This window comes from Streptomyces sp. NPDC087310 (genome assembly GCF_044744405.1).
Taxonomy (GTDB): Bacteria; Actinomycetota; Actinomycetes; order Streptomycetales; family Streptomycetaceae; genus Streptomyces.
Genome location: NZ_JBIUYF010000003.1, coordinates 972311 through 1029047, shown reverse-complemented (window position 1 = coordinate 1029047; position 56737 = coordinate 972311). Strand labels below are relative to the sequence as shown.

The following is a 56737-nucleotide window of genomic DNA, read 5'->3' as shown; positions in this document are numbered from 1 at the left end:
CGGGCCGCAGGTGGCGGCGGCTCCGACCGAGAGGGTGATGAGAGATGACGCGGATCTTCAGCGGGGTCAAGCCGACCGGACATCTGACGCTGGGCAACTACCTCGGGGCCGTACGCCGGTGGGTCGAGGTCGATCAGCACCGGGCCGACGGGCTCTTCAGCGTCGTGGATCTGCACGCGCTGACCGTCGAGCACGATCCGGCCCGGGTCCGCCGGCTCAGTCGGCAGGCCGCGACGCTGCTGCTCGCGGCCGGACTCGACCCCGCGCTCTGCACCGTATTCGTCCAGAGCCATGTGGACGAGCACACGCGGCTCTCGTATCTGCTGGAGTGCACGGCCACCGACGGGGAGCTGCGGCGCATGATCCAGTACAAGGGGAAGAGCGTGCGGGCCCTGGCGTCCGGGGAGAGTGTGCGGTTCTCCCTGCTGTCGTATCCGGTGCTGATGGCGGCGGACATCCTGGCCTATCGCACGGACGAGGTTCCGGTCGGTGAGGACCAGACCCAGCATGTGGAGCTGACCCGGGATCTCGCCGTGCGGTTCAACCAGCGGTACGGGCACACCTTCTCCGTACCGAAGGCCACCCAGCCGCCCGTGGCCACGCGGGTCATGGATCTTCAGGACCCGGCGTCGAAGATGGGGAAGTCCCATGACGCGACCGCCGGGATCGTCTATCTGCTGGACGACGCCGATGTGGTGCGGAAGAAGATCATGCGCGCGGTGACGGACAGCGGGCAGGAGGTCGCGTACGACCCGGAGACGAAACCGGGCGTGGCCAATCTGCTGGAGATCCTGGCCGGGTGTACGGCGCAGGAGCCGGCCGCGCTGGCCGAGGCGTACACCTCGTACGGGGAGTTGAAGCGGGCCACCGCCGAGGCCGTGATCGAGGCGCTGCGGCCGGTGCGGGAGCGGCACGCGGTGCTGGCCGCGGACCCCGGTCAGGTGGACGCCGTACTGAAGGACGGGGCCGAGCGGGCCAGAGGGATGGCCCGGCCCGTGGTCGACGCCGCGTACCGGGCGGCCGGGTTGCTGCCCGCCGGTTGAGCCCCGTGCGCCGCCCGTGACCTCAGCCGTTGCCCGAGGCCAGGGCGCGGCTGCGGTCGCGGGCCGCTTCCAGTGCCGCGATGAGGGCCGCCCGTACCCCGTGGTTCTCCAGCTCCCGGATGGCGCTGATGGTGGTCCCGGCCGGGGAGGTCACGGCCTCGCGGAGCTTCACGGGGTGCTCGCCGCTGTCCCGCAGCATGACGGCGGCGCCGATGGCGGCCTGGACGATCAGGTCGTGGGCCTGGGAGCGGGGCAGGCCGAGGAGGATGCCCGCGTCGGTCATGGCCTCGACCAGGTAGTAGAAGTACGCCGGGCCCGAGCCCGAGAGCGCGGTGCAGGCGTCCTGCTGGGACTCGGGGACGCGCAGGGTCTTGCCGACGCCGCCGAAGATCTCCTCGGCGTGGGTGAGGTGCGCGGGGAGGGCGTGGCTGCCGCCCGAGATGACGGACATGCCCTCGTCCACCAGGACGGGCGTGTTGGGCATGACGCGTACGACGGGGGTGCCCGGGGCGAGGCGTTCCTCGATGAAGGCCGTGGGGATACCGGCGGCGGCGCTGATGATCAGGCGGTCGGCGGTGAGGTGGGGGGTGAGTTCGTCGAGGAGGGTGCCCATGTCCTGGGGCTTGACCGCCAGGATGAGGATGTCGGCGCGCTTGGCGGCGTCGGCGTTGGTGACGGGCTCGACGCCGTACCGGTCGCGCAGCTTCTCGGCGCGTTCCGGGCGGCGTGTGGTGACCAGCAGATCCGTTGCCCGCCAGCCGGCCCGGATCATGCCGCTGAGCAGGGCCTCGCCGATCTTTCCTGTGCCGAGGACTGCGACGGTCTGGGGCATTGCTGGTCACCTCGCCGTAGGGGACGGACGTTGCTTCCATCGTCGCATCGGAGGCGGGCCGGGTGCGTGAGGTGTCCGAGGAGCGGTCGCCCCCGCGTCGTCCCGCCGTCGTCCCGCCGTCGTCCCCTCGGCGTCAGGTCGTACGGCGGCGGAGGGTGGCGGCGCCCAGGGCGAGGACGAGAAAGGCGCAGCCCGCGACGATCGCCGCGTCGCGGACGAAGTCGCCCGTGATGTCGGGGTGGCGCAGGACCTGGTTCATGCCGTCGACGGCGTACGACATGGGCAGGACGTCGGAGACGGCCTCCAGGACGGGGTGCATGGCGGTCCGGGGCGCGAACAGTCCGCAGAGGAGGAGCTGCGGGAAGATCACCGCGGGCATGAACTGCACGGCCTGGAACTCGGAGGACGCGAACGCCGAGACGAAGAGGCCGAGTGCCGTGCCGAGCAGGGCGTCGAGGAGCGCGACGAGGAGGAGCAGCCAGGCCGAGCCGACGACGTCCAGGCCGAGGGCCCCCACCGCGAGGCCGGTGGCCAGCGTGGACTGGACGACGGCGACGAGTCCGAAGGCGAGGGCGTAGCCGGCGATCAGGTCGCCTTTGCCCAGGGGCATCGCGAGGAGGCGTTCCAGGGTTCCCGAGGTGCGTTCGCGGAGGGTGGCGATGGAGGTCACCAGGAACATCGTGATCAGCGGGAAGATGCCGAGCAGCGAGGCGCCGATGGAGTCGAAGGTGCGGGGGCTGCCGTCGAAGACGTAGCGGAGCAGGACGAGCATCGCGCACGGGACGAGGATCATCAGCGCGATCGAGCGCGGGTCGTGGCGGAGCTGGCGCAGTACGCGGGCGGCGGTGGCCAGGGTGCGGGCGGCGGCGGCCGTGGTGGCGGGCGGGGTGACAGGCGGGGTGACGGCGGTCGCGTCGGTGGGGGTCATCGGGGGCTTCCCTGGAGTGTGTCGGCCTCGTCGACCAGGTGGAGGAAGGCCGCTTCGACGGTCTCGGTGTGCGTACGGGTGCGCAGGGCTTCGGGGGTGTCCTCGGCGAGGACCTCGCCGTCGCGCATGAGGAGGAGCCGGTGGCAGCGTTCGGCCTCGTCCATGACGTGGGAGGAGACGAGGATCGTCGCGGCGCGGTCGGCGGCGATGCGGTGGAAGAGGGTCCACAGGTCGCGGCGGAGTACGGGGTCGAGGCCGACGGTCGGCTCGTCGAGGACGAGGAGTTCCGGTGTGCCGAACAGGGCGACGGCGAGGGAGACCCGGCTGCGCTGGCCGCCGGAGAGGCGTCCGGCCAGGGAGTCGGCGTGGGAGGCGAGGTCGACGTCGGTGATCGCGCGGTCGACGGCTTCCTCGCGTGCGGTACGGCGGGTGCGGCCCGGGTCGAGGACGGCGGCGAAGTAGTCGAGGTTCTGGCGGACCGTGAGGTCGTCGTAGACGGAGGGCGCCTGGGTGACGTATCCGATGCGGGCGCGCAGCGCGGCGTCGCCCGCGGGGTGGCCGAGGACGTCGAGGACGCCGGTGACCTGGGCCTGGGTGCCGACGACTGCGCGCATCAGGGTGGACTTGCCGCAGCCGGAGGGGCCGAGGAGTCCGGTGATCCTGCCGGGCGGTACGGAGAAGTCGAGCCCGCGCAGGACGGCGCGGTCGCCTCGGTGGACGGTGAGGCCGCGGGCGTGCACGGCGGCAGCACCTTCGGGCAAATTCATCATGTGATGAATAATGGGCCCGGCCGACGGGCTCGTCAAGCGTTCGGGCGGGCGGGCGGCTCAGGTCGTTCGGGCGGGCGGCGGGCGGCTCAGGTTCCGGGCGACCGGCGCCGGGCGGTCAGGCGCGGCGCGTGAGCGTCAGCTCCACGACGTACGCCTCCTCGACGGTCCCGTCGGGGAAGAGCCCGAGCAGTTCCGCGCGCTCGGCCGCGAGGAAGGCGGCCGTGGCCTCTTCCCCGCGCATCCGGAAGACGGAGTGGCTGCCGAGGTGGGCGAGGTGGGTGTCGAGCGGGACACGGCGGGTCCACCGCACCCGCCGCTCGGCCGGGCGCAGCTCCGCGGGCAGTTCCCCGCCCCGGCCGGAGACGCTGTGCGCGCCGTGGGCGCTGTCGTCGGCCCAGCGGCGGATCCGCAGGTCCTGGGCGGCGATCCAGGGGACGTCGGCGTCGGCGATGTTCCACCACAGGGCGAGCGCGCCACCGGGCCTGAGCACTCGCAGGGCCTCGGGCAGGGAGCGGGCCGGATCGGTCCAGTGCCAAGCCTGGGCGTACGTGATCAGGTCGGCGCAGCCGTCGGCGAGGGGCAGGGCGTCGCCGAGGCCGCGGAGGAGGGGGACAGCGGGCTGGGTACGGTGCAGCCGCTCCGCCATGCCGGGGCCCGGCTCGACGGCGGTGACCCGGGCGCCGCGTGCGCGCAGCAGGCGGGTGGCGATCCCCGTCCCCGCGCCCACGTCGATGACGCGGGCGCCCCGGAGCGGGCGGCCGGCCAGTTCCTCGATCGCGTCGAAGAGGGCCGGCGGGTAGCCGGGGCGCGCCTCGTCGTACTGGTCGGCGACGGCGTCGAAGGAGAGGGCGCGCGTGGTGGGGCCAGGGGTGGGGCGAGGGGTGGCGCGCGCAGTGGGATGAGGGGTCGGGCGGGGAGCCGGGGCGGGAGTCATGTGGCCATCGTGGCGCCCGCCGTGGAGGAAGGGCTAGGGCCGCTTGGGCTTCTTGGTCCTGGACTTGGCGGCTCGGGCGGCGGGGTTGCCCGCGCGGGCGGTGCGGCGGCGTTCGTACTGGGCCAGGGCCGTTTCGTACTCCTTGCGGCGCAGCCCCTCGCCCGGGGCTTCGGCCAGGGAGCGCAGGAAGTAGGCGATCAGGGCGCCCATGAAGCCGATCGCCTTGACGCTGCGCAGCGACTCCTCGCGGGCGGGGTCGGCCGGGCGGCGGGTGAAGCCGTCCCAGGTCCTGCGGAAGGCGATGGCGCTGCACACCGAGAACATCACGACGAGGAGCAGACCGACGAAGGAGCCCACCTTCGCGATCTCCAGGCCCTCGTAGGCGAAGCGGAGTACGAAGCAGGCGGCGACGGCGGTGGTGAGGGAGCCGGCGGCGACCGCGGCGCGGCGGGCCGCGTAGCCGCCGTCGCGGGCGAGCCAGGTCGTACCGAAGAACGGGATCGCCTCGGGCTCCGGGCCACCGCCGCCTCCGCGGCCACGTTCGCCGCCCGCCTTCCTGTCGGAGGCGGTGGCCGCGGCGGTGGACGTGGCCGCAGTGGTGGACGTGGCCGCAGGGGCGCCCTCGGGGCGCTCGGCGTGCGGGGAGTGCGGGGAGTGCTCGGGGTGCTCGCTCACGGGGCGATTATCCCCGGCGCGCGGGCGGGACCGGCCCTGAGGTGCCGCACCCGGGCGCGGCACCTGGGCGCGGCACTCAGGACCGGTGCTCAGGGCGCAGCGCCCAGGGCCGGTGCTCAGGACCGGCGTTCGGGCTTGTCGCTCAGGCGCGGCGCCCAGTGCGGCGTTCAGGCTCGTCGCTCAGGCGCAGTGCGGGGCGACGTAGCCGCTGCTTCCCGTGTAGACGTACGCGTCCGAGATGAACTGCCCGTTGGCGATGTTGTCCCAGAGCTTCGTCGTGCCGTACGGGCCCGTGATCCGCTCCCCCTCCTGCTGGCAGTTGATCGGCACGCTCGCGCCGTACGGGAGCACCTTGACGAGCGAGTAGTGGGTGCCGGGTCCGCTGCGGACGTTCACCCGGTAGTCCGGGTGGACCGCGTAGCGCTTCGCGGCCAGCGTCCCCACTTCCGCTTCGGTGGCTTCTCTCGCGGTGTTCTCAACCTCTTCGACGCTCATGCGGTCCTCCCCCGTTGACGGTGTGTGCTCTGCGCCGCGCAGGCTAGCAAGCCATGGCTTGATAGCACGCACCATCGACTAGGCTCCGTGCGTCGCGCTTGCGCACGAATACACGGGGGTGGGCAAATGCCACCACTGCGCAACACCGGGTCGGCCCCGGAAGCGGAGCATCCGGATTACGCCGGCCGCTACCTGCTCGAATCAGCCCTGGGCTCGGGTGGAATGGGCGAGGTCCATCTCGCCACCTCCGCCTCGGGGTTGCGGCTCGCCGTCAAGGTCATCCATGCGGGTCACGCCTCCGATCCCGAGTTCAGGGCCCGCTTCCAGCAGGAGGTCGCGGCGGCGCGCCGGGTGAGCGGGGCGTTCACCGCGCCCGTCGTGGACGCCGATCCGGAGGCCCCGCGGCCCTGGATGGCGACCCTGTTCATCGACGGGCCCACCCTCTCCGAGCGGGTGAAGCGGAACGGGCCGCTGGACGCCGAGGCGTTGACCAGGCTCGGGGCGGGGCTCGCCGAGGGGCTGCGGGACATCCACCGCGCCGGGGTGGTGCACCGTGATCTCAAGCCCAGCAACGTCCTGTTGGCGTCCGACGGGCCCAAGGTCATCGACTTCGGCATCTCGCGTCCCGCGGACAGCGATCTGCGGACGGAGACGGGCAAGCTGATCGGCACACCGCCGTTCATGGCGCCCGAGCAGTTCCAGCGGCCGCGCGAAGTCGGGCCCGCCGCCGATGTGTTCGCGATGGGCGCGGTCCTGGTGCACGCGGCGACCGGGCGCGGCCCTTTCGACTCGGACAGTCCGTACATCGTCGCGTACCAGGTCGTGCACGACGAGCCGGATCTGACGGGCGTACCGGAGCGGCTCGTTCCGTTGATATCGCGGTGTCTGGCGAAGGACCCGGCGCAGCGGCCGACGCCGGACGAGGTGATGAGCGCGCTGCGGACGACGGATCCCGCGCCGGGCGCCGCGCCGGACGGGGGACGCCCGTCCACCGCGTACGACCTGCGCGGGCCGTACGGGGCGCGGGCGCTCGTACCGGTGCAGCGCGGGCCCGATCCCCTGGAGACCGCGGGCTCGGGTTCGGGCTCCGTGCCCACGAACCACGCGGTACCCGCGCACCACGCGTGGGGCTCCGGGACCGTTCCGTCCCAGGGGATGCCTGCGTCGTCCGAGGCGCCGTCGTCCGTCGAGCCGTCGCCCGTCAGGCCGTCGTCCGCGTCCGCGCGGTCGCCGCGCCGGGTGCGTACGGTGGCGGTCGCGCTGACGCTGGTGGCCGTGGCCGGTGCGGGTTTCCTCGGCGTACGGGCCATGAGCGACGCCACCCGGGCCACGGCGGAGGAGCCGCCGTCCCGGACGTTCCGACCGTGGGACACCACGCTCGGCACCGGATCGGGCGGGGCGGGAGGGGCGGGCAGGGCCGGGGGCAATCAGGTGCCGGTGTGCGCCTCCGACGCCACGGCCGTCTACTGCGCCGGCCCCGGCGTCACGGCCGCGCGGCTCGACCCCGTCGACGGTCGTACGGAGTGGTCCGTGAAGGCCACGAAGGGCGGGAGCGCCGCCGCGACCGACGAGGGCGCGGCGCCGGTGCTCTCCGGCGGACTCCTGCATGTCGTCGCGGGCGGCGCGGGCGGTACGGGCGGCGGCGGGAAGCGACTGGCCGCGCTCGACCCGGCCTCGGGCGCCGAGCGCTGGGCCGTCGACATCTCCTCGTACGCCACCGTCCGGCACAGCGGCGACGCGGTGCTCCTCGTCTCGTACGACGGGCGGGTGCGCGCCCTCGACAGCGCGACCGGCGACGAACGCTGGACGGAGCGGCTCGGCGCGACCGGCACCGTCTGGACGGCGGCGAGCGGCACCGGCGGCGCGCTGTTCGCCACGACGCAGTCGGCCGACGGCTCGGCGACCGACGTCCGTTCGATCGATCCGGCCACCGGAGCGGTGCGCTGGGAGAAGCGGCTGACGGGCACCCTGGCCCCGGCCGGGGCCTCGGACGACGCGCTGTTCCTGCTCGGCGGGGACGCGGACGGCTTCACCAGGGCGGTCGTACGGCTGGACGCGTCGAGCCGTACGGTACGGCGGGTCCCGCTGACCGCGCCGGTCGACCAGGCGCAGGCCACCGTCGTGGGCGACACCGTCTACGTCATCGGCTACACGGGCTCGCTGCTCGCCGTCGACACCGGTGCGCGGAGCGCGGGCGTCCGCTGGCGGCTGGAGACCTCGGTGACGCGCGCCTCGCGCCCCGCCGCCACCGGGGACCGGGTCTATCTGAGCGCGGGCGACGGCCGGCTGCTCGCCGTGGACGCCGGGCGCGGGAGGCTGCTGGGGCAGACGAAGCCGCGGATGGCCGACGGGCCCGACACGCTCGTCGCCACGCTGCCCGCGCCCGTCACGGCCCCCGGCCCCGGCAACGGGTCCGGCAGCGGCCCCGACAACGAGTCCGGCAACGGGTCCGGCAGCGGGTCCGGGGCGACGACGGTCGTCGGGAGCGCGCCCGACGGATCCGTCTTCGCCGTCGCCGGGCGGGACCCCGCTTCCTGGTGACGGTCCTGGGCCCCGGGGCCCAGGACCCCCGGGAGGGCTCAGCCGAGGCGGGAGATGTCCCGGACCGCGCCCTTGTCCGCGCTCGTCGCCATCGCGGCGTACGCGCGCAGCGCCTGCGAGACCTTGCGCTCGCGGCCGACCGGGGCGTACACGCCGTTCAGCGCCGCGCGGCGCTCCGCGAGTTCCGCGTCGCCGACCAGCAGCTCGATCGTGCGGTTCGGGATGTCGATACGGATCCGGTCACCGTCGTTCACCAGCGCGATCGTGCCGCCCGAGGCCGCCTCCGGCGAGGCGTGGCCGATCGAGAGCCCCGACGTACCGCCGGAGAAGCGGCCGTCCGTGATCAGCGCGCATGCCTTCCCGAGGCCGCGGCCCTTCAGGTACGACGTGGGGTACAGCATCTCCTGCATACCGGGGCCGCCCCGCGGTCCCTCGTACCGGATGACGATCACATCGCCCTCGGCGATCTCCTTGCGGAGGATCTTCTCGACGGCGGCCTCCTGCGACTCGCAGACGACGGCCGGGCCCTCGAAGGTCCAGATCGACTCGTCGACACCCGCCGTCTTCACGACGCAGCCGTCCACGGCCAGGTTGCCCTTCAGGACCGCCAGACCGCCGTCCTCGGAGTAGGCGTGGGCGACATCGCGGATGCAGCCGCCCGAGGCGTCCGTGTCGAGCGTGGCCCACCGCTCGGACTGCGAGAACGCCTCGGCGGAGCGGACGCAGCCGGGGGCCGCGTGCCACAGCTCGACGGCCTCCTCGGACGGCGAGCCGCCGCGCACGTCCCAGGTCTCCAGCCACTCCTTGATGCCGGGGGCGTGGACGGTGTGGACGTCCTCGTTGAGCAGACCGCCGCGGTACAGCTCGCCCAGGATGGCGGGGATGCCGCCGGCCCGGTGGATGTCCTCCATGTAGTACGTGCCGCCCGGGGCGACGTTCGGCGCGACCTTGGCGAGGCAGGGGACGCGGCGCGAGACGGCGTCGATGTCGCTGAGGTCGTAGTCCAGCTCGGCCTCCTGCGCGGCGGCGAGCAGGTGCAGGATCGTGTTGGTGGAGCCGCCCATGGCGATGTCGAGCGCCATGGCGTTGTCGAAGGCCGCGCGGGTGGCGATGGCGCGCGGCAGGACCGACGCGTCGTCCTGCTCGTAGTGGCGCTTGGTGATCTCGACGACCGTGCGGCCCGCGTTCTCGTACAGCGCCCTGCGGGCGGTGTGCGTGGCGAGGACGGAGCCGTTGCCGGGGAGGGAGAGGCCCATGGCCTCGGTCAGGCAGTTCATCGAGTTGGCGGTGAACATGCCGGAACAGGAGCCGCAGGTCGGGCAGGCGTTCTCCTCGATACGGAGGATGTCCTCGTCCGAGATGGACTCGTTCACCGCGTCGGAGATCGCGTTGACCAGGTCGAGTTTTCGGACCGTACCGTCCACGAGGGTCGCCTTGCCGGCCTCCATGGGGCCGCCGGAGACGAAGACCGTCGGGATGTTGAGGCGCAGGGCGGCCATCAGCATGCCCGGGGTGATCTTGTCGCAGTTGGAGATGCAGATCAGCGCGTCCGCGCAGTGCGCCTCGACCATGTACTCGACGGAGTCGGCGATCAGGTCGCGGGACGGCAGGGAGTAGAGCATGCCGCCGTGGCCCATCGCGATGCCGTCGTCCACGGCGATCGTGTTGAACTCGCGCGGGACGGCGCCCGCGGCCTTGATGGCCTCCGAGACGATCCGGCCGACCGGTGCGAGGTGGGTGTGCCCGGGCACGAACTCGGTGAAGGAGTTGGCCACCGCGACGATCGGCTTGCCGATGTCGCCGCTCGCTACGCCCGATGCCCGCATCAGGGCGCGCGCGCCCGCCATGTTGCGGCCGTGGGTGACAGTGCGGGACCTCAGCTCGGGCATCGTCTCTCGCTCCTTCAGCAGATCTCAGCGGATCTCAGCAGATCTTCCGGCCGATTCCTTCGGCAGAAATGACTTCTTCGAGCGTACGCCCCGGATCCAAGATCTGGACAAGGCGTCCGAAATACGGGACGACTGTTCAGCTTTCGGTCAGGTGCGGCTTCCGGTCGGCTTCAGCTTTCGGTCAGATAGCGCTGGAGCGTGGGCGCGACCATCGTGATGATCTCCTCGATGTCCGCCGACGCCAGCGGCTCCGCCTTGATCACGTACCGCAGGAGCGCGATGCCGATCATGTGCGAGGCGGACAGCTCGGCGCGGAACTCCGGATCCGGTACGTCCAGCCCCTCAGCGACCTGGCCGAGCAGCCGGCGCAGCACGAACGTACGCAGCACCGCCGCGGCGGCCTCGTGTGTGAGCGCCGAGCGGATGACCGCGAGCAGCGGGGCCCTGGTCGCCGGGTTCTCCCAGACGGCGAAGAAGTTGCGGGCGAGCTGTTCCCCGATCGCGTCGGGGCTCCCGGCGAGCACCTTGGCGGGGACCGTCAGGGCCGGTTCGAAGGAGATCTCGACGGCGGACGCGAAGACCTCGTCCTTCGTCCCGAAGTAGTGGTGGACGAGTGCGGGGTCGACGCCCGCCGCCCTGGCGATACCGCGGACGGACGTCTTGTCGTACCCGCGCTCCGCGAACTCCGCGCGGGCCGCCCCCAGGATCTTCTGCCGGGCGCTGGGGCCGGACTCCGCGTCCTTGCGGGCGGGGCGGCCCCGGCGGCGGGGGGTGGCGCCGGCGGTCATGACGGGCGCGCTCCGGAGGAGCCCGAGGCGCCGGACGAGCCGGAGCTGCGGGGCCGCCGGGGGGTGCGAGGGGTACGGGGCGTACGGGGCGCACGTACCGTCGGCGAGGGCTGCGACCTGGTGGGGGCGGGGGACTCCGAGGCGGAGGCGGAGGACGAGGTGTCGGACTTGGCGGAAGCGGAAGCCGAGGTGGGCGGCGACGCGAGGTGCAGGCGCGCGAAGGCCAGTGCCTCCGCGAGGTCCGCCTCGCGCTCCGCCGCCGACATCGCGCGCCGGGTGTTGACCTCGATCACGACATGGCCGTCGAAGCCGCCGTCCGCGAGCCCCTCCAGCAGCTCGGCGCACGGCTGCGTACCGCGCCCCGGCACCAGGTGCTCGTCCTTCGCCGAGCCGTTGCCGTCAGCGAGGTGGACGTGGCCCAGCCGGTCGCCCATGCGGCCGGCCATGGCCATGGCGTCGCTGCGGGAGGTCGCGGTGTGCGAGAGGTCGACGGTGAAGTGCCGGTAGTCGTCCTGGGTGACGTCCCAGCCGGGCGCGTACGCGGGCATCTCGCGGTCCCGGTAGCGCCACGGGTACATGTTCTCGACGGCGAACCGTACGTCCGTCTCGTCCGCCATCCGCCAGATGCCGGTGACGAAGTCGCGCGCGTACTGGCGCTGCCAGCGGAACGGCGGATGCACGACCACCGTGGACGCGCCGAGCTTCTCGGCCGCCGCCCGCGCCCGCTGGAGCTTCACCCACGGGTCCGTCGACCAGACCCGCTGGGTGATCAGCAGACAGGGCGCGTGCACGGCGAGGATCGGGACGCCGTGGTAGTCGGAGAGCCGGCGCAGCGCCTCGATGTCCTGGCTGACGGGGTCCGTCCAGACCATGACCTCGACGCCGTCGTAGCCGAGGCGCGCGGCGATCTCGAAGGCCGTCGCCGTGGACTCCGGATAGACCGAGGCCGTCGACAGCGCGACCTTCGTATCCGGGATGCGCACCACTGGATCTGCCACGGGGACAGCGTACGGGCCGCGGCGGGGCGGCCGTCGGCCTGTCCCGCTCCGCGGCCCCCACCCGGTCACGGCGCGAGCCGCCCGGTCACGGCGCGAGCTGGTCGAGGCGGCGCAGGATCACGCCCTCGCGCAGCGCCCACGGGCAGACCTCCAGCGTCTCGACGCCGAACAGGTCCATCGCGCCCTCCGCGACCAGCGCGCCCGCCAGCAACTGCGCCGACCTGCCCTCGGAGACCCCGGGGAGCCCGGCGCGCTGGACGGCGTTCATCGTGGCCAGCTTCGGCACCCACTCCTCCAGCGCTGTACGGCTCAGCTCGCGCTGCACGTACAGCCCCTCGCCGGACCTGGCAGCGCCCGCCAGCCGCGCGAGCTGCTTGAAGGTCTTGGACGTGGCCACCACATGGTCCGGGCTGCCGAACCGGGCGAACTCCCCGACCGTACGGGCGATCCTGGCCCGTACATGGCGGCGCAGCGCCTTCACGTCGATCGGGTCGGGCGGGTCCCCGGGCAGCCAGCCCGCCGTGAGCCGGCCGGCGCCCAGGGGCAGGGAGACGGCCGCGTCCGGCTCCTCGTCGATCCCGTACGCGATCTCCAGGGAGCCGCCGCCGATGTCCAGGACGAGCAGCTTCCCCGCCGACCAGCCGAACCAGCGGCGGGCGGCGAGGAAGGTCAGCCGGGCCTCCTGGTCACCGGTGAGGACCTCCAGATCCACCCCGGTCTCGCTCTTGACGCGCGACAGGACCTGTTCGGCGTTGACGGCCTCGCGTACGGCGGAGGTGGCGAACGGCAGGACGTCCTCGCAGCCCTTGTCCTCGGCCGCCTGGAGGGCGTCCGCGATCGTCGCCACCAGACGGTCGACCCCGTCGGGGCCGATGGCGCCGTCGGCGTCGAGCAGTTCGGCGAGGCGCAGCTCCGCCTTGTACGAATGCGCCGGCAGCGGGCGGGCACCGCGGTGGGCGTCGACCGCCAGCAGGTGCACGGTGTTCGAACCGACGTCCAGGACTCCGAGTCTCATGAGCGGAACGCTACTGCGAACGCCGCATACGCTGGACATGTGCCAAAGACGAAAAAGGCGAAGCCGGGCAAAGCCAAGGGCCCGAAGAAGCAGGACCAGCAGCAGGGGACCCGGGGCAACGCCCGGGCTGTCCCTGACGAGAAGGGGCTGGACTTCGCCCGTGCCTGGGTCGAGTTCCCGGACCCGGCCGACGACGAACAGGTGTTCCGCTGCGATCTGACGTGGCTCACGTCACGGTGGAGCTGCATCTTCGGCAGCGGCTGCCAGGGCATCCAGGCGGGCCGCGCCGACGACGGCTGCTGCACGCTGGGCGCCCACTTCTCCGACGAGGACGACGAGGCGCGGGTCGCGAAGCATGTGGCGCGCCTCACGCCGGAGCTGTGGCAGTTCCACGAGGAGGGGACGGCCACGGGCTGGACGCAGACCGACGAGGACGGCGAGCGCCAGACGCGGCGCTGGGAGGGGTCCTGCATCTTCCAGAACCGTCCCGGCTTCGCGGCGGGCGCGGGGTGCTCGCTGCACATCCTGGCGCTGCGGGAGGGCCGTGAGCCGCTGGAGACGAAGCCGGACGTCTGCTGGCAGTTGCCGGTGCGGCGTACGTACGACTGGATCGACCGGCCCGACGACACGCGCGTGCTCCAGGTGTCGATCGGCGAGTACGACCGGCGCGGCTGGGGGTCGGGCGGCCACGATCTGCACTGGTGGTGCACGTCGGCGACCTCGGCGCACGGCGCGGGCGAGCCGGTGTACAAGACGTACGGGCCCGAGCTGACGGAGCTGATGGGCAAGGAGGGGTACGACCAGTTGGTCGAGCTGTGCGAGCGGCGCGTGGCGAGCGAGCTTCCGCTGCTGGCCCCGCACCCGGCGGACCCGCCGGCTCCGGCTCCGGCTCCGGCTCCGGCTTCGGCTCCGGCTTCGAAGGGCTGACGCGGGCGCCGCTCAGCGGGGTACGGCGGACGGGCTGGCCCCGGCGGCACCGGAACCGGCGCTGGAGCCGTCGCCGGAACCGGCGCCGGCGCTGGGGTCCGGATCGGGCGGGTCCGGGTCGGGGGGCGACTGCGACGGGCCGCCGGTCGGGGCCGGGGAGCCCGGGGCCGAGGGGCCCGACGGGCTCGGGCCCGGCTCCGTGGGGCCCGCCCACGTCGGCCTGCCGGGCCCGGGGTGGCCCGGGTCGCCGGGGCGCGCGGTGTGGCCGGGCGGTCCGCCGTGGGCCGGGCGGCCGGGGAGCGGGGGCCTGGTGCCGTACCCGTGGATCCGTACGGCGGCGCCCGCCGGGTAGAGCGTGATCCGCGCGCTCCACGGGCCCGCCGGTTCGCGCGCGTGGTCCACGAGGACGCGGACGGTGACGGACTCGCCGGGCGCGAGCGTGCCGTAGTGGCGGCTCAGGGAGACCCAGGGGGCCCGGGTCCCGGCCGTCCAGGAGACCCGCTCGCCGCCGGAGGCCCGCAGCGTGATCAGCGTCGTGGCACCGGCGGGGCGTGCCTCGACCGTGAGCCCGCCGGGGTCGGCGTGGCCCGCGCCGGGCGGCGGCGCGCCCGTACCGTCGCTGATGATCTCGACGGAGACGTCGGGCGCGCGGCTGCCCTCGGTGAAGCGGGCGCCGGGCCGGTTCTGGGCGCTGCCCGCGTTCTCGTAGTGGTCGTCGTGCTCGTACCCCTCGTACGGATCGTCGTACGGGTGCCCGCCCGGGGCGGGCGGGCCCGCGGTCTCGCCCGCGGTGACCGAGGCGCCGTCGCGGCCCTCGCCGGTCTGCGGCGCGCCGCGGTACGCCGCCCAGAGGGCGAGGACGGGCGCGGCGACGACGGTCGCGACCACGGTGGTCGTCACGGCGCGCGCCCGCAGCCGGTCGCGGCGGGCCGCGCGGTCCTTGGGGTCCATCGGGAAGCCGTTGCGGCCGAAGCGCGGGGCGGTGGCGCGGGCGCGGGGCGCCTGGATCATGGCGGTGTACGCGGCGCCGCGCGGCGCCTCGACGAGCGGCAGCGGCGCCGAGCCGACGCCGGCCGACAGGTCCTCGGTGACGGACGCGGCGGACGGGGCGGACGAGCCGGACGGGGCAGGCGAGCCGGACGGGGCGGGCGGCGTCGCGCCCGAGCCCGGCCAGGGCCCCGCGGCCTCGGCGCGCTCCGCGGCGCGGCGGCAGCGCGGGCAGTCGTCCACGTGGCGGACCAGTTCGCGGCGGAGCGCGGCGGAGAGCAGGACGTGGTGGTCGCCGGTGAGCCGGGCGACGGAGGGACAGTCGCCGGTGTCCACGACGGCGAGCGCGGCGCGGGTGCGCTCGACCTCGCAGGCGGCGGAGGAGAGCAGTTCCCGGGTCGCGGAGAGTTCCTTGGAGAGTACGGCGGCCACGTCACGCGGGCCGAGCCGGTGCCGTACCACCAACTCCAGGACCTCGCGCTGCTCGGGCGTCGTCCCGGCGGCCTCGGGCCAGGCCAGCAGGGCCAGTTCGCGGCGGCGGCGTTCGGCGGTCTCCGGTGCGACGCCGGCGGACGGCGACGCGGGGTCAGGGTCCGGGGCGGGCTCGCGGTGGCCTGAATGCGCCCCCTGGCGGGTGCGGCGCTGTTCGGTGAGCTTGCGCAGACAGGCCCAGCGGGCGAGGGCGTAGAGCCAGGCCCTGCGCTCCCCGGCGCCGGAGGGGCAACGGCCGTACTGCCGCTCGGAGATGGCCAGGACGTCGCCGAGCACCTCGGTGGCCGCGTCGTGGTCGCAGAGCACGGAGAGGCAGTAGGTGAACAGGCCGTCCAGATACGGCTCGTACCGTGCCGGAGGGCGCTGCGCCACCGAACGGGGCGCACGACGGAGCGCGCGGTGTGCGCCGGTGGTGTGCGTGGAGGTTTCGGGGCTGCTGCTCATCACCCGGCGACCGTAGACAGGGCGGCCCGTACCCTTCACACCCCTTGAGCACATTTAATCCTTACGGGTGAAGCTATCCCTCAAAGGGGGACACGAATGTCGTGTTTCGATGAGTTCGAAGTGGTACAGGGCCCTCCCCCACCTGGCTTATGCCCTCCCGGAGCGCCGGCGGTCCGGCAGGGTGGTCCCGGCTGTCGGTGGGCCCCTATACGGTGACGCCATGGCTGCCCGTGCGAAATCCAAGGACCGGCCGTCCTACCGCTGCACCGAGTGCGGCTGGACGACCGCCAAGTGGCTCGGCCGCTGCCCCGAGTGCCAGGCGTGGGGGACGGTCGAGGAGTACGGCGCGCCCGCGGTGCGGACGACGGCGGCCGGCCGGGTCTCCACGGCCGCGCTCCCCATCGGCCAGGTCGACATCCGTACGGCGAAGGCGCGCTCGACCGGTGTGCCCGAGCTGGACCGGGTGCTGGGCGGCGGGCTGGTGCCCGGGGCCGTGGTGCTGGTCGCGGGCGAGCCGGGCGTGGGCAAGTCCACGCTGCTGCTGGACGTCGCGGCGAAGGCGGCCAGCGACGAGCACCGCACGCTCTACGTGACGGGCGAGGAGTCCACCAGCCAGGTCCGGCTGCGCGCCGACCGGATCAAGGCCATCAGCGACCACCTCTACCTCGCCGCCGAGACGGATCTCTCCGCCGTCCTGGGCCATCTCGACGCGGTCAAGCCGTCGCTGCTGATCATGGACTCCGTACAGACCGTCGCCTCGCCCGAGATCGACGGGGCGCCGGGTGGCATGGCGCAGGTCAGGGAGGTCGCGGGGGCGCTCATCCGGGCGTCGAAGGAGCGCGACATGGCCACCCTGCTGGTCGGCCATGTGACGAAGGACGGCGCGATCGCGGGCCCCCGGCTGCTCGAACACCTCGTGGACGTCGTGCTGTCCTTCGAGGGCGACCGGCACGCCCGGCTGCGGCTGGTCCGCGGCGTGAAGAACCGGTACGGCGCGACGGACGAGGTCGGCTGCTTCGAGCTGCACGACGAGGGGATCACGGGCCTCGCCGACCCGTCGGGGCTCTTCCTGACCCGGCGCGACGAGCCCGTCCCCGGCACCTGTCTCACCGTCACCCTCGAAGGGCGCCGGCCGCTCGTCGCCGAGGTGCAGGCGCTCACGGTCGACTCCCAGATCCCCTCGCCCCGGCGCACCACCTCGGGTCTGGAGACCTCCCGGGTCTCGATGATGCTCGCCGTACTGGAGCAGCGCGGCCGGATCAGCGCGCTCGGCAAGCGCGACATCTACAGCGCGACCGTGGGCGGCGTGAAGCTCACGGAGCCCGCGGCGGACCTGGCGGTGGCCCTCGCGCTGGCCTCGGCGGCGAGCGACACCCCGCTGCCGAAGAACCTGGTCGCGATCGGCGAGGTCGGGCTCGCGGGCGAGGTCAGACGGGTCACAGGGGTCCAGCGCAGGCTGGCGGAGGCACACCGTCTGGGCTTCACCCAGGCGCTCGTTCCGACCGACCCGGGCAAGGTCCCGCCCGGTATGAAGGTGACGGAGGTGGCCGACATGGGCGACGCTCTGAGGGTGCTGCCGCGCCGAGGTCGGGCGGACGCCCCACGGGACGACAACGCTCGCCGGTAGACTTTGCCCTGGTCTCGCCCATCCGTACGAGCCGGAGGAGTGCAGTGGCAGCCAACGACCGGGCATCAGCACCCGGAAAGTCCGGCGCGGGCTCCGGCAACGAAGCGCTGATCCGCGCGTCCCTGAGCGCTGTCGCGCCGGGGATGGCGCTGCGCGACGGGCTGGAGCGCATCCTGCGCGGTAATACCGGCGGTCTCATCGTCCTGGGCATGGACAAGACCGTCGAGTCGATGTGTACGGGCGGGTTCGTGCTCGACGTGGAGTTCACCGCGACCCGGCTGCGCGAGCTGTGCAAGCTCGACGGCGCGCTCATCCTCGACAAGGACATCACCAAGATCCTCCGGGCGGGCGTGCAGCTCGTCCCGGAGTCCTCGATCCCCACCGAGGAGACGGGCACCCGGCACCGCACGGCGGACCGGGTCTCCAAGCAGTGCGGCTTCCCCGTGGTCTCCGTGTCGCAGTCGATGCGGCTGATCGCGCTGTACGTCAACGGGGAGCGCCGGGTCCTGGAGGAGTCGGCGGCGATCCTGTCGCGGGCGAACCAGGCGCTGGCGACCCTGGAGCGGTACAAGCTCCGTCTGGACGAGGTCGCGGGCACGCTCTCCGCCCTGGAGATCGAGGACCTGGTGACGGTCCGGGACGTGACGGCGGTGGCGCAGCGGCTGGAGATGGTGCGCCGGATCGCCACGGAGATCGCCGAGTACGTGGTCGAGCTGGGCACCGACGGCCGGCTTCTCTCGCTCCAGTTGGACGAGTTGATCGCGGGTGTGGAGCCGGAGCGGGACCTCGTGGCCCGCGACTACGTCCCGGAACCGACCGCGAAACGGGCCCGTACGGTCGACGAGGCACTGGTCGAACTGGACGCGCTCACCCACCCGGAGCTGCTGGAACTGCCCATCGTGGCGCGGGCCCTGGGGTACAGCGGCTCACCGGAGACTCTCGACTCGGCGGTCTCGCCGCGCGGTTACCGCCTGCTGGCGAAGGTGCCGCGGCTCCCGGGAGCCATCATCGAGCGGCTGGTCGAGCACTTCGGCGGGCTCCAGAAGCTGCTGGCGGCGAGCGTGGACGACCTCCAGACGGTGGACGGCGTCGGCGAGGCCCGCGCGCGGAGCGTCCGCGAGGGCCTGTCCCGCCTGGCGGAGTCGTCGATCCTGGAGCGGTACGTCTAGCCGTACAGGTACACCGGATACATGAACGCCCCGGCCGGGGAAGAGATCCCGGCCGGGGCGTTCGCGTATCCGGTGCTGTCGCGGGTCAGTCCTTCTCCAGGCGGATCGACTGCTGCCCCTGCTTGACCGTCGCGCCCGGCGCCACCGCCTCCACCAGGTACGTCCCGGGGCCGACCGCACCGGCGGGCGGGGTGGCGCACTGGGCGGCGCTGCGCCCCCGGTCCCACTCGACGGTACGGGTGACGGTGGAGCCCGCCGGTACCCGGAACAGCGCGCTGCCGGCCCGGGGGCAGTCCTTGGAGGACCAGACCTTGTCGTCGTCGGAGTCGGTGACGGTGAGCGCCACGGCCTTCGGCCCGAAGTCCGCCTTGCAGGTGGTCGCCGAGGTGTTCTTGGCGGTCAGCCGGAACACGGGCTTCTCGCCGGGCCCGTAGGCGACCTTCGTCGTGGAGAGGGTCAGCGTCAGGGAGCCCGGGGCGCAGTCCGGCAGCGAGGAGTCCCCGGGCACCTGCTGGCCCGAGGTGGTGGTGCCGGCGCCGGAGCCAGTACCGCCGCCGGAGGAGCCGGACGAGCCGGCGGAACCGGCGGAGCCGCCGCCCGACGCGCCGTCGCCGCCGCCCGAGCCCGCGCCGCCGCTGTCCCCGCCCGAGCCGGATCCGCCGGTGTCGCCGTTCTTGCCGCCGTCGGCGCCCGCGTCCGTACCGCTCTGGCCGCCGTCGTCCCCGCCGGCGCCGTCCGACTCGTCGCGACCGCCCGGCTGTTCGCTGATGGCGGGGCCCGAGCCGGAGGGGCCCGGGGTGATGGACGTCACGGGATTGGCGCCGTCGCCCTTGCCGTCGGCCTTCTTACCGCCACCTCCGCCCGAGGTGACGACCCATACGACCAGCAGAGCGAGCAGCGCGATCAGCGTCGCCGCTACTGCCCTCCGTCGCCAGTAGATGGTGGAGGGAAGCGGCCCGACCGGATTGCGCAAAGATCCCACGGCGCAAACTGTACGAGAGATCCGGGCCAACTCCCGCCCCACATGCCGCCCGTGCGCGCAAGTTTTACGGATCATCATCCCGGAGGGGCGAGTCGGGCGGCGTTCTTCGGCTGATGCGTATTCAGATGGCGGTTGGGGGAACTCGGGATGGCCTCGGTACGTTCTCCCCATGAACAGCAGCGCCACCAGCGGCCTCTATCGCGATGTCGTCGACTTCGCCCACACCACCCCTTCCTGGTTCCAGTTCCTGGCGGAAATATGGACAGAAGCCGGACTGCTCTTGTTCGGGGTCCTCTTCGTCGTGATCTGGTGGCAGGCCAGACCGACCGGCTCGCGCGCCGTGGCTGTCGCGGTGCTCGCCCCGCTCGCGACCGCCTTCGCCTACGTGTGCAGCGAAGCGTCCAAGTCGGTGATCCAGGAGGACCGGCCCTGCCGGACCGTCACGGGAGCCGTCTCCCTCATCCCCTGTCCGCCCGTGGGTGACTGGTCCTTCCCCAGCAACCACTCGACGATCGCCGGTGCCGCGGCGATCACCCTCGTGCTCGCGCGCCCCGTACTCGCGTATCTGACGGTGCCGATGGCGCTGCTGATGGCGTTCTCGCGGGTCTTCGTCGGCGTCCACTACCCGCACGACGTGGCGGTGGGCCTGGTGGTGGGCGGTGTGGTGGCCACGATCGTCGTGCTGCTCGCGGCCCGTCCCGTACAGGCGCTGGTCGAGACGATGCGCGCCAGCAGCTCGGGCGCGGCGCTCTGGCTGGCGGGTCCCGGCGACGGCGCACCGGTCGTGGCGCGCGGACGCCACAGCGCCGGCCGGAGCTGAGCCCGACCGCGGAAGAGAACGGGGAAGAGGGAAAGGCGTACTTCCGGAGAGCGTGGTGCCGTCCCGGCGCGGGGACGTTGACCCGGGCGCGTGGTGCCCTCCGGCGTACTCCGGCGTACGCCTGCCTGCTGCACCGTCCTCGCGCCCGCACATGTCAGGATCGGTGGTGCCATGACTGCTACCTCCGCGCACTCGACGCCCCCGCGCCACCCGTCGCCCCCGTCGCACCCCGCCCCGGCGGCCGGGACCGGTCCGGCCGCCCCTCCCTCCACCCTCCACACCCCCGTCATCGCGTGGTTCGAGACGCACGCCCGCGATCTGCCCTGGCGGCGCCCCGAGGCGGGCGCCTGGGGGGTGATGGTCAGCGAGTTCATGCTCCAGCAGACCCCGGTGAGCCGGGTCCTCCCGGTGTACGAGCAGTGGCTCGCCCGCTGGCCCCGCCCCGCCGACCTGGCCGCCGAGGCGCCCGGCGAGGCCGTACGCGCCTGGGGCCGGCTCGGCTACCCGCGCCGCGCGCTGCGGCTGCACGGCGCCGCGCAGGCGATAACGGAGCGGCACGGCGGTGACGTACCCCGCGAACACGCGCAACTGCTCTCGCTGCCCGGCATCGGCGAGTACACGGCCGCCGCGGTCGCGTCGTTCGCGTACGGGCAGCGGCACGCCGTGCTCGACACGAACGTCCGGCGCGTCCTGGCCCGCGCCGTGAACGGTGTCCAGTACCCGCCGAACGCGACCACCGCCGCCGAGCGGAAGCTCGCCCGTGCGCTGCTGCCCGAGGACGCGGCGACGGCGGCGCGCTGGGCCGCCTCCTCCATGGAGCTGGGCGCGCTGATCTGCACGGCGAAGAACGAGGGGTGCGCGCGCTGCCCGATCGCCGCGCGGTGCGCCTGGCAGCTCGCCGGGAAGCCGGCCCACGAGGGCCCGGCCCGGCGCGGCCAGACCTACGCGGGCACGGACCGCCAGGTGCGCGGCAAGCTCCTCGCCGTCCTGCGGGAGGCGGTCACCCCCGTACCGCAGGCGGCGTTGGACGCGGTGTGGGACGAGCCGGTGCAGCGGGCGCGTGCCCTGGACGGGCTGGTCGCGGACGGACTGGTCGAGCCCCTGGAGAACGCCCTGTACCGGCTGCCGCAGAGCTGACGCCGCTCGTCCCGGCCCCGTTACCCCGATCGGACCGCCGTTACACAACCGATGGACAGCCGTGCGTCCGCCGACGGCTGTCCCGTACAGCCTCGTGACAAGTGCTCCGTAATTTCAGTGGCGTCAGGAAAGTGCCGTCAGGGAACGGCGCGGATGATCACGGGGTCGGAGGCGGTTGGCATGGCGCAGGGTGAGGTGCTCGGATTCGAGGAGTACGTGCGGACCCGGCAGGAGGCACTTCTGCGGAGCGCCCGGCGCCTCGTACCCGATCCCGTCGACGCGCAGGATCTCCTCCAGACCGCGCTGGCCCGTACGTACGGCCGCTGGGACGGCATCGCCGACAAGTCCCTCGCCGACGCCTATCTCCGCCGCGTCATGATCAACACCCGTACGGAGTGGTGGCGCGCCCGCAAGCTCGAAGAGGTCCCCACCGAGCAGCTTCCCGACGCGAGCGTCGAGGACGGCAGCGAACAGCGCGCCGACCGCGCGCTGCTGATGGACATTCTCGGCGTTCTGGCTCCCAAGCAACGCAGCGTCGTCGTGCTGCGACACTGGGAGCAGATGAGCACGGAGGAGACGGCCGCGGCGCTCGGCATGTCGGCGGGTACGGTGAAGAGCACGCTGCACCGCGCGCTGGCACGGCTCCGGGAGGAGCTGGAGAGCCGCGCGGCCGGGAGCCGGGACGCCAACGCGCCTCAGAAGCCGGCGGTGGTCCGTCGTGACGCACGTGGCGGCCGGGGTGGCCGCCAGGAACGGGGGCGGGAGAGGTGCGCGGCCTGAGAGGCCCCGATCGGTCGGGGAGCAGATCGGCGGAGACCGGACCGGCGGGCCAGGGACCGGCGGCGGACGGACCGCCGGGGCAAGGAGCATCGGGGCGGGTGTCGATGGGGCACGCGTCCCTGGCGGCGGGCAGCACGGTTCTGGCCGGGCTCGCCGCCTTCGGGCTGCTCGCGGCCGGCTGTTCCACCGGCGGTACGGGGACCCGGGACGAGGGCGCGGCCGTGACCACACCGGTCGAGCGGGGCGTACCCCCGCACAACGCCTCGGCGGTGGCCCCCTCCGAGACCGTCGACGCGGTGTCCCTGCTCCGGGGCGACCCGAAGGTCAGCCCGCGGATCAAGGCCGATCTCAAACAGTGCGGCGAGGGCACCTATCCGGTGGACACGTCGTACGGGGACCTCACCGGCGGCGCCGCGCCCGATGTGGTGATCAACGTGATGACGTGCGGCGACGCCGTCGGCGTCGGGACGTTCGTGTACCGCGAGAAGGACAGGGCGTACGAGAACGTCTTCGCGGCCGAGGAGCCGGCGGTCTACTCCACGATCGACCGCGGCGAACTGGTCGTCACCCAGCAGGTGTACGCCAAGGGCGACCCGATGTCGTATCCCTCCGGCGAGGACGTGGTCACCTATAGCTGGGGCGACGGCAAGTTCAGCGAGCGGTACCGCGTACGCAACGACTACAGCCGGGCGGCGCCCAAGCCCGCGCCGGAGCCCTCCGTGGCCGACGACGGCTGACGCCGTACCGCCGGCCGACGGTAGCAACCACCTGACCGACACCAGCACCCGAGAACCGAGAACTGAGAGCCGCAGGATGGCAGAGACCCATGTCCTGTTCGTCGAGGACGACGACGTCATCCGCGAAGCCACCCAACTCGCGCTGGAGCGCGACGGCTTCGCGGTCACCGCGATGCCGGACGGACTCTCCGGCCTGGAGGCGTTCCGCGCGAACCGGCCCGACATCGCGCTGCTCGATGTGATGGTGCCCGGCCTGGACGGCGTCAGCCTGTGCCGGCGGATCCGTGACGAGTCGACCGTGCCCGTGATCATGCTGTCGGCGCGCGCCGACTCGATCGACGTGGTGCTCGGCCTGGAGGCGGGCGCGGACGACTACGTGACCAAGCCCTTCGACGGCGCGGTGCTCGTCGCCAGGATCCGCGCCGTACTGCGCCGCTTCGGCCACGCCGGCCGCCCGGCCGGGGAGCCGGGCGGACCGGGCGGGCAGGGCGAGCCCGACGAGCACGGCGTGCTGTCCTTCGGCGATCTGGAGATCGACACGGAGGGCATGGAGGTACGCAGGAGCGGCGCGCGGGTGGCGCTGACCCCGACGGAGATGCGGCTCCTCCTGGAGTTCTCGGCCGCGCCCGGCACGGTGCTCTCCCGGGACAAGCTGCTGGAGCGGGTCTGGGACTACGGCTGGGGCGGTGACACCCGGGTCGTGGACGTCCATGTGCAGCGGCTGCGCACCAAGATCGGGCAGGACCGGATCGACACCGTCCGCGGTTTCGGATACAAGCTCAAGGCATGAAACACCTCGTCCTGCGCACCGGCGTCAGGTGGAAGATCAGCATCGCGATCGCTGCGGTCAGCGCGCTCGTGGCGGTCGCCCTGAGCCTGGTCGTCCACAACTCGGCCCGGGTCTCCATGCTCGACAACGCGCGCGAAGTCCAGTTGGAACGGCTGCTCTTCGCCCAGCGGATGTACGACAGCACGAAGGATCCGAAGTTCGGCACCAAGGTCGACGACCCGGCGCTGCCGCGCTCCCTGGAGCAGAAGATGCGCGAGGGCAGACGTGCGACGTATGTGCAGGAGGGGGAGAACGGGGTGCCCGACGTGTGGGCGGCCGTCCCGCTCGGCAACGGCTCCGTGCTCTCGCTGCACAGCAAGTTCGCCGACCGCTCCACCACGATCATGAAGGACCTGGACCGGTCCCTGATCATCGGCTCGGTCTCGGTGGTCTTCGGCGGCTGCGCCCTCGGGGTGCTGGTCGGCGGCCAGCTCTCGCGGCGGCTGCGCAGGGCCGCCGCGGCGGCGGGCCGGGTGGCGCAGGGCAATACGGACGTACGGGTCGGGGAGGCCGTCGGCGGTGTCGTACGCGACGAGACGGACGAGCTGGCCCGCGCCGTGGACGCGCTGACGGACGCGCTGAACGAGCGGATCGAGGCGGAGCGCCGCGTCACCGCGGACATCGCCCACGAACTGCGCACCCCGGTGACGGGGCTGCTCACGGCGGCCGAACTGCTGCCGCCGGGGCGCCCCACCGAGCTGGTGCGCGACCGGGCGCAGGCCATGCGGACCCTGGTCGAGGACGTCCTTGAGGTGGCGCGGCTCGACAGCGCCTCGGAGCGGGCGGAGCTCCAGGAGATCGAGCTCGGCGAGTTCGTCGCGCGGCGGGTGGCCCTGCTCAACCCGGACATCGAGGTCCAGGTGGTCCATGACTCGTGGGTCAACACCGACCCGCGCCGGCTGGAGCGCATCCTGGGCAATCTGCTGGCCAACGCCGCCAAGCACGGCGGGACGCCGGTCGAGGTCACCGTGGAGGGGCGTGTCGTACGGATACGGGACCACGGGCCCGGCTTCCCCGAGGAGCTGCTCCGCGAGGGCCCCAGCCGCTTCCGTACGGGCGCCACGGACCGCGCGGGATACGGCCACGGCCTGGGCCTGACCATCGCCGCGGGCCAGTCCCGCGTCCTGGGCGCCCGGCTCACCTTCCGCAACGCGGCCCCCGCGGGGGCGCCGGGCAGCGGCGCGGGCGGCGCGATCGCGGTCCTCTGGCTCCCGGAGCACGCCCCGACGAACACGGGCAGCTTCCCGATGCCGCAGCACCTCCAGGACTGAGCGGCTCCGGGACTGAGCGGCACCCGTCCGGACCCCCCGACGGCCGCCGGCCCCGCCCCGCGGAGGCGGGACAGGGCCGGGAGGGGGAGGGGGAGGCAGGGAAAAGCGGTGCGGGTCAGACCGCCGGCTGGGCCTCGTCGGACTCCTTCGGCCCGGCGCCCCGCAGCGGGACCTCACGGACGAAGAACGCCACCGCGAAGCCGATCACCGCGATGCACGCGCCGAGCAGGAACGCCGAGTGCGTACCGGCGGAGACCGCCTGCTGGTACGCCTCGCGCACCACGTCCGGCAGCTTCGCCAGGCTCGCGGCGTCGAGCTGCGCGGACTGCTCCGTCACCCCGGCACCGCCGGAGCCCGCGCGGGACGCCATCTCGTCCTGCACCCGGCCGGTGAAGAGCGCGCCCATGATCGCGGCGCCGAAGGAGCCGCCGAGCGTGCGGAAGAGGGTGGTGGTGGACGAGCCGACGCCCATGTCCTTCATCTCGACGCTGTTCTGCGCGACGAGCATGGTGATCTGCATCAGGAAGCCCAGACCGGCTCCGAGCACCGCCATGTAGACGCCCGAGGTCAGCCGCGAGGTGTCCGGGCCCATCTGCGCGAGGAGGAAGAGCCCCGCGACCATCAGGCCGCTGCCCAGGATCGGGAAGATCCGGTACTTGCCGGTGTTGGTGGTGATCCGCCCCACGATCAGCGAGACCAGCATCATCGACAGGAGCATCGGCAGGAGCAGCAGACCGGAGTTGGTGGCGGAGGCGCCCTGCACGGCCTGCTGGTAGAGCGGGAGGAAGAGCACGGCGCCGAACATCACGAAGCCGGTCAGGAAGCCGACGACCGACATGATCGTGAAGTTGCGGTTGCGGAAGATGTGCAGCGGCATGATCGGTTCGGGCGCCTTGGTCTGTACGGCGACGAACCCGACGAGCGCGGCGACCCCGACGAAGATCAGCAGCAGGATCATCCCGGAGGTCCAGGCGTACTCCGTACCGCCCCAGGTCGTGACCAGCACGATCGAGGTGATGCCGATGGTCAGCAGCCCGGCACCGAGGTAGTCGACCTTGGCCTTCGAGCGCTCCTTGGCGGGCAGGTGCAGCACGGCGGTGATCATCGCGAGCGCGACGGCGCCCAGCGGCAGGTTGATGTAGAAGCTCCAGCGCCAGCCGAGGTGGTCGGTGATCGTGCCGCCGACCAGCGGTCCGCCGATCATGGCGAGGGCCATGACACCGGCCATCATGCCCTGGTACTTGCCGCGCTCCCGGGGCGGGATCAGGTCGCCGATGATGGCCATGACGCCGACCATCAGACCGCCGGCGCCGAGTCCCTGGACGGCCCGGAAGCCGATGAGCTGGCCCATGTCCTGGGCCATGCCGCTGAGCACGGACCCGATCAGGAAGACGACGATCGAGGCGAGGAAGACGCCCTTGCGTCCGTACAGGTCGCCGAGCTTGCCCCAGATCGGTGTGGAGGCCGCCGTGGCGAGGGTGTACGCGGTGACCACCCACGACAGGTGCGCGAGGCCGCCCAGCTCACCGACGATGGTCGGCATCGCCGTACCGACGATCATGTTGTCCAGCATGGCGAGCAGCATCGCGATCATCAGCGCCAGCAGGACGACGCGCACGCTGCGCGGCTGCCGCGCACCGCTCGGCGCCGCCTCCGCGGTCGCGGTCGCCGTGGCCCCCGCGTCCCCGTGCCCCCCTGTGGCTATGGCCCCCGCGGCCCCGTCCCCCGCCGGCGCCGCCTCCGCGACCGTCCCTGGCTGTTTCCCGTTCGAACTCATCGTCCCCACCGCTCCCCTGGTACACCCTGATGCCTGGTACATGTGCCTGCCGGGGCCCTTACTTGCCGACCGGCTAGCTGACTACACTGCGGTAAGGTAGACCTCTACTTGCCGGGCGTCAAGTAAGTATTTTGGGAGAGCACCCATGGGCAGCACGCAGCACCCCCGGCGGGGGAACACCCGCCAGCGCATCCAGGACGTCGCGCTGGAGCTGTTCGCGGAACAGGGGTACGAGAAGACCTCGCTGCGGGAGATCGCCGAACGGCTGGACGTCACGAAGGCGGCGCTCTACTACCACTTCAAGACCAAGGAAGACATCCTGGTCAGCCTCTTCCAGGACCTCACGCGCCCGATCGACGAACTGATCGCCTGGGGCCAGGACCAGCCGCACACCCTGGAGAGCAAGAAGGAGATCCTGCACCGCTACAGTGCGGCGCTCGCGAGCGCGGCACCGCTCTTCCGCTTCATGCAGGAGAACCAGGCGACCGTACGCGAACTGAGCGTCGGCGAGAGCTTCAAGAGCCGCATGGTCGGCCTGTTCGACCTGTTCAAGGACCCCGGCGCCTCCATGACCGACCAGGTCCGGTGCGTGAGCGCGCTCTTCACGATGCACGCGGGCACGTTCGCGCTCAAGGACGTCGAAGGAGACCCCCAGGAGAAGCGCGAAGCCATCCTGGAGGTCTCCATGGAACTGATCACCAAGGCGCACCACGGGACCACGTCCTGAGACATGGCCCCTTACGCGGTCCCTCCGTGTCAGGTGTCAGACCTTGACGCCGACGGAGCGCAGGAAGGGCACCGGGTCGACCGCGGAGCCGTAGTTCGGCGTCGTACGGATCTCGAAGTGCAGGTGCGGGCCGCTGGAGTTACCGGTGTTGCCGGACAGGGCGATCTTCTGCCCCGTCGTGACGGCCTGACCGATCCGGACGTCGATCTTCGACAGGTGCGCGTACTGCGAGTACGTGCCGTTCTTGTGCTTGACGACGATCGCGTTGCCGTACGCGGGACCGTCACCGGCGCCGTTGGGGCCGGCCTTGACGACGACGCCCTTGTGGGCGGCGTGGACGGCGGTACCGATCGGCACGGCGAAGTCCTGGCCGGAGTGCTTGTGCGACCACATCGAGCCGCCGCGGCCGAACTTCGCGCTCAGCGTGTACTTCTTGACGGGGTCGGTCCAGGCGGCGGCCTTCTTGGCGTCCGCCGCGCTCTTGCTCTGCGCGGCGTCGGCGGCCTTGGCCTGCACGGTGGCCTGCTTCTGGACGGCGGCGGCCGAGGTCACGGCCGAAACCGAGGAGCCGGCGGGGCTCGCGGCGGCGTCACCGCTGGTCGCGGCGAACGCGGTCCCGGCCCCGGCCACCATCGTCACTCCGAGTCCGGCAGCCAGAACGCCGGCACGGGCACGAAGGGCGGACGGGCGGGACAGACGGGACAGGTTGCGCTGCGACATACGGGATGAACCTCCGGGCAAGAATGGTCCCGGCACTCATGCGCCGGGCTGGCCACACCTTGGTAACCCGGACCCACCCGCATCCCAAAACACCCCATCTACGACATCTCGTCGTAGCACCGGCCGTGGCCGTCGGCCTCTTGACGCACCGCCTGTCCCGCGCACCGCACAGGCGCCGCACAGCGGGGCCTTCCTGTCGAACCCGCGCCTTCCGCACTATTCCGTCTAGTAGCGCCGAAAACGCCTGTGCGCCTTGTCACGGCCACCGGGTAGGAGGACTGTCCGTTTCGGGACCAAAGGCCCAGCCCGCGCCCTAGGCTCGGAAGCTTCCGAATCCAGGAACTTCGCCAGGGGGACACCACCATGACCGCACCGGCCCACGCCCGCCCCGACGACCACGAGCACGGTTTCGACGGCATCGAACTGGCCGACGCGATCCAGTCCGTACGCGACCAGCTCCTGGACGCCGCCACGCGCGCCACGGGCGCTCCCGTGGCCTTCGAGGTCGGTGACATCCAGATGGAGTTCACCCTGGAGCTGCGCAAGGAGGTCAAGGGCGGCGCGAAGGTCAAGGCATGGGTGGTCGAGGCCGGCGCGGACGCCTCCCGGACCTCGGGCCACACCCACAAGGTCGCCTTCACCCTGAAACCCCAGGACGCCCGCTCCGGCGCGCCCTGGAAGGTCGGCAACACGGACCACGGCAGTACGGCGGGCTTCGGCGGCGGCGCGCGGTGAGTGTCACCCGGGTCGTCGCGATCCTCGGGGAGCGGCAGGGGTCGGGCGTCCTGCTCACCCCACGCTCCGTGCTGACCTGCGCACACGTGGTCGGCGCCACGGACAGACCGACGATCGCCCACCCCGGCCGGGCGGACACCGTCACCGCCGAGGTCCAGTGGCGCGACGACACCCTGGACGCCGCCCTGCTCGTCACCGACCACGACATCCTCGCCCCGGAGGTCGCCGCGCCGCTCGGCCGCCTCCGTATCGGCGCACTCGCCACGGAGGCGCCGCTGCCGCACTGCGAGATCGTCGGCTTCCCGGACATCCAGCGGTACGGGGCGGACGGCGCCCTGGAGCTGGACCAGTACCGCGCGACGGTCCTCCCGGCGGCCGGCGCGCTCCGTTCGGCCCTGGTCTGCGAACTGAACCACCCGGCGGCGGCGGAACGCGCCGACGGCACCAGCCCCCTCCAGGGCCTCTCCGGCTCCCCGGTCTTCGCGGGCGCGGTCCTGCTCGGCATCGTCACCCAGGTGCCCCGGGGACGCGGCCACCTGCGGGTGGAGGGCGTGCCGGCGACCCGGATCCTGGAGGCGGGCGGGCCGCTCAACAGTGTCTCGGGGGTCGAGAGGGTGACCGAGGTGCATCCCCAGGACGAGCGCTTCTGCGAGCAGTACGCGAAGGCCGTCAAGGCCCGCTACCGCAAGACCCGGATCTTCGGCATCGACGAACTGGGGACGCACGAGGCGACCTGGGACCTGGACACCGCGTATCTGAGCCTGGAGGCCGGCGGGCTGGAGCGGCCGTCCGGCCTGGACAGAACGGAACCGCACCGGCCGTCCCCGGTCCAGCCGAGCCGTATCGACAACCTGCTGGCGGACCGCCCCCGCACCCTGCTGCGCGGCGAGGCGGGCGCGGGCAAGACCACCCTGGTGTGGTGGCTCGCCGCCCACGCGGCCTGCGGCACACTCGGCCCCGAACTGGCCGACCTGAACGGCCTGGTGCCGTTCGTCGTCCCGCTGCGTACGGTGCACGCCCGGGGCAACGGACTGCCGACACCGTCCCAGCTCTCCTCCGTGGCCCAGGTCCTGACCGACGACCCGCCCACCGGCTGGGCACGCCGGGTACTGGAGTCGGGCCGGGGCTTCCTCCTGGTCGACGGCGTGGACGAGTTGCCTCCCGACGAGCGCGAGCACACCCAGGTCTGGCTGAACGAACTGCTCGACCTGTACCCCGCCACCCGCTGCCTGGCCACGGTGCGCCCGCTCGCCGTCGAGGAGGAGTGGCTGCGCTCCGGACGCTTCGACGAGCTGCAACTCCTCCCGATGCGCCACGAGGACATCCAGGCGTTCGTCACGGCCTGGCACCGGGCCGCCCACCTCGAATGCGACACGTACACGGACGAACGGCGCGCCGAGTCGGAGCGCGCCGAACTCGCCACGCTGGAGACCGACCTCCAGGCACAGTTCGCCCAGAACCGAGCCCTGCGCACCCTCGCCCAGACCCCGTTGCTCTGCGCCGTCATCTGCGCCCTGCACCGCCGCCGGGGCGGCCTGCTGCCGGACACCCGCTGGGAGCTGTACCGCTCCACGCTCGCGATGCTGCTCGGCACCCGGGACAAACAACGCGGGATCGCCAACCCCGACGGCATCACGATGGGCTTCGAGGAACACCTGGAGCTGTTGCAGTCCCTGGCGGTCTGGCTGGTACGGGGCGGCCAGGCACAGCTCTCCCGCGAGGGGGCGGAGGGGCAGATCAAGGTGGCGATGCGGCGACTTTCGCAGGTCAGGTCCCAGGGGTCACCGAAGGCCGTCCTCACCCACCTGCTCAACCGCAGCGGCCTGCTCCAGGAACGCGCGGACGACGAGATCCAGTTCATCCACCGTACGTTCCAGGACTACCTGGCGGCCCGCGCGTTCGTGGAGGGCGGCTCGCTCACGGAACTGCTCCGTAACGCCCACAACGAGCAGTGGCAGGACACCGTCCTGCTGGCGGTGGGCCACTGCCGCCCGGCCGAAGTCCGCGAGCTGATCGAGGGGTTGCTGAGGAACGGGGAAGGGGCCGCTAGCCGAGCCCAACGCGTGAGCCTGTACACGCTCGCCGCTGGCTGCCTCCTCGACACCGTCGTAGTCGACGAAACAGTCAGTCAGTCGGTCGCCACCCGTATCCGCACTCTCCTGCCGCCCGAGAACAACGCCGAGGTAGAGGCATTGGCAGCCCTCGGGGCCTACGTACTGCCCCTTCTCCCGGAGCCGTCCGATCTGGCCCCGGAGGGCGCCGAGTACATGGCTGACCTCCTGTGCGCGATCGGAGGTGCTGACGCCATTCCCTACGCGAAGCAGCTCTCGCAGCATGAGAACCCGACCCTGCGGGCTCAACTTGTGGCGGGCTGGATCTCCTTCCCCGTGGAGGAGTACGCCCGTGAAGTACTCGCCGGTCTGCCTTCGTCCGATCTGTTCCTCACCGTGACCCGCCAGGAGCAGCTACGGGCGTTGCGGGAAGTGCCACATGCCACGTATGTCCACACCCTCGGCGACTTCACCCCCGCTCAGTTGCGCGACCATCTCAGCCCCGTGAGGTGCCCGTCCCTGTCCGTGTTCGGCAACCATGACCTCAGCCATGTGTCCTTCCTCGGTGAACTCACCTACCTGAGCGACCTCTACATCCAGCAGTGCCCTGAGTTGCAGGACCTTTCAGGGTTGGCAGAGGCATCGCTCACCTCGCTGGTACTGGACGTGAGCGCTCTGAGCCAGGCAGGGCTCACGCCCGTCCATCGGGCACCGAACCTGCGGTCCTTGGAGCTCGACTACGGCGATTCCCTCCTCGGACAACTCCCCATCGCACATCCCGAAGTGGAGCGCTTGGCCCTGACATGCAGCAGACCGATCGACCTCTCCTCCCTGCGGGAATGGCCCTCTCTCCGTCGCCTCGGTCTGGCCATCGGTTCCTGCACCTGGCTGCTCCATGGTTCCCCCCGAACGGTGCCCGCGCCCCAGGTCACCTCGGTCACGTTGCATCTTGAGTCGGGTTACGCCGGTCTGACATACCTGCCCGGATGGTTTCCCTCCCTCGGCACGCTCAGGCTGATCAGCAACGTGCCGGAAGCCCGACCACTGGATCTGGCACCCCTGCACCGCCTCCCCGGGCTACGGGTCACCGTCGCGTCCGAGTGGCCCGGCGTCCTGCCCACCCTCCTCGGCACCGAACCCCTCGGCGACCGCCTGACCGTAGACACCTAGCACGCCTGGGACGCCCAGGACGCCCAGGACAGACGAAAAGGGGCTGCCCCGGACCGTAATGAAACGGTCCGGGGCAGCCCCTTCAGGCGCTCAGGCCAGCAGCGTCACGCGCGCGGGGCGCGTCACGCCTCCTTCGTCAGGTTCGGGCCGCCGCCCGCTGCCTGCTCGATCGGGGGGACGTCCGGGAGAGGCGACTTCTCCTCGCCGCGGAAGGTGAACTTCTTCGCTTCACCCTCGCCCTCCGTGTCCACGACCACGATGTGACCGGGGCGCAGCTCACCGAAGAGGATCTTCTCGGAGAGGATGTCCTCGATCTCCCGCTGGATCGTCCGGCGCAGCGGCCGGGCGCCCAGGACCGGGTCGTAGCCCTTCTTCGCGAGGAGCGACTTGGCGTTCGGGCTCAGCTCAAGGCCCATGTCGCGGTCCTTGAGACGCTCGTCCACCTTGTCGACCATGAGGTCGACGATCTGGATGATGTCTTCCTCGGTGAGCTGGTGGAAGACGACCGTGTCGTCGACACGGTTGAGGAACTCGGGGCGGAAGTGCTGCTTGAGCTCTTCGTTGACCTTGTTCTTCATCCGCTCGTAGTTCGTCTTCGTGTCACCCTGCGCGGCGAAGCCCAGGTTGAAGCCCTTCGAGATGTCCCGCGTCCCGAGGTTGGTCGTCATGATGATGACCGTGTTCTTGAAGTCCACGACCCGGCCCTGGGAGTCGGTCAGGCGACCGTCCTCCAGGATCTGGAGAAGGGAATTGAAGATATCGGGGTGGGCCTTCTCGACCTCGTCGAAGAGAACGACGGAGAACGGCTTCCTGCGGACCTTCTCGGTGAGCTGGCCGCCCTCTTCGTATCCCACGTATCCGGGGGGAGAACCGAAGAGGCGGGAAACCGTGTGCTTCTCGCTGAACTCCGACATGTCGAGGGCGATCAGCGCGTCCTCGTCGCCGAAGAGGAATTCGGCGAGCGTCTTGGACAGCTCGGTCTTACCGACACCGGACGGACCGGCGAAGATGAACGAGCCTCCGGGGCGCTTCGGGTCCTTCAGACCCGCTCGCGTACGGCGGATCGCCTGCGAGAGCGCCTTGATGGCGTCCTTCTGGCCGATGACGCGCTTGTGCAGCTCGTCCTCCATGCGGAGCAGCCGGGAGGACTCCTCTTCCGTGAGCTTGAAGACCGGGATGCCCGTGGCCGTCGCCAGGACCTCGGCGATCAGCTCCTCGTCCACCTCGGCGACGACGTCCATGTCGCCGGCCTTCCACTCCTTCTCCCGCTTGGTCTTCGCGGCGAGGAGCTGCTTCTCCTTGTCACGGAGGGAGGCGGCCTTCTCGAAGTCCTGGGAGTCGATGGCCGACTCCTTGTCGCGGCGGACTCCGGCGATCTTCTCGTCGAACTCGCGGAGGTCCGGCGGCGCGGTCATCCGGCGGATGCGCATCCGGGAGCCGGCCTCGTCGATCAGGTCGATCGCCTTGTCCGGCAGGAAGCGGTCCGAGATGTAGCGGTCGGCGAGCGTCGCGGCGGCGACCAGCGCGGAGTCCGTGATGGACACGCGGTGGTGCGCCTCGTAACGGTCGCGCAGACCCTTCAGGATCTCGATCGTGTGCGGCAGCGACGGCTCCGCGACCTGGATCGGCTGGAAGCGGCGCTCAAGGGCCGCGTCCTTCTCCAGGTGCTTGCGGTACTCGTCGAGCGTCGTCGCACCGATGGTCTGGAGCTCACCGCGGGCCAGCATCGGCTTCAGGATGCTGGCGGCGTCGATCGCGCCCTCGGCGGCGCCGGCACCCACGAGGGTGTGCAGCTCGTCGATGAACAGGATGATGTCGCCGCGGGTGCGGATCTCCTTCAGGACCTTCTTCAGGCGCTCCTCGAAGTCACCGCGGTAGCGGGATCCGGCGACGAGCGCGCCGAGGTCGAGGGTGTAGAGGTGCTTGTCCTTGAGGGTCTCGGGCACCTCGCCCTTGACGATGGCCTGGGCCAGTCCTTCGACGACCGCCGTCTTGCCGACGCCGGGCTCGCCGATGAGGACCGGGTTGTTCTTCGTACGGCGGGACAGCACCTGCATGACCCGCTCGATCTCCTTCTCGCGCCCGATGACCGGGTCGAGCTTGGATTCGCGGGCGGCCTGGGTGAGATTCCGGCCGAACTGGTCGAGGACCAGGGACGTGGAGGGCGTGCCCTCCGCAGGGCCGCCCGCTGTGGCGGCCTCCTTGCCCTGGTAGCCGGAGAGCAACTGGATGACCTGCTGCCGCACCCGGTTGAGATCGGCGCCCAGCTTCACGAGGACCTGGGCGGCGACGCCCTCGCCCTCGCGGATCAGGCCGAGCAGGATGTGCTCGGTGCCGATGTAGTTGTGGCCGAGCTGAAGGGCCTCGCGGAGCGACAGCTCCAGGACCTTCTTGGCACGGGGGGTGAAGGGGATGTGCCCGGACGGGGCCTGCTGGCCCTGGCCGATGATCTCCTCCACCTGCTGGCGGACCGCCTCGAGCGAAATCCCGAGGCTCTCCAGGGCCTTAGCGGCGACACCCTCACCCTCGTGGATAAGGCCCAGGAGGATGTGCTCGGTGCCGATGTAGTTGTGGTTGAGCATCCGGGCTTCTTCCTGAGCCAGGACGACAACCCGCCGCGCGCGGTCGGTGAACCTCTCGAACATCGTTAATCGCTCCTCAGAGCGGTCAGGCAGTAAAGGGGTCGGTCCCCTCCCTGTCCTTCCGCAGCTTAGTCCCGCAAGCGGGGACCGCTCATTCCAACTGCCGACTACCTGTCCCAGGCTCCCAGCCCCGAACGCCGGACAACAGCTTCAACCTGATGGTGGGAGACGATGTTCCCGCAGGCCAGGCAGATACCCTCGCCATCACTACGCCGATGGCGAACGCGAGACGCCAGGAACCGCGTGTCGCCCCTTCCCACTAGGAATGTCTTACCCGCAGGCACCGACACTCCATGCGGCGCGCCCCGATTCACTCCGCTACGGGCGAACAACCTTGCGCTCCCCGACGCGCCCGCGCGCCCCCGGATCGAGGACTGTGGGCGACGGGGTGCCCACTCACCGTAACTCCGGGCGGGGATCGGGAGTTCCCCGGGGTATGGCTCCGACTGTTCCGACTGTTCCGTCTCCCCGCACGCCGTCCGACGACGGCCGCGCCCCCTGGCACGCGCGGTACACGGAACCGTACGCGGAGCGGTGCGACGGCTGGTACGCGGACTGGTACGCGGACGGGCTCGGCTGGCCGACGGTGTCCGGGCCGCCGCTCGGGCTGCTCACCGGGGTCCGTTTCGACGTGCTGGAGCTGCCCGCGGACGCGGGCGCGGCGCTGCTGCGGCGGATCGGCCCCGCGAGCGGTCCGGTGGCGCTCAGCGGATGCGGCGGCCTGGTCCGGCTGCTGGTGGCCGAGGGGAGCGCGGACGAACTGCCCGGGCTGCTCGACTGGCTGGACTGGGGCGGTATCGCCCTGGGGCTGACGGCGCTCGGCGCGGGCGGGCGGATGACCGCCCCCGTACCGGCCGTCACACCGGCGATCCTGCCCGTGACCGTACGGAGTACCGCTCCCCCGCGGCGGACCGGTGGGGGCACCACCGCGCCGGGGGCCGCCGTATGGCTGCGGCCCCCCGAGCCTGGACGCGAGGTGGAACCGACGCTGCCGGCGTTCGCTCTCTCCGGACGGGGGGACGGTAACGGGGGCAGTGGTGGGGGTGCCCCCGATCTCGTACGGCTTGTGGACGCGGCGGCCACCGAGTGCCACCGGGCCCGCTTGCTGCGCGGAAATGTGTTCCGAGCGAATACTCAGCCGTTGGCCTTCTCGTAGGCTTCACGGATCTCGGCGGGAACACGGCCGCGGTCGTTGACGCTGTAGCCGTTCTCCTTCGCCCACTTGCGGATTTCGGCGGTGTCCTTGTTGCCACCGGCCGCTACGCGGCCCTTGCCACGGCTGCCCGCGGCGCGGCCACCGGTACGCCGGCCACCCTTGGTGTACGGATCGAGGAGACCCCGCAGCTTGTCCGCATTGGCCGTGGTGAGGTCGATCTCGTAGGTCTTGCCATCCAGAGCGAACGTCACCGTCTCGTCCGCCTCGCCGCCGTCGAGGTCATCGACAAGAAGGACCTGAACCTTCTGTGCCACCGGATTTCCTTTCATCGAAAATGCAGTACGCGGAAAGGAAACCGCTTTTCTCAGGAAAACACAAACCCCCGGGAGAGGTTCACAGCCGCAACAGGACGGGAAACGTGCGCGATTCGGACATGGAGCTCTGCGGAGTCGGACGATCACAGATGCAGAAGCATCCGGCTGTTGCCCAAGGTGTTCGGCTTCACCCGTTCGAGACCCAGGAACTCGGCAACACCCTCGTCATAGGAACGCAGCAGCTCTCGGTACACATCTCGGCCGACCGGGGTCTCACCGATCTCCTCGAAGCCCCGCTTCGCGAAGAACTCGACTTCGAAGGTCAGGCAGAATACCCGGCGCACTCCGAGCCAGCGGGCCGTCTCCAGCAACTTGTCCAGGAGAAGATGGCCCGCGCCGGCCCCCTTGACCGCAGGATCAACGGCCAGTGTGCGCACTTCGGCAAGGTCCTCCCACATCACGTGCAAGGCACCGCAGCCGATGACGCTCGCGTCCGCGTCGCGTTCCGCGACCCAGAACTCCTGGATGTCCTCGTAAAGCGTCACCGGCGCTTTGTCGAGCAGGATGCCTTCGCTCACGTAAGGGTCGACAAGACGCCGGATCGCCGGTACATCCCTGGTCCTGGCCCGCCGGACGGTGAGGGCATTTGCATCGGCATTGGTAACGGATGGCACTGAGGGCATGACCGGACGCTATCGCCCCGCCCCGGAACCCTCGTCGGCGCCCTCTCCCGGCCGGCCCTCCGGGGCTTCGGGGACTTCGGGGGTTTCGAGCGCTTCAAGGGGTTCCGGGACATCCGGTACGCCGGGACCGTTCACCCGGACCATACGGACGGCGTCCTCAAGGGCTTGGCGCTGCTCGGCCGACATCATGCCGAAGAAGGCGACCAGAGCCGCGGCCGGATTGTCACTCTTCGACCAGGCTTCGTTCATCAGTGCCGCGGCGTAGGCGGCGCGGGTGGAGACCGCCGTATATCGATAGGCGCGGCCGTCCACTTCCCGGCGCACCCAGCCCTTCTGATGAAGATTGTCCATTACGGTCATGACGGTGGTGTAGGCGATGGACCGTTCCCGCTGAAGGTCTTCGAGGACTTCCCGGACGGTGACCGGACGGTTCCATTGCCAGACGCGTGTCATGACGGCGTCTTCCAGGTCTCCCAATTGACGGGGCACTCCGCCACCATAGTGCGAGATGTCCGAATGGCCGGTTATTGACGTAACAAAAAGGACGTACGACTGGATTCCAGTCGTACGTCCGTACGTCCGGTGCCCCGGACGGGGGTCCCTCAGACGCGGTGCGCCTCCGGGGCGCCGCCATGCTGCCCGGCAGCCTCCGCGCGGGCCAGGGCCGCGTCGACCGCCGCGTCCTCCTTGGCCTTGTTGGGGCCGCCCTGGCTCTTGACGATCGTCCTGACCAGGAGGGTGAAGAACGTGGCCATGACCACGGGGGGCAGCAGCGCGGAGACGTAGTCCATGCCGTACAGGGTAGCCAGGGCCTTTCGTTCGGGTCTGGCTGGGTCAGGGAGCGGGGTCTGGTGCCGTGGATCGCAAGGCGGAGGAGGGAGGCGACGCGGAGCGTCGTGGACCGACGACAACGCCGCGAGGCGCGGTGCCAGGGCACGCGAGCCCAGCCAGACCCGAACGAGAGGCCCTAGCCTGCGGCGAGCCGCTCCGGTGGGGGCGCGGGTCTGCGGCGTGGGGGGAAGACCTCGGACGGCTTGGGCATCGGCTTGTCCGGCGCGGGGCGGCGGGGCTCCGCGGGCTCGCGGGGCCGCGCCGGCTCGGCGGGCCTGGCGGGCTTACGGGGCTCGTGCGCGGGCTTGTCGGCGGCCCGGCCGCCGGGCAGCGCGAGGAGCCGGGTACGGGGCGCGGGGGCCGCGGGGACCGTACGGTGATCGGCGGCCGGCCCCGCGAAGCGGGCCCGTACCGAGCGCTCGGCGAGCCGCCGGCAGTGGTCGAGCAGGGCCGCGGCGGCCGGGTTGCCCCGCAGGGCGCGCAGCGCGGCGAGGTCGTCGGGGCCCGGCGGGTAGCCGGTGGCCAGGGCGTCCTGGAGCAGTTCGAGATAGCCGGTGACGGAGCCGGGCAGCGCCTGGCGGTACCGGGCCAGATCGGCGACCAGGAACGCCCGCATCCGCCCCGCCTCGCGTACCGCCTCGTCCACGGACTCGGCGAGCCGCAGGCAGTCCTGGACGTCTTCGCGCGGGAGCGGGGCGGGGTGCAGGGCGGCGGCGAGGGCGCGTCGGAGCACACACAGTTCGTCTGCGCCGAACGCCATGCCGCCGCGGGATCCGTAGGGCGTGGGCATGGGGCGACAGTACGCGCCAAAGGGACAAAATCCGCTTAATACCCTACTTCGGGCGCGCCCGAAGTGGGGTAGGACGGCGCGGGCGGACGGCCCTGCCGTACAGGGCCCGTCCGGGCCCGTGAGCCACCCTCACGGGCCCGGACGGGGGCGGCCCGGTCCCGGACAGCCGGGGGCCGCCGGGACCCTCCCGTACGCGCGGTCAGCTCCGTGCGTACGGGAGGCGCCATGCGTACGGGAAGCGCCGGCCGCCCGGGAAGCGCCGGCCGGGAAGCGCCTCACATGCGGGAGACGTTGCGCTCGTACACCAGGCGCAGGCCGATCAGGGTCAGCCACGGCTCGTGCTCGTCGATCACGGACGCCTCGCCGAGGACCATCGGCGCGAGGCCGCCGGTCGCGATGACCGTCACCTCTTCCGGGTCGTCGGACAGCTCGCGCGCCATCCGCGACACCACGCCGTCGACCTGGCCCGCGAAGCCGTACAGGATGCCCGATTGCATCGCCTCGACGGTGTTCTTGCCGATCACGCTGCGCGGCCTGGCCAGCTCGATCTTGCGGAGCTGCGCGCCCTTGACGCCCAGCGCCTCGACCGAGATCTCGATGCCGGGTGCGATGACCCCGCCCGTGTACTCGCCGCGCTCGCTGACCGCGTCGAAGGTCGTCGCCGTACCGAAGTCGACGACGATCGCGGGGCCCCCGTACAGCTCGACCGCCGCGACCGCGTTGATGATGCGGTCGGCGCCGACCTCCTTGGGGTTGTCCATCAGGATCGGCACGCCCGTCTTGATGCCGGGCTCCACGAGGACGGCGGGCACGTCGCCGTAGTAGCGGCGGGTCACCTCGCGCAGCTCGTGCAGGACGGAGGGGACCGTCGAGCAGATCGCGATGCCCTCGATGCCGTCGCCCAGTTCCTCGCCGAGGAGCGGGTGCATGCCCATCAGGCCCTGGAGGAGGACGGCGAGTTCGTCGGCGGTGCGGCGCGCGTCCGTGGAGATGCGCCAGTGCTCGACGATCTCCTCGCCGTCGAACAGGCCGAGCACGGTGTGGGTGTTGCCCACGTCGATGGTGAGCAGCATCAGGCGCCGACCTCGCGCAGGTCCAGGCCGATGTCGAGGATCGGGGAGGAGTGCGTCAGCGCGCCGACCGCGAGGAAGTCGACGCCCGTGTCGGCGTACGCGCGGGCGTTGGCCAGCGTGAGCCGTCCCGAGGACTCCAGGACCGCGCGGCCCGCGACGATGCCGACGGCCTCGGCGGTCTCGGCCGGGGTGAAGTTGTCCAGCAGGATCAGATCGGCGCCGGCGTCCAGGACTTCGCGTACCTGGTGCAGGGTGTCGACCTCCACCTCGATCGCCAGATCGGGCGTACCCAGCTCCTCCAGTGTGGCCCGTACGGCCTTGAACGCCGGGGCCACCCCGCCCGCGGCGACGACGTGGTTGTCCTTGACCAGGGCGGCGTCGGAGAGCGACATCCGGTGGTTGACGCCACCGCCGCACCTCACCGCGTACTTCTCCAGGGCGCGCAGCCCCGGGGTGGTCTTGCGGGTGTCGCGGACCTTGGCGCCGGTGCCTTCGAGCGCGTCGGCCCAAGCGCGCGTGGCGGTCGCGATGCCGGACAGCCGGCACAGGAGGTTGAGCGCGCTGCGCTCGGCGGTGAGCAGATCGCGGGTGCGGGTGGTGACGCTGAGCAGCTTCTGCCCGGCCTCGACGCGGTCGCCGTCCAGGACGTGCCGCTCGACCTCGAACTCCTCCGTACAGACGAGGGAGAGAACGGCCTCGACGATGTGCAGCCCGGCGACCGTGCCGCTCTCGCGGGCGGTGAAGTCGGCGGTGGCGACGGCGTCCTCGGGGACGGTCGCGAGGGTCGTCACGTCCACGCCGCGGTCGAGGTCCTCCTCGATGGCGACATGGGCGATGTCCTCGACCTGGACGGGGTCGAGACCGGCGTCGGCGAGAAGCTGGGCGAGGGCGGGGTCGAGCCCGCACTCCAGGTCCTCGGGGCCGTCGGGGTCGTATCCGTCCTCGCCGCCGCAGCCGCAGTGGTCACCGCAGCCGCCGCCGGTGGCCCCGGCGGGGGCGCCGATCTGGATGAGCGGTACGTCCACGGGCTCGGGGCGCGGACTGTCTTCGGGCGTGCTCACGGTTACGGCTCCCTGGGGGCGTTGGCTGGGCGTGGGGGTACGTCATCGACGTAAGAGGGCTCGACCTGGGCGAGGTCGACATAAGGAGGGTCGACGGGCGGGAAGGCGGCCGTCGGGGTACGGCGCAGCACCAGGCCGCGGTCGGGGGCGAGCCGGGCGACGAGGTGGGCGCGCCAGTCGGTGTCGTCGCGCTCGGGCCGGTCCTCGCGCCAGTGGCAGCCGCGGGTCTCCTCGCGCTCCAGGGCGGTGGCGACGAGGACGCGTGCGACACAGAGGAGGTTCGTCGTCTCCCAGGCGTCGACGCCGGGGACGGCGGCCTTGCCGGGGGTCCCTGCGGGCGGCTCGGTCCCGGCGGGCGGCTCGGTCCCGGCGGGCGGCTCGGTCCCGGCGGGCTGTTGCGCGTCAGCAGGCTGTTCGGTGTCGGCGGGCGCTTCGGCGTCCGGGCTCAGGGCGTGCTGGAACACGGCCTCCAGGGCCTCCGCTGCGCCTTCGAGGCTCGCGGCGGAGCGGAGCACCCCGGCGCCCCGGGACATGACGCGCTGGATGCCGGCGCGGGCCTCGGGGGCGATGAGCGGGAGATGGAGCGTGCCGGCCCGTTCGACCGGTACGGCGACGGCCTCGGCGGGCCCGCGCCGGGGTGTGACGCCCTCGGCCCCGCGCGCGGCCCCCTCCGCGATGTCGGCGGCGATGCGCTCCGCGAAGACCAGGCCCTCCAGGAGGGAGTTGGAGGCCAGCCGGTTGGCCCCGTGGACCCCCGTGCAGGCGGCCTCGCCGCTCGCGTACAGGCCCGGGACCGTCGTACGGCCGCGCAGGTCCGTACGGATCCCCCCGGACGCGTAGTGGGCGGCGGGGGCCACCGGGATCGGCTCCGTCACCGGGTCGATGCCGTGCGAGCGGCAGGCGGCGAGGATCGTCGGGAAGCGGGTCGCCCACATCTCGGCGCCGAAGTGCCGCGCGTCGAGATACATGTGCTCGGCGCCCCGCTCGCGCATCCGGCGCATGATCGCCTTGGCGACGATGTCGCGGGGGGCCAGCTCCGCCAGTTCGTGCTGGTCGAGCATGAAGCGGACGCCCTCGGCGTCGACGAGGTGGGCGCCCTCGCCGCGTACCGCCTCCGAGACCAGCGGCTGCTGGCCCTCGGCCCCGGCGCCGAGGAACAGCACCGTCGGGTGGAACTGCACGAACTCCAGGTCGGAGACCTCCGCGCCCGCACGCAGCGCCAGCGCCACGCCGTCGCCGGTGGAGACCGGCGGGTTGGTCGTCGCGGAGAAGACCTGGCCCATGCCGCCGGTGGCGAGGACCACGGCGGGGGCGTGGACGGCGCCGACGCCGTCGTGCTGCCCCTCGCCCATGACATGGAGGGTGACGCCCGACGTGCGGCCCTGTTCGTCCGTCAGAAGGTCGAGGACGAGCGCGTTCTCCACCGTGTGGAGCGCGGCCTCGCGGACGGCCTCGACCAGGGCGCGGGAGATCTCGGCGCCGGTGGCGTCGCCCCCCGCGTGGGCGATGCGGCGGCGGTGGTGGCCGCCCTCACGGGTGAGCTGCAGCTCGCCCTCGGCGGAGGTGTCGAAGCGCGCGCCGGTGCCGATGAGGCGGCGTACGGCGGCCGGGCCCTCGGTGACCAGGGTGCGGACCGCGTCCTCGTCGCAGAGTCCGGCGCCGGCGACGAGCGTGTCGTCGAGATGCTGCTCGGGGGTGTCCCCCTCGCCGAGGGCGGCGGCTATGCCGCCCTGCGCCCAGCGGGTGGAGCCGTCGTCCAGCCGGGCCTTGGTGACGACGACGGTACGGAGTCCTGCGGCGGTGCAGCGCAGGGCGGTGGTGAGTCCGGCGACGCCGGAGCCGACCACGACGACATCGGCCTCGACGGCCCAGCCGGGGGCGGGGGCGGTCAGCCGTATTCCGGTTCCGGTCGGGCGTCCGGTCACTGGGGGGCTCCGAAGGTCAGGGGGATGTTGTCGATCAGCCGGGTGGTGCCGACCTTCGCGGCGACGACGAGGACCGCCTCGCCGGTGTGGCCGTCGGGGACCTCGGTGAAGTCGGCGGGGTCCACGAGGGCGAGATAGTCGAGGTCCAGCGGCGGTACGGCGCGGGCGGCGTCGTCGAGTACACCTCGGGCGGCGGCCCGTACGGCGTCCGCCCCGCAGGGGCGGCCCGGTGCGCCGGGGGCCGGCGCGGGGGCCACCACCGGCTCCGTGTCGCCCTGGGTACGGGCGGCGGCCACCGCGTGGGCGTCGGCCGCGAGGCGCGGCTCGCCGAGGGCGGAGAGCCCGGCGGCACGGGCGCCGGGCGCCGGGGCGGACGCGGCGCGGGCGCGCAGCGCGTGCTGGGCCGCGAGCCGGTCGCGGGCGGCGAACAGGGCGCGGGAGAGCGCCAGGGCGGTACGGCGCTCGGCCACGGACAGGTAGCGGTTGCGGCTGGAGAGCGCGAGGCCGTCGTCCTCGCGGACCGTCGGTACGCCGACGATCTCGACGGGGAAGTTCAGGTCACGGGCCATCCGGCGGACCAGCGCGAGCTGTTGGGCGTCCTTGAGGCCGAAGAAGGTGACATCGGCGCGGGTGAGATGGAGGAGCTTGGCGACGACCGTGAGCATGCCGTCGAAGTGACCGGGACGGGAGGCGCCTTCGAAGTGCTCGCCCATGGGGCCCGCGGCGAGGGTGATCTGCGGGGCGCCGCCCGGGTAGACCTCGTCGGCGCCCGGCGCGAAGACCACATCGGCGCCGGCCTCGCGCGCGACCTTCAGGTCGGCCTCAAGGGTGCGCGGATAGCGGTCCAGGTCCTCCCCCGCGCCGAACTGGAGCGGGTTGACGAAGACGGTGACCACGACCAGGCCCTGGGGGCCGACCCGGGTGCGGGCGGCGCGTACGAGCGTCGCGTGGCCTTCATGGAGCGCGCCCATCGTCAACAGGACGCCGATCCGGGCACCGGGGGCGCGTCGGTCCAGGAGGCGGTCGAGGTCCGCGCGCGTGGCGGCGAGTTCGAAGCTCATGGGATCCGTCTCTCCGGTCCGTCCGGTGTCTCCGGCCCGTCCGGGCTCGTCGGTGTATCCGGTCCGTCCGGGCTCTTGGGCGCGTCCGGGCTCTTGGGGCTTTTCGGCCGTCGGTCCGGCCGGGCTGATCGGGCTCATCGGGTGCCTCCGGCGCCACCGCCGCGGGTGTCCCCGAGGCTCTCGCCGCCCGCGAGCACGTCGAGCAGATCCTCCGCCAGCTCCGGCTTGAGCAGCCCGTGCGCCAGCGCCCGGTCGGCGGTCGTACGGGCCATCGCGAGGTAGCCGGCGACGGCGCCGGGGGCGTGCGCGCGCAACTCCGCGACATGGGCGGCGACCGTGCCCGCGTCGCCGCGCGCCACGGGGCCGGTCAGGGCCGCGTCGCCGGAGCGCAGCGCGTTGTCCAGGGCCGCCCCGAGCAGGGGTCCGAGCATCCGGTCCGGGGCGGCGACCCCGGCGGCCCGGAGCAGTTCCATGGACTGGGCCACCAGCGTGACCAGGTGGTTCGCGCCCAGGGCGAGCGCCGCGTGGTAGAGCGGACGGGACTCCTCGGCGATCCACTCGGGCTCGCCGCCCATCTCGATGACCAGCGCCTCGGCGGCCAGCCGCAGCTCCTCGGGCGCGGTGACCCCGAAGGAGCAGCCGGCCAGCCGCTGGACGTCCACGGAGGTGCCGGTGAAGGTCATCGCGGGGTGCAGCGCGAGGGGCAGGGCGCCGGCCCGCAGCGCGGGGTCGAGGACCCGGGTGCCGTACCGCCCCGAGGTGTGGACCAGGAGCTGCCCCGGCCGTACGGCACGAGTCTCGACCAGCCCCTCGACCAGGCCGGGCAGGGCGTCGTCGGGAACGGTCAGCAGGACCAGCTCGGCGCGGGCCAACACCTCGGCGGGGGTGACCAGCGGGACGTCCGGGAGCAGGGCGCCCGCCCTCCGTACGGAGGCGTCCGAGACGCCCGAGACGGCGACCGGGCGGTGACCGGCGAGCTGGAGCGACGCGGCGAGCGCCGGCCCGACGCGGCCCGCGCCGACGACGCCGACCGTGAGCCGGGCGGGACGGTCCCGGGGATCGAAGGACTCTTGAGCTGATGCGTTCACGCGAGGGCCTTCCGTTCCAGTCCGCAGGGGGTACCGGACGATTTCTCGCCATGCTACGCCAGCGTTTCGCACCGCCACCCGAGTTGTCCACAGGCTGTGGGCGGTATCCACAGGCTCACCACGGCGGGTCCGGGCTGGGCCATCATCGGTCCATGGACGAGACGAGCGGGACGAGCGAGGTGACCGGGAAAACCGGGGAGCCCGGAACGGCCGGGGAGAACGGGACGGACACCGGGACGGCCGCGGGGGCGGACGAGGCCGTACGGCGGCGGAGGCTGGCCGCGTGGCGCGGATCCCGTCGCGCGCTGGCGCGCCCCGCCATGGATCTGCGGCTGGGCGAGCGGCTGGCGGCCCTCGCGGCGGACGCGGGGGCGGTGCACGACCTGGACGATCCCGCGGACATGTACGGGGACGGGGTGGTCGCCGAGCTGGAGCGGCGCGTGGCCGGGCTGCTCGGCTTCCCGGCCGCGGCGTTCTTCCCGACGGGCACGATGGCGCAGCAGGTGGCGCTGCGGTGCTGGGCGGGGCGTACGGGCAACCGCACGGTGGCGCTGCATCCGCTCGCGCACCCGGAGGTCCATGAGCGGGACGCGCTGTCGGCTGTGAGCGGGCTGCTCACGGTCCGTCCGACGACGGAGCCGCAGCTGCCGACCGCGCAGGAGATACGGGACCTGGCGGAGCCCTTCGGCACGCTGATGCTGGAACTGCCGCTGCGGGACGCGGGCTTCGTCCTGCCCGGCTGGGACGAGCTGGTCGCGGTCGTGGAGGCGGCGCGCGAGCGGGACGCGGTGGTGCATTTCGACGGCGCGCGCCTGTGGGAGAGCGTCACGCACTTCGGCCGCCCGCTCGCCGAGATCGCGGGCCTGGCGGACAGCGTGTACGTGTCCTTCTACAAGTCCCTGAACGGGCTGTCGGGCGCGGCACTGGTGGGCCCCGAGGAGTTGGTGGAGGAGGCGCGTACCTGGCGCCACCGCTACGGCGGCCAGGTCTTCCAGCAGTTCCCGGCCGCCCTGTCGGCCCTGCTGGGCCTGGAGCGCGAGCTGCCCCGGCTGCCCGCGTACGTGGCGCAGGCGCGCATGGTGGCCGCGGCGCTGGCGGAGAGCCTGGCCGCGTCCCCCGTCCCGTGGTTCCGCGTCCACCCCGAGCCGCCGCACACCCACCAGTTCCAGGTGTGGCTGCCGTACGCGCCGGAGGTGCTGAACGAGGCGGCGGTGCGGCAGGCCGAGGAGACGCAGGTGACGCTGTTCCGTGCCTGGCACCCGGCGCCCGCCGGGCCCCCGGGCCTCTCCTTCACGGGGGTGACCGTCGCGGAGGCGGGTCTGGAGTGGACGGCGCAGGACATACGGGCGGCGGTCGAGGACTTCGTACGCCGTGTGCGGGAGGAGCAGGAGGAGCGAGAGGAGCAGGAGGAGCGGGAGCGGGCCTGACGACGCGGCGGGGCGGACGCCATATGACGCATCAGCCCGACGCCACCGTGGTGCCGCTGGCCCCGGGTCAGCCCGCTCCGCCGCCCGCCCTGACCAGTCCCGACTCGTAGGCGAGGACGACCACCTGGACCCGGTCGCGCAGCCCGAGCTTGGTGAGGATCCGGCCGACGTGGGTCTTCACGGTCGCCTCGGAGAGCACCAGCCGTCCGGCGATCTCCCCGTTCGACAGTCCCTGCGCGACCAGCATCATGACCTCGCGCTCACGGTCGGTCAGCCGTTCCAGCTCCTTGTTCTGCGGCTTGCTGCTGCTGGGCAGCAGCGGTGCGAAGCGGTCGAGGAGGCGGCGGGTCGTGGACGGCGCGACGACCGAGTCGCCGCTGTGCACCGCGCGGATCGCGTTCAGCAGTTCGCCCGGGGGCACGTCCTTCAGCATGAAGCCGCTGGCCCCGGCCTTGAGCCCGGAGAAGGCGTACTCGTCGAGGTCGAAGGTGGTCAGGATGAGGACCTTCGGGGCGTCGGGCACGGCACAGATCCTGCGGGTCGCCTCGACGCCGTCCAGCCTGGGCATCCGTACGTCCATCAGGACGACGTCGACCTCGGTGGAGCGGAGGTTCTCGATCGCCTCCGCGCCGTCCCCGGCCTCCGCGACGACATCCATGTCCGGTTGCGCGGCCAGCACCATACGGAAGCCGGTCCGCAGCAGCATCTGGTCGTCGACGAGCATCACGCGGATCGACATGGGGGGTTCCTTGTCCGGTAGGGGCCATCAGTGGTGCGGAGGGTGGTGGTGCCGCGGAAGGGACGGAGGAGCCGAGCCCGGTGCCTCGACGCGGCGGAGCCTGCCGGGCCGGGCGGGTCGTCCGGAACACGCACTAGTGCCCCGCCTTCAGGGGCAGCAGCGCGCTGATCCGGAAGCCGCCGCCGGGCCGCGGGCCCGCGTCCAGCGTGCCGCCGACCATGCCGACCCGCTCCCGCATGCCGATCATGCCGTGGCCGCGCCCGTCCGCTCCGCCGTCCTCGTACAGTTCGTGCGCCGCGCCCCGGCCGTCGTCCTCGACGAGCAGGCCGAGCCCGTCGTCGAAGTAGACGAGCCGGACGCTGGCCCCGACGTCCGGGCCGCCGTGCTTGCGCGAGTTCGTGAGGGCCTCCTGCACGATGCGGTACGCGGTCAGCTCGACGCCGCTGGGCAGTGGCCTCGGGGTGCCCTCGATCTTGAAGTCCACGGCCAGGCCCGCCTCCCGTACCTTCTCGACCAGGTCCTCGATCTGCCCGACGTCGGGCTGCGGAACGTACTCCCCGGTCTCCTTGGTGTCGCCGGTCCGTAGCACGCCCAGCAGCCGGCGCATCTCCGCGAGCGCCTGCCGCCCGGTGGTCGAAATGGTCTCCAGGGCCTGTTTGGCCTGGTCGGGCGCGGCGTCCAGGACATAGGCGGCGCCGTCCGCCTGGACCACCATGACCGACACGTTGTGCGCGACGACGTCGTGCAGTTCGCGGGCGATCCTGGCGCGTTCGGCGGCGACCGCCACCTTGGCCTGCGCCTCGCGCTCCTTCTCCAGGCGCGTGGCCCGCTCCTCCAACTGCGCGAAGTAGGCGCTGCGGGTCCGCAGCGAGTCGCCCAGCACCCAGGCCAGCAGGAACGGCACGGTCAGCACGGCGGTGAAGAAGATCCGGCCCGCGACGCCCGCCTCGTCCACCGGCCAGCGGAGCTGTGACAGCGGTGCGGCGAGCACGCCGCCGACCAGCGCGAACCGGGGGGCCCAGCGTGGTCCGCCGCGCGCGGCGACGGTGTAGATGACGACCAGCATCGCGAAGTCGGCCGGGCTCACATGGACGTTCAGCACGAGCTGCGCGACGCCCACGGCCGCCACCAGCAGCAGCATGTACTCGGGCACGCGTCGGCGCAGCGCCACCGCCAGGGAGAGCGGGACGGTCAAGGCGATCGCGATCAGCCGTGGCTCGACGCCGATGTTCTCCTGGACCGCCCACAACAGCGAGATCCCGAAGAGCAGGACAGCCCAGAAGCTGTCGACGCCCGTCGGGTGTCGTCGAAGAAAGTCGTAGAAGCGCTGCACGTAACCCAGCGTAGGGAAGCGGATAAGCCGGAGGGTCAACCGGAGGATCGATCCGGTCGGCGGAAGCCTACTCCCCAAGGTGGAGACTTGGCCCCGTGACGGATGACGTGACGGGTGAGACGTGTAAGTCGCGGGAAGCGCGAAGCGACCGGCCCGGACCCGGCCCCGGTTCAGGCCCCCGCTCCGGCGCCGGGCCCGGCGCCGGGCCGGTGCGCTGGCGTACGGCGGCGGAGGCGGCGCTGTACGGCCCCGGCGGCTTCTATCTGCGGCCGGAGGGCCCCGTGGGCCACTTCCGTACCTCGGTGCACGCCTCCCCCCTCTTCGCCGCGGCCGTCGCCCGGCTGCTGGTGCGGACCGCCCGGCTGCTCGACCGCGACGAGGTGGCGCTCGTCGACATCGGCGCGGGCCGGGGTGAGCTGCTGACCGGCGTACTGGCGGCGGTCCCGGAAGGGCTGACGGTGCGCCCGTACGCCGTGGAACGCGCCCCGCGCCCGCCGGGGCTCGACCCGCGCGTGGAGTGGTGCGCGGAGCCGCCGGCCGGGACCGTCGGGCTGCTCTTCGCGAACGAGTGGCTGGACAACGTGCCGCTCGACATCGCCGAGACGGATCCCGAGGGGGTCGTACGGTACGTCCTCGTACGGCCGGACGGCTCCGAGGAGCTGGGCGGGCCCGTGACGGACGCCGACGCGCGGTGGCTCGCCCGCTGGTGGCCGCCGGCCGGGCCCGGCACCCGGGCGGAGATCGGCCGCCCGCGCGACGAGGCGTGGGCGGCGGCGGTCGCCACGCTGGAGCGGGGGCTCGCGGTCGCCGTGGACTACGCGCACGTACGGGACGCCCGGCCGCCGTTCGGCACCCTCACCGGTTTCCGGGCGGGCCGGGAGGTGGCCCCCGTACCGGACGGGACCCGTGACCTCACCGCGCATGTGGCGCTGGACGCGTGCGCGGACGCCTGCCCGCTGCCCGGCGCCGAGTTGCTCGGCCAGCGCGAGGCGCTGCACCGGCTGGGCGTGCGCGGGGCGCGCCCGCCGCTCGCTCTCGCGTCGTCGGACCCGGCGGCGTACGTACGGGCGCTCGCGGCGGCCGGTGAGGCGGCGGAGCTGACGGCGCGCGGCGGCCTCGGCGACTTCGGCTGGCTGACGCAGCCGGCCGGGATCACGCCACGCGACCTGTGGGGACCGGGGGACCCGCACGAGCCGGGGGACCCGCAGGGCCCGGGCGGCCTCTGACGTCGGAGGACGACGACCGGAGGACGGCGAAGGGTGTTAGCGGCGGGTCCGCGCGCCTCTGAGAGACTGTCGCCCATGACGGAGACCACCCGGACGACGGTCGGCATCGGCGGCGCGGCGGAGAGCACCGACATGGTGCTCAATATCGGTCCGCAGCACCCCTCCACCCACGGGGTGCTCCGGCTGCGCCTGGTGCTCGATGGCGAGGTGATCCAGCAGGCGGAGCCGGTGATCGGCTACATGCACCGGGGCGCGGAGAAGCTGTTCGAGGCGCGCGACTACCGGCAGATCGTGATGCTCGCCAACCGCCACGACTGGCTGTCGGCTTTCTCCAACGAGCTGGGTGTGGTGATGGCCGTCGAGCGGATGCTCGGCATGGAGGTCCCCGAGCGCGCCGTCTGGCTCAGGACGCTGCTCGCCGAGCTGAACCGGGTCCTCAACCACCTGATGTTCCTCGGCTCGTACCCCCTCGAACTGGGTGGGATCACCCCGGTGTTCTACGCGTTCCGGGAGCGCGAGGAGCTCCAGGCCGTGATGGAGGAGGTCTCCGGCGGCCGGATGCACTACATGTTCAACCGGGTCGGCGGCCTCAAGGAGGACCTGCCCGCGGGGTGGCTGGGCCGGGCCAGGCACGCGATCGCCGATGTGCGCTCGCGGATGGACGTGTACGACCGGCTGGTCCTCGGCAACGAGATCTTCCGGGGGCGCACGCGCGGCGTCGGGGTGCTGTCGCGGGAGGCGGTGCACGCGTACGGGGTGTCGGGGCCGATCGCCCGCGCCTCCGGGGTCGACTTCGACCTGCGCCGCGACGAGCCGTACCTCGCGTACGGCGAGCTGGCGGACGTGCTCACGGTGGTGACCCGGGAGGACGGCGACTGCCTGGCCCGTTTCGAGTGCCTGCTGGAGCAGTCGCACAACGCGCTGGCGCTGGCGGACGCCTGTCTGGACCGGATCGCCGAGCTGCCGCAGGGGCCGGTCAACCAGCGGCTGCCCAAGGTGCTGAAGGCGCCGGAGGGCCACACGTACGCCTGGACGGAGAACCCGCTCGGCGTCAACGGCTACTACCTGGTGTCGAAGGGCGAGAAGACGCCGTACCGGCTGAAGCTCCGCTCCGCCTCGTTCAACAACATCCAGGCGCTGACCGAACTGCTGCCCGGGACGCAGGTCGCCGACATGGTGTCGATCCTGGGGTCGCTGTTCTTCGTCGTCGGCGACATCGACAAGTAGAGCGAGTATCGACAAGCAGGCGGTAAGGCCGCAGCGCCGCTACGGCCTTACCCCCTACGAGGCTTACGAGGCGTACGGGGCCTACGAGCTGATCGCGCCGCGCAGCTCACCGAGAGGAAGCTGCTCCGTCTCGTCATGCGCGGTCAGGTCGATGACCTGGCCGATCCCCCGCTCCTCGGCCCTGCGCCGCTCGGCGAGCGCCTCTTCGCCCACCACGTCGGCCAGGTCCTCGCGCGCCACGCGCGCCAGCCGGTCCAGGGGTACGGGCGCGGCGGCGGCCGGAGCCGGTTCCGCCGGTGTCTCCCTGTCCTGAGCCCGGTCCTGAGCTCCGTCCCCGTCCCTGTCCCTGTCCCTGTCCCCTGCCCCGTCCTCGGAACCGTTCTGGTCCTCCAGGACGTGGGCGCACTGGGCGCCGAAGAAGTCGAAGCCGCCCTCGGGTCGGCGCCCGGGCCGGCCCATCGGGGAGTACGGGACGATCGCGGACGCGATCGGCACGGGAGGCGCGGACGGGGTGGCGGAGGCGGAGAGGGCGGACGCCGGGCGGCTGTGCTGCTCCGCCCCGGCGGCCGCCGCGTGCTTCCCCTGCGGCTCCTCCGCCTCCGTGGCCCGCTCGGCCAGATCGCGGGCGCGGGCCGCCGCGACGGTCCGCTTCACCTGCTGGGTCACGCCGTTGCGCGTCAGCTCGTCCAGGGCGCGCGCCGCTCCGACGTACGCGGCCTTGGTCGGCCCGCCGCTCGCGGCCGTCAGCGCCTTGGGCTCGGCCGCCGCCTCCAGGGCGAGCTGACGCCGCCCCTCCAGCGCGGTCGCCCGCTCGGTCTCCGCCGTGGCGTACCGGCGCAGCAGCGCGGCGTGCTCGCCGCGCAGGCCCGCCAGTTCGATCCGCTTGGAGCGCAGTTTGGCGTCCAGCTTGGCGCGCAGTTCGCGCGACTCCTCGACGTCCGCCTCCAGTTCGGCTATGCGCTCCTCGGTCTTCCAGTGGTCGCTCTCCCGGCCGCGCGTCAGCTCGGCGACACGGCGGCCCGCGTTCCGGTCCCAGCTCCGCATGAAGACGGCGCCGCTGACCGCGGCGACGGCCGCCGCCGTGATCAGCCCACGGAGCACCAGAGGATCCGCGAACAGCCAGGAGCCCGCAGCGCAGAGAACCGCGGCTCCGGCGACCGCCGTCGGCGGCAGAAGCTTGTGGAGGGGTGGGGAATGGCGGTGGCGTCCACGTGGCATGGCCTGAAATTTACCGTGCGGGGAAGCCGATTGGGGCACCGGTCGGACAATCTTTCCCGGCCTGTTGTCGACTCCGCTCCCCCGCCCCTCCCTCTCGTCTCCTGTTTCCTCTACAGAACTCCGTTTTGCCTGCCGCGACTTACCGCCCGCTTACCGTTCACGCGGCGCGCTTCGGCTACTTCTTGACCAGACCTTTGGACTCCAGATACTCCTTGGCCACGTCCTCGGGCTTGGCGCGCTCGGAGTCGACCTTGAGGTTCAACTGTGCGAGATCGGCGGTCGTCAGGGCATCCGTCAGCTTGCCGAGAGCATCGGCTATCTCCTGCGAACCGGCGTCCTTGGCATTGACCACCGGCAGTACGTTGTCCGCGTTCTGGAGCTTCTTGTCGTCCTCCAGCACCACGAGTCCGTAACTGTCGAGCGTGCCGTCGGTGGTGGAGCTCAGGGCCACCTGGTCCACGCCGTCCTTGACCGCCTGCTTGGACTGCGGCGTACCGACTCCCTTGGGGTCGATGCCCGCTACATCAATGCCGTAGGTCTTCTTGAGACCGGGGGCGCAGAAGGGCCGTACCTCGCACTCGTCGCCCGCCGCGATCTTGACTTTGATCTTGGATTTTCCAAGATCGGAAAGCGTCTTGAGCTTGTTCTTGTCGGCGAATTCCTTGCTGACGGCGAAGGCATTCTGGTCGACGGCCTGCCCGGCGGGCAGCACCTTCAGCCCGCGCGGCTCGGCGAGCTTCTTCAGCTCGGCGACCGTCGCCGCGGTGTCGCTGGAGGCGAGGGGCTTCTCCTGCGCCGCCTTGGCCCCGTTGACCTTGGCGTTGAGGAATTCGGTGATCGTCGCGGCGTACTCGGGCACCACGTCGATCTCGCCCTTCTCCAGGGACGGCTCGTACAGCTCACGGTTCTTCACGGTCGTGACGGACGTGGAGTAGCCGGCGCCGCCCAGCACCTGGGCGTACAGCTCCGCCAGCACCTTGGACTCCGTGAAGGCGGCGGCGCCGACGACCAGGGAGCCCTTCTCGCCGGATCCGGCAGCCGAACCGGAACCGGATCCGGAGTCCGCGCCGCTCTTGTTCTTCTCCAGGCTGTCGCCGCCGCACGCGGCGAGCGACGCGGTCAGCGCCGCCACCGCGAGTACCGCGCCCGCGAAACGCGAGGTCTTGCTCATGATGTCCACTCTCCAAAGAAGCAGAAAAGCCACGCCAGTCGTGATCACACGGGTCGTCGTCACACGGTCGTTGGTCGTCACACGGTCGTCGTCACACGGTGGTCTTCACCCGGTCGTTCGTCTTCACCCGGCCGTCCGTCGTCGCACGGCCGCTCGTACGGGCGGGACCCCCGCCGTCGTCAGGGGTCCCGGCGAGGGACGGCGCCGGGTCGATCACCCGGTCCAGCGCCACCAGCGCGCCTTCGACGAGCAGCGCCAGGAGCGCGACGAGCAGCGCGCCCGCGACCACCTGCCCGGTGTCGTACGTGTTGAACCCCGCGGTGATGATCCGGCCGAGCCCGCCCTGTCCCACCATCGCCGCGATGGTGGCGGTGGCCACCACCTGGACGGCGGCCGACCGCAGCCCGGTCATGATCATCGGGTAGGCGAGGGGCAGCTCCACGCGGACGAAGACCTGGCGCCCGGACATCCCCATGCCCCGCGCCGCCTCCACCACCGCCGGGTCCACCTCGCGCATGCCCACATAGGCGTTGGTGAGCAGCGGCGGCACCGAGAAGAGCACCAGCGCGATGATCGTGGGCACCGACCCGCTGTTGCGCAGCGGCGAGACCATGAAGAGCGCGAGCACGGCGAAGACGGGGATCGCCCGCCCCACGTTGGAGATGTTGATGGCGAGCGCGCCGCCCTTGCCGAGGTGCCCCAGGAAGAGCGCCAGGGGCAGGGCCATCGCACAGGCGAGCGCCAGCGAGACCCCGCTGACGACGACGTGCTCCTCCAGCCGCTGCCACACCCCGCCGTCGCCCGACCAGTTGGCCCCCGTCGCCAGCCAGCTCCACGCGTCCCCGAGAAAACCCATGGTCACCCCACCGCCTTCGCCGCGCGCGTCCGTATGCGGGTCCAGGGCGTCAGCGCCCGCTGGACCCCGAGCAGCAGCAGGTCGGCCACGACGGCCAGCAGCACGCACAGCACGGACGCCGTCAGCACCTGCGCCTTGAAGAAGCTCTGCAACGCGTCGTCGATGAGGTTGCCGAGCCCGCCGCGCCCCACGATCGAACCGACCGTCGTCAGCGCGACCGTCGACACCGTGGCGATCCGCAGGCCGGCCATGAGCGCGGGCAGCGCGAGCGGGAGCTCGACCTCCCAGAGCAGCCGCCCCGGTCCGTACCCCATCCCGCGGGCGGCCTCCCTGGCCTCTTCCGGCACCGAGGCCAGTCCCGCCATGATGTTCCGTACGAGAATGGTCAGCGAATAGAGCACGAGACCCGTGATCACCAGACCGGCGGAGAGCCCGAAGACCGGCAGCAGCAGCGAGAACATCGCGAGCGAGGGAATCGTGTAGAGCAGGGTCGTCAGGCCCAGTACGGGGGCGGTGAATGCGGGCCTGCTCCGCGCGAGCAGCGCGAGCGGAAATGCGACCAGCAGTCCTATGGCGACCGAGACCACCGTGATCCACACGTGCTGGACCGTGGCGTCGATCAACTCCTGGCTACGGGAGCGAAGATATTCCCCGCAGATCCAGTCGTTCGCCGCCAGGCATCCTTGCGTACCCATCCACCCCCGCCTCCCCGTCCGGCCGCCGCGCACACCCGCGTCGGCCTCCACAACCTCCCACTCCGGCGAGCCTATCCCCGACCTCTGACATTCGCGGAAGTCCGCCACATTCCAGCAACATTGCCTTCACACAACGCGCCGCACAATGGGGAACCATGATCCGATTCGAGCATGTCACCAAGCGGTACCCGGACGGCACCACCGCTGTGGACGACCTCTCCTTCGAGGTCTCCGAAGGCGAACTGGTCACGCTCGTCGGGCCTTCCGGCTGCGGCAAGACCACGACCATGAAAATGGTCAACCGCCTCATCGAACCGTCGGAGGGGCGGATATTCCTCGACGGGGACGACATATCCGCGATCGATCCGGTCAGCCTCCGGCGCCGTATCGGCTATGTCATCCAGCAGGTCGGCCTCTTCCCGCACAAGACGGTCCTGGAGAACACCGCGACCGTCCCGCATCTCCTCGGCTGGCAGCGCGCGAAGGGCCGGGCGCGCGCCGCCCAACTCCTCGATCTGGTCGGCCTGGACCCGTCCGTCTACGGCGACCGCTACCCCGAGCAGCTCTCCGGCGGCCAGCGCCAGCGCGTCGGGGTGGCCCGCGCCCTCGCCGCCGACCCGCCCGTCCTGCTGATGGACGAGCCGTTCGGCGCGGTCGACCCGGTCGTGCGCGACCACCTCCAGAGCGAGTTCCTCAGGCTCCAGGCGGCCGTACGCAAGACCGTGCTGTTCGTCACGCACGACATCGAGGAGGCCGTCCGGCTCGGCGACCGTATCGCCGTCTACGGACACGGCAGGATCGAGCAGTTCGACGCCCCGGCGGCGGTGCTCGGCGCCCCGGCCACCCCGTACGTCGCGGACTTCGTCGGCGCGGACCGCGGCCTGAAGCGGCTCTCCGTCACCCCCATCGAGGAGGGCGACCTCGAACAGCCGCCCGTCGTCCATCTCGACGACCCGCTCGCGCGCGCCGCGGCGAAGCTCACCAAGGAGGGCGCGCGCTGGGCCGTCGTCCTGGACTCCGACGACAACCTGCACGGCTGGCTCTCCGCCGACCGGGCCGCCACGTCGGGCGGGACGCCCTCGGGGACCGTACGGGAGCACGCGCGCCGCATGGAGGCGTGGCTGCCGGTCGGCGCCTCGCTCAAGCAGGCGTTCGCCACGATGCTCCAGCACGACGCGGGCTGGATAGCGGTGATCGACCGGGCGGAGACCGGACGGTTCCTCGGGGTCCTCACCCCGGCGCGGCTGCACGAGGCGCTGCGCCGGTCGATCGACGCGGACGCGCAGGCCATCGCCCGTACGGACGTCGAACTGGAGACCGTCAGCAAGCTCGTCGCCCCCTGAGCGTCCTGAGCTCCCTGGCAGCCCTGGGAGCCCTGAGCTCCTTGAGCGCCCGAGTTCCGCGCGCCCCCGGACGGAGCCGGCTCAGTTCGCGCTGAGCCGGCTCGACATCCACTCCAGGGCCGGCGGGATCTCCCGGCGCCAGGTGTTGAAGTTGTGCGCGCCGCTCTTGAGGATGATCGACGACACCTTCGAGGGCGCCTTGACCTTCTGGATGAACTGCTCGGTGGACTTGAGGTTCCGCTCGCCCTTCCTGGAGCTGGTGACGAGCAGCGACGAGTCGCCCTGCCGCCCGTGGTCCAGGCTCCACAGCAGGTCGGCCCTGTTGCGCAGCTTCTGGTCGCCGTGGAAGAGGTCGCCGGTCGTCGGGTCCTCCGCCGCCTTGTAGTACGCGGAGAGCCCGGCGCCCACCGAGTACTGCTCCGGGTGGTGCATGGCGATCTTCAGCGCGCAGTAGCCGCCGGTCGAGTTGCCGATGATGCCCCAGTTACGGGGCGAGGTCTTGACGCGGTACGTCTTCGACACGGCCCGGGGCAGGTCCTTGCCGAGGAAGGTCTCGGTCTGCGGGCCGCCGGGGACGTCCACGCACTC

General features: G+C 72.1%; 50 protein-coding genes and 1 pseudogene (1 of these 51 only partly in view). 19 read left to right on the top strand and 32 right to left on the bottom strand.

All coding sequences use genetic code 11. From position 1 onward, the window contains the following. Window positions 1-44: 44 nt before the first annotated feature. Complete coding sequence (gene trpS / locus ACIO3P_RS15050) at window positions 45-1043, top strand: tryptophan--tRNA ligase (RefSeq protein WP_401849515.1); 999 nt, start codon at window positions 45-47, stop codon at window positions 1041-1043. Between the two features lie 22 nt (window positions 1044-1065). Here trpS and proC read toward each other — a convergent pair whose 3' ends face one another. From proC to ACIO3P_RS15020, 6 genes are all read right to left on the bottom strand, one after another. Then, window positions 1066-1875, bottom strand: a complete 810-nt coding sequence (gene proC, locus ACIO3P_RS15045) for a pyrroline-5-carboxylate reductase (protein ID WP_329822155.1) — start codon at window positions 1873-1875, stop codon at window positions 1066-1068. 133 nt (window positions 1876-2008) lie between these two features. After that, complete coding sequence (locus ACIO3P_RS15040) at window positions 2009-2803, bottom strand: ABC transporter permease (protein WP_401792002.1); 795 nt, start codon at window positions 2801-2803, stop codon at window positions 2009-2011. Further along, the gene (locus ACIO3P_RS15035; protein ID WP_401849514.1) at window positions 2800-3573 is read right to left on the bottom strand and encodes an ABC transporter ATP-binding protein; all 774 of its coding nucleotides are present in this window, start codon (window positions 3571-3573) and stop codon (window positions 2800-2802) included. The genes ACIO3P_RS15040 and ACIO3P_RS15035 overlap by 4 nt, the downstream gene beginning before the upstream one ends. A 115-nt stretch (window positions 3574-3688) precedes the next feature. Continuing rightward, window positions 3689-4507: a class I SAM-dependent methyltransferase gene (locus ACIO3P_RS15030; protein ID WP_401849513.1), complete on the bottom strand. Its 819-nt coding sequence runs from the start codon at window positions 4505-4507 to the stop codon at window positions 3689-3691. 33 nt (window positions 4508-4540) lie between these two features. Next, window positions 4541-5008: a hypothetical protein gene (locus ACIO3P_RS15025; RefSeq protein WP_401849560.1), complete on the bottom strand. Its 468-nt coding sequence runs from the start codon at window positions 5006-5008 to the stop codon at window positions 4541-4543. Between the two features lie 354 nt (window positions 5009-5362). Then, a complete protein-coding gene (locus tag ACIO3P_RS15020) occupies window positions 5363-5677 on the bottom strand; it encodes a peptidase (RefSeq protein WP_329822159.1) in 315 nt (104 codons plus the stop codon). A 126-nt stretch (window positions 5678-5803) separates the two neighbouring features. On the opposite strand from ACIO3P_RS15020, the gene ACIO3P_RS15015 reads away from it, so the two are divergent. After that, window positions 5804-8218, top strand: a complete 2415-nt coding sequence (locus ACIO3P_RS15015) for a protein kinase (protein WP_401849511.1) — start codon at window positions 5804-5806, stop codon at window positions 8216-8218. A 38-nt stretch (window positions 8219-8256) separates the two neighbouring features. Here the strand turns inward: ACIO3P_RS15015 and ilvD are convergent, their stop codons facing one another. The 4 genes and pseudogenes from ilvD to ACIO3P_RS14995 form a co-directional block, all read right to left on the bottom strand. After that, complete coding sequence (ilvD, locus tag ACIO3P_RS15010; protein WP_329822161.1) at window positions 8257-10107, bottom strand: dihydroxy-acid dehydratase; 1851 nt, start codon at window positions 10105-10107, stop codon at window positions 8257-8259. A gap of 170 nt (window positions 10108-10277) precedes the next feature. Further along, window positions 10278-10895 carry a TetR family transcriptional regulator gene (locus ACIO3P_RS15005; protein ID WP_329822162.1) on the bottom strand — a complete coding sequence of 206 codons (618 nt, stop codon included), beginning with the start codon at window positions 10893-10895 and terminating at the stop codon, window positions 10278-10280. 197 nt (window positions 10896-11092) lie between these two features. Beyond that, window positions 11093-11893, bottom strand: a pseudogene (locus tag ACIO3P_RS15000) (sugar phosphate isomerase/epimerase family protein); the annotation flags it as partial. Between the two features lie 85 nt (window positions 11894-11978). Next, entirely contained in the window at window positions 11979-12908 is a 930-nt protein-coding gene (locus ACIO3P_RS14995) for a Ppx/GppA phosphatase family protein (protein ID WP_329822164.1), read from the bottom strand. Window positions 12909-12947: 39 nt separating this feature from the next. Here ACIO3P_RS14995 and ACIO3P_RS14990 point away from each other — a divergent pair, with 39 nt between their 5' ends. Then, the gene (locus ACIO3P_RS14990) at window positions 12948-13835 is read left to right on the top strand and encodes a hypothetical protein (protein ID WP_401849508.1); all 888 of its coding nucleotides are present in this window, start codon (window positions 12948-12950) and stop codon (window positions 13833-13835) included. A 12-nt stretch (window positions 13836-13847) separates the two neighbouring features. Here the strand turns inward: ACIO3P_RS14990 and ACIO3P_RS14985 are convergent, their stop codons facing one another. Further along, a complete protein-coding gene (locus ACIO3P_RS14985) occupies window positions 13848-15758 on the bottom strand; it encodes an RNA polymerase sigma factor (RefSeq protein ID WP_401849506.1) in 1911 nt (636 codons plus the stop codon). Window positions 15759-15978: 220 nt separating this feature from the next. Here ACIO3P_RS14985 and radA point away from each other — a divergent pair, with 220 nt between their 5' ends. Both radA and disA read left to right on the top strand, forming a co-directional pair. Further along, on the top strand, window positions 15979-17385 hold the full coding sequence (radA, locus tag ACIO3P_RS14980) for a DNA repair protein RadA (protein WP_329822167.1): 1407 nt from the start codon (window positions 15979-15981) through the stop codon (window positions 17383-17385). Window positions 17386-17429: 44 nt separating this feature from the next. Then, window positions 17430-18554 (top strand): DNA integrity scanning diadenylate cyclase DisA, encoded by a 1125-nt coding sequence (disA, locus tag ACIO3P_RS14975; RefSeq protein WP_329822168.1) that lies wholly within the window; start codon window positions 17430-17432, stop codon window positions 18552-18554. Window positions 18555-18639: 85 nt separating this feature from the next. Here disA and ACIO3P_RS14970 read toward each other — a convergent pair whose 3' ends face one another. After that, complete coding sequence (locus ACIO3P_RS14970; RefSeq protein WP_329822169.1) at window positions 18640-19536, bottom strand: hypothetical protein; 897 nt, start codon at window positions 19534-19536, stop codon at window positions 18640-18642. 169 nt (window positions 19537-19705) lie between these two features. On the opposite strand from ACIO3P_RS14970, the gene ACIO3P_RS14965 reads away from it, so the two are divergent. The 6 genes from ACIO3P_RS14965 (at window position 19706) to cseC (ending at window position 25110) form a co-directional block, all read left to right on the top strand. Beyond that, on the top strand, window positions 19706-20356 hold the full coding sequence (locus tag ACIO3P_RS14965; RefSeq protein WP_329822170.1) for a phosphatase PAP2 family protein: 651 nt from the start codon (window positions 19706-19708) through the stop codon (window positions 20354-20356). A gap of 171 nt (window positions 20357-20527) precedes the next feature. Further along, window positions 20528-21493 carry an A/G-specific adenine glycosylase gene (locus ACIO3P_RS14960; protein ID WP_401791987.1) on the top strand — a complete coding sequence of 322 codons (966 nt, stop codon included), beginning with the start codon at window positions 20528-20530 and terminating at the stop codon, window positions 21491-21493. A 180-nt stretch (window positions 21494-21673) separates the two neighbouring features. Further along, window positions 21674-22273: a SigE family RNA polymerase sigma factor gene (locus ACIO3P_RS14955; RefSeq protein ID WP_329822172.1), complete on the top strand. Its 600-nt coding sequence runs from the start codon at window positions 21674-21676 to the stop codon at window positions 22271-22273. Further along, window positions 22270-23010, top strand: a complete 741-nt coding sequence (locus tag ACIO3P_RS14950; RefSeq protein ID WP_401849558.1) for a hypothetical protein — start codon at window positions 22270-22272, stop codon at window positions 23008-23010. The genes ACIO3P_RS14955 and ACIO3P_RS14950 overlap by 4 nt, the downstream gene beginning before the upstream one ends. 76 nt (window positions 23011-23086) lie before the next feature. Continuing rightward, window positions 23087-23800 (top strand): two-component system response regulator CseB, encoded by a 714-nt coding sequence (gene cseB, locus ACIO3P_RS14945; RefSeq protein WP_329822173.1) that lies wholly within the window; start codon window positions 23087-23089, stop codon window positions 23798-23800. Further along, complete coding sequence (cseC, locus tag ACIO3P_RS14940; RefSeq protein ID WP_329822174.1) at window positions 23797-25110, top strand: two-component system sensor histidine kinase CseC; 1314 nt, start codon at window positions 23797-23799, stop codon at window positions 25108-25110. The genes cseB and cseC overlap by 4 nt, the downstream gene beginning before the upstream one ends. A 115-nt stretch (window positions 25111-25225) precedes the next feature. Here cseC and ACIO3P_RS14935 read toward each other — a convergent pair whose 3' ends face one another. Then, on the bottom strand, window positions 25226-26887 hold the full coding sequence (locus ACIO3P_RS14935) for an MDR family MFS transporter (protein WP_329822175.1): 1662 nt from the start codon (window positions 26885-26887) through the stop codon (window positions 25226-25228). A 145-nt stretch (window positions 26888-27032) separates the two neighbouring features. Here ACIO3P_RS14935 and ACIO3P_RS14930 point away from each other — a divergent pair, with 145 nt between their 5' ends. Then, entirely contained in the window at window positions 27033-27614 is a 582-nt protein-coding gene (locus tag ACIO3P_RS14930; RefSeq protein ID WP_329822176.1) for a helix-turn-helix domain-containing protein, read from the top strand. A gap of 36 nt (window positions 27615-27650) precedes the next feature. Here the strand turns inward: ACIO3P_RS14930 and ACIO3P_RS14925 are convergent, their stop codons facing one another. Then, entirely contained in the window at window positions 27651-28334 is a 684-nt protein-coding gene (locus tag ACIO3P_RS14925; protein ID WP_401849504.1) for a M23 family metallopeptidase, read from the bottom strand. Between the two features lie 363 nt (window positions 28335-28697). Here ACIO3P_RS14925 and ACIO3P_RS14920 point away from each other — a divergent pair, with 363 nt between their 5' ends. Further along, window positions 28698-29069: a trypco2 family protein gene (locus tag ACIO3P_RS14920; RefSeq protein WP_329822178.1), complete on the top strand. Its 372-nt coding sequence runs from the start codon at window positions 28698-28700 to the stop codon at window positions 29067-29069. Beyond that, window positions 29066-32290 (top strand): NACHT domain-containing protein, encoded by a 3225-nt coding sequence (locus ACIO3P_RS14915; protein ID WP_401849503.1) that lies wholly within the window; start codon window positions 29066-29068, stop codon window positions 32288-32290. Before ACIO3P_RS14920 ends, ACIO3P_RS14915 begins: the two co-directional genes overlap by 4 nt. A 122-nt stretch (window positions 32291-32412) precedes the next feature. Here the strand turns inward: ACIO3P_RS14915 and ACIO3P_RS14910 are convergent, their stop codons facing one another. Beyond that, window positions 32413-34935 carry an ATP-dependent Clp protease ATP-binding subunit gene (locus tag ACIO3P_RS14910; RefSeq protein WP_329822180.1) on the bottom strand — a complete coding sequence of 841 codons (2523 nt, stop codon included), beginning with the start codon at window positions 34933-34935 and terminating at the stop codon, window positions 32413-32415. A gap of 433 nt (window positions 34936-35368) precedes the next feature. Here ACIO3P_RS14910 and ACIO3P_RS14905 point away from each other — a divergent pair, with 433 nt between their 5' ends. Then, window positions 35369-36088 carry an SCO3374 family protein gene (locus tag ACIO3P_RS14905; RefSeq protein WP_401849501.1) on the top strand — a complete coding sequence of 240 codons (720 nt, stop codon included), beginning with the start codon at window positions 35369-35371 and terminating at the stop codon, window positions 36086-36088. Here the strand turns inward: ACIO3P_RS14905 and ACIO3P_RS14900 are convergent. The 10 genes from ACIO3P_RS14900 to ACIO3P_RS14855 all read right to left on the bottom strand — a co-directional run bounded on the left by ACIO3P_RS14900 (window position 36067) and on the right by ACIO3P_RS14855 (window position 44914). Further along, window positions 36067-36402 (bottom strand): Lsr2 family protein, encoded by a 336-nt coding sequence (locus ACIO3P_RS14900; RefSeq protein WP_030354444.1) that lies wholly within the window; start codon window positions 36400-36402, stop codon window positions 36067-36069. The genes ACIO3P_RS14905 and ACIO3P_RS14900 overlap by 22 nt on opposite strands. 143 nt (window positions 36403-36545) lie before the next feature. After that, window positions 36546-37085 (bottom strand): amino-acid N-acetyltransferase, encoded by a 540-nt coding sequence (locus ACIO3P_RS14895; protein ID WP_329822182.1) that lies wholly within the window; start codon window positions 37083-37085, stop codon window positions 36546-36548. Window positions 37086-37094: 9 nt separating this feature from the next. Continuing rightward, window positions 37095-37574: a BlaI/MecI/CopY family transcriptional regulator gene (locus ACIO3P_RS14890; RefSeq protein ID WP_329822183.1), complete on the bottom strand. Its 480-nt coding sequence runs from the start codon at window positions 37572-37574 to the stop codon at window positions 37095-37097. A 113-nt stretch (window positions 37575-37687) separates the two neighbouring features. Then, window positions 37688-37876, bottom strand: coding sequence for a hypothetical protein (locus ACIO3P_RS14885; protein WP_329822184.1), 189 nt, complete (start codon window positions 37874-37876; stop codon window positions 37688-37690). Between the two features lie 176 nt (window positions 37877-38052). Further along, window positions 38053-38676 (bottom strand): hypothetical protein, encoded by a 624-nt coding sequence (locus tag ACIO3P_RS14880; RefSeq protein WP_401849555.1) that lies wholly within the window; start codon window positions 38674-38676, stop codon window positions 38053-38055. A 305-nt stretch (window positions 38677-38981) separates the two neighbouring features. After that, window positions 38982-39779 carry a type III pantothenate kinase gene (locus ACIO3P_RS14875; RefSeq protein WP_329822185.1) on the bottom strand — a complete coding sequence of 266 codons (798 nt, stop codon included), beginning with the start codon at window positions 39777-39779 and terminating at the stop codon, window positions 38982-38984. Continuing rightward, the gene (gene nadC / locus ACIO3P_RS14870; protein ID WP_329822186.1) at window positions 39779-40840 is read right to left on the bottom strand and encodes a carboxylating nicotinate-nucleotide diphosphorylase; all 1062 of its coding nucleotides are present in this window, start codon (window positions 40838-40840) and stop codon (window positions 39779-39781) included. The genes ACIO3P_RS14875 and nadC overlap by 1 nt, the downstream gene beginning before the upstream one ends. Window positions 40841-40842: 2 nt before the next feature. Continuing rightward, a complete protein-coding gene (locus ACIO3P_RS14865; protein WP_329822187.1) occupies window positions 40843-42765 on the bottom strand; it encodes an L-aspartate oxidase in 1923 nt (640 codons plus the stop codon). Further along, entirely contained in the window at window positions 42762-43826 is a 1065-nt protein-coding gene (gene panC, locus ACIO3P_RS14860) for a pantoate--beta-alanine ligase (RefSeq protein WP_329822188.1), read from the bottom strand. Before panC ends, ACIO3P_RS14865 begins: the two co-directional genes overlap by 4 nt. 134 nt (window positions 43827-43960) lie before the next feature. After that, window positions 43961-44914 carry a Rossmann-like and DUF2520 domain-containing protein gene (locus ACIO3P_RS14855; RefSeq protein ID WP_401791966.1) on the bottom strand — a complete coding sequence of 318 codons (954 nt, stop codon included), beginning with the start codon at window positions 44912-44914 and terminating at the stop codon, window positions 43961-43963. A gap of 152 nt (window positions 44915-45066) precedes the next feature. Between ACIO3P_RS14855 and ACIO3P_RS14850 the strand changes: the two genes are divergently transcribed. Next, window positions 45067-46341: a threonine aldolase family protein gene (locus ACIO3P_RS14850; RefSeq protein ID WP_401849499.1), complete on the top strand. Its 1275-nt coding sequence runs from the start codon at window positions 45067-45069 to the stop codon at window positions 46339-46341. Window positions 46342-46408: 67 nt separating this feature from the next. Here ACIO3P_RS14850 and ACIO3P_RS14845 read toward each other — a convergent pair whose 3' ends face one another. Next, window positions 46409-47080 (bottom strand): response regulator transcription factor, encoded by a 672-nt coding sequence (locus tag ACIO3P_RS14845; RefSeq protein WP_329822191.1) that lies wholly within the window; start codon window positions 47078-47080, stop codon window positions 46409-46411. A gap of 133 nt (window positions 47081-47213) precedes the next feature. After that, a complete protein-coding gene (locus ACIO3P_RS14840; RefSeq protein WP_401849497.1) occupies window positions 47214-48413 on the bottom strand; it encodes a sensor histidine kinase in 1200 nt (399 codons plus the stop codon). A 209-nt stretch (window positions 48414-48622) separates the two neighbouring features. Between ACIO3P_RS14840 and ACIO3P_RS14835 the strand changes: the two genes are divergently transcribed. Both ACIO3P_RS14835 and ACIO3P_RS14830 read left to right on the top strand, forming a co-directional pair. Beyond that, a complete protein-coding gene (locus tag ACIO3P_RS14835; RefSeq protein ID WP_401849495.1) occupies window positions 48623-49639 on the top strand; it encodes an SAM-dependent methyltransferase in 1017 nt (338 codons plus the stop codon). A 75-nt stretch (window positions 49640-49714) separates the two neighbouring features. Then, entirely contained in the window at window positions 49715-50866 is a 1152-nt protein-coding gene (locus ACIO3P_RS14830) for an NADH-quinone oxidoreductase subunit D (protein WP_329822194.1), read from the top strand. 81 nt (window positions 50867-50947) lie between these two features. Here ACIO3P_RS14830 and ACIO3P_RS14825 read toward each other — a convergent pair whose 3' ends face one another. The 4 genes from ACIO3P_RS14825 to ACIO3P_RS14810 form a co-directional block, all read right to left on the bottom strand. Beyond that, window positions 50948-52084 (bottom strand): hypothetical protein, encoded by a 1137-nt coding sequence (locus ACIO3P_RS14825; protein WP_329822195.1) that lies wholly within the window; start codon window positions 52082-52084, stop codon window positions 50948-50950. A 175-nt stretch (window positions 52085-52259) separates the two neighbouring features. Next, the gene (locus ACIO3P_RS14820; RefSeq protein ID WP_401791957.1) at window positions 52260-53255 is read right to left on the bottom strand and encodes an ABC transporter substrate-binding protein; all 996 of its coding nucleotides are present in this window, start codon (window positions 53253-53255) and stop codon (window positions 52260-52262) included. Between the two features lie 91 nt (window positions 53256-53346). After that, window positions 53347-54111, bottom strand: a complete 765-nt coding sequence (locus ACIO3P_RS14815) for an ABC transporter permease (protein WP_401849553.1) — start codon at window positions 54109-54111, stop codon at window positions 53347-53349. Between the two features lie 2 nt (window positions 54112-54113). Continuing rightward, window positions 54114-54806 (bottom strand): ABC transporter permease, encoded by a 693-nt coding sequence (locus ACIO3P_RS14810; RefSeq protein ID WP_329822198.1) that lies wholly within the window; start codon window positions 54804-54806, stop codon window positions 54114-54116. A gap of 155 nt (window positions 54807-54961) precedes the next feature. Between ACIO3P_RS14810 and ACIO3P_RS14805 the strand changes: the two genes are divergently transcribed. Next, window positions 54962-56149 carry an ABC transporter ATP-binding protein gene (locus ACIO3P_RS14805; protein ID WP_401849494.1) on the top strand — a complete coding sequence of 396 codons (1188 nt, stop codon included), beginning with the start codon at window positions 54962-54964 and terminating at the stop codon, window positions 56147-56149. Between the two features lie 81 nt (window positions 56150-56230). Here the strand turns inward: ACIO3P_RS14805 and ACIO3P_RS14800 are convergent, their stop codons facing one another. After that, window positions 56231-56737: the 3' portion of an alpha/beta hydrolase-fold protein gene (locus ACIO3P_RS14800; protein ID WP_329822200.1), read on the bottom strand. The gene runs 606 nt beyond the window's last position; 507 of the gene's 1113 nt are visible here — the last part of the coding sequence; its start codon lies off the right edge, out of view — the gene reads right to left on this strand; the stop codon is at window positions 56231-56233.

Coding starts and splice junctions, on each gene's coding strand:
- trpS (WP_401849515.1), top strand. CDS start 45: ATGACGCGGATCTTCAGCGGGGTCAAGCCGACCGGACATCTGACGCTG.
- proC (WP_329822155.1), bottom strand. CDS start 1,875: ATGCCCCAGACCGTCGCAGTCCTCGGCACAGGAAAGATCGGCGAGGCC.
- ACIO3P_RS15040 (WP_401792002.1), bottom strand. CDS start 2,803: ATGACCCCCACCGACGCGACCGCCGTCACCCCGCCTGTCACCCCGCCC.
- ACIO3P_RS15035 (WP_401849514.1), bottom strand. CDS start 3,573: ATGATGAATTTGCCCGAAGGTGCTGCCGCCGTGCACGCCCGCGGCCTC.
- ACIO3P_RS15030 (WP_401849513.1), bottom strand. CDS start 4,507: ATGACTCCCGCCCCGGCTCCCCGCCCGACCCCTCATCCCACTGCGCGC.
- ACIO3P_RS15020 (WP_329822159.1), bottom strand. CDS start 5,677: ATGAGCGTCGAAGAGGTTGAGAACACCGCGAGAGAAGCCACCGAAGCG.
- ACIO3P_RS15015 (WP_401849511.1), top strand. CDS start 5,804: ATGCCACCACTGCGCAACACCGGGTCGGCCCCGGAAGCGGAGCATCCG.
- ilvD (WP_329822161.1), bottom strand. CDS start 10,107: ATGCCCGAGCTGAGGTCCCGCACTGTCACCCACGGCCGCAACATGGCG.
- ACIO3P_RS15005 (WP_329822162.1), bottom strand. CDS start 10,895: ATGACCGCCGGCGCCACCCCCCGCCGCCGGGGCCGCCCCGCCCGCAAG.
- ACIO3P_RS14995 (WP_329822164.1), bottom strand. CDS start 12,908: ATGAGACTCGGAGTCCTGGACGTCGGTTCGAACACCGTGCACCTGCTG.
- ACIO3P_RS14985 (WP_401849506.1), bottom strand. CDS start 15,758: ATGAGCAGCAGCCCCGAAACCTCCACGCACACCACCGGCGCACACCGC.
- radA (WP_329822167.1), top strand. CDS start 15,979: ATGGCTGCCCGTGCGAAATCCAAGGACCGGCCGTCCTACCGCTGCACC.
- ACIO3P_RS14965 (WP_329822170.1), top strand. CDS start 19,706: ATGAACAGCAGCGCCACCAGCGGCCTCTATCGCGATGTCGTCGACTTC.
- ACIO3P_RS14960 (WP_401791987.1), top strand. CDS start 20,528: ATGACTGCTACCTCCGCGCACTCGACGCCCCCGCGCCACCCGTCGCCC.
- ACIO3P_RS14955 (WP_329822172.1), top strand. CDS start 21,674: ATGGCGCAGGGTGAGGTGCTCGGATTCGAGGAGTACGTGCGGACCCGG.
- cseB (WP_329822173.1), top strand. CDS start 23,087: ATGGCAGAGACCCATGTCCTGTTCGTCGAGGACGACGACGTCATCCGC.
- cseC (WP_329822174.1), top strand. CDS start 23,797: ATGAAACACCTCGTCCTGCGCACCGGCGTCAGGTGGAAGATCAGCATC.
- ACIO3P_RS14935 (WP_329822175.1), bottom strand. CDS start 26,887: ATGAGTTCGAACGGGAAACAGCCAGGGACGGTCGCGGAGGCGGCGCCG.
- ACIO3P_RS14930 (WP_329822176.1), top strand. CDS start 27,033: ATGGGCAGCACGCAGCACCCCCGGCGGGGGAACACCCGCCAGCGCATC.
- ACIO3P_RS14925 (WP_401849504.1), bottom strand. CDS start 28,334: ATGTCGCAGCGCAACCTGTCCCGTCTGTCCCGCCCGTCCGCCCTTCGT.
- ACIO3P_RS14920 (WP_329822178.1), top strand. CDS start 28,698: ATGACCGCACCGGCCCACGCCCGCCCCGACGACCACGAGCACGGTTTC.
- ACIO3P_RS14910 (WP_329822180.1), bottom strand. CDS start 34,935: ATGTTCGAGAGGTTCACCGACCGCGCGCGGCGGGTTGTCGTCCTGGCT.
- ACIO3P_RS14905 (WP_401849501.1), top strand. CDS start 35,369: ATGGCTCCGACTGTTCCGACTGTTCCGTCTCCCCGCACGCCGTCCGAC.
- ACIO3P_RS14895 (WP_329822182.1), bottom strand. CDS start 37,085: ATGCCCTCAGTGCCATCCGTTACCAATGCCGATGCAAATGCCCTCACC.
- ACIO3P_RS14885 (WP_329822184.1), bottom strand. CDS start 37,876: ATGGACTACGTCTCCGCGCTGCTGCCCCCCGTGGTCATGGCCACGTTC.
- ACIO3P_RS14880 (WP_401849555.1), bottom strand. CDS start 38,676: ATGGCGTTCGGCGCAGACGAACTGTGTGTGCTCCGACGCGCCCTCGCC.
- ACIO3P_RS14875 (WP_329822185.1), bottom strand. CDS start 39,779: ATGCTGCTCACCATCGACGTGGGCAACACCCACACCGTGCTCGGCCTG.
- panC (WP_329822188.1), bottom strand. CDS start 43,826: ATGAGCTTCGAACTCGCCGCCACGCGCGCGGACCTCGACCGCCTCCTG.
- ACIO3P_RS14850 (WP_401849499.1), top strand. CDS start 45,067: ATGGACGAGACGAGCGGGACGAGCGAGGTGACCGGGAAAACCGGGGAG.
- ACIO3P_RS14845 (WP_329822191.1), bottom strand. CDS start 47,080: ATGTCGATCCGCGTGATGCTCGTCGACGACCAGATGCTGCTGCGGACC.
- ACIO3P_RS14830 (WP_329822194.1), top strand. CDS start 49,715: ATGACGGAGACCACCCGGACGACGGTCGGCATCGGCGGCGCGGCGGAG.
- ACIO3P_RS14825 (WP_329822195.1), bottom strand. CDS start 52,084: ATGCCACGTGGACGCCACCGCCATTCCCCACCCCTCCACAAGCTTCTG.
- ACIO3P_RS14820 (WP_401791957.1), bottom strand. CDS start 53,255: ATGAGCAAGACCTCGCGTTTCGCGGGCGCGGTACTCGCGGTGGCGGCG.
- ACIO3P_RS14815 (WP_401849553.1), bottom strand. CDS start 54,111: ATGGGTTTTCTCGGGGACGCGTGGAGCTGGCTGGCGACGGGGGCCAAC.
- ACIO3P_RS14810 (WP_329822198.1), bottom strand. CDS start 54,806: ATGGGTACGCAAGGATGCCTGGCGGCGAACGACTGGATCTGCGGGGAA.
- ACIO3P_RS14805 (WP_401849494.1), top strand. CDS start 54,962: ATGATCCGATTCGAGCATGTCACCAAGCGGTACCCGGACGGCACCACC.